This window comes from Kocuria varians (assembly GCF_006539885.1).
GTDB lineage: Bacteria > Actinomycetota > Actinomycetes > Actinomycetales > Micrococcaceae > Kocuria > Kocuria varians.
Genome location: NZ_BJNW01000021.1, coordinates 1 through 51,272 on the forward strand (window position 1 = coordinate 1; position 51,272 = coordinate 51,272).

Below are 51,272 nucleotides of genomic sequence, written 5' to 3' on the forward strand. Positions count from 1 at the left end.
GGGAAACTACTGGTGTGTTCATCGAGATGATGCCGCGCGCTAGACTGCGAACGATTATGTGGGGAGAGACGGACGGACCGGGCCCGAGGTGCGTGGACGCTGGGCAGCGTGCACGCGCGGGTCACCGAGTCGCCGTCGACAGGGGTATGGAGGACACATGACGCTGCGCGACTACGCCGACGTTCTGAAGAAGTGGTGGAAGATCATCGCGGCGCTCGCGGTGGTGGGCCTGGTGGCCGGCGGGATCTTCTCGCTGGTGACCACGTCCAAGTACGAGGCGACGGCGCAGCTGTACGTCTCGATCCCCACGAGCGACTCGGCCACCGAGCTGAACCAGGCGGCGACCTACCTGTCCCGCGAGCTGAAGTCCTACGCGACCGTGGCGTCCTCGCCCTACGTGCTGGGGCCCATGATCGAGGACACCGGCCTGAACCGCTCCGTCTCGGACGTGTCGGACATGGTGGAGGTCACCAACCCGACCGCCACCTCCATCATCCAGATCAACGCCACGGCGGAGTCGCCGGCGGAGGCGCAGGAGATCGCCAACGGGGTGGCGGACCAGCTGATCAAGGGCGTGGCGTCGCTCTCGCCCGAGGTCGCCAACCGCACCGACGCCGTGCGCGCCGAGGTGCTGAGCCGGGCCCAGCAGCCCACCAAGCCCAGCGGCATCCCGTCCCTGGTGTACCCGGCGGCCGGGCTCGTGCTCGGGGCGCTGCTCGGCGTGGTCCTCGCGTTCGTGCTGGACAGCCTGATCCGCCGCCCGCGCACGCTGCACGAGCTGCGCAGCGTCCAGGGCGCCTCCCTGACGGCCACGGTGCCGCGCCTGAAGCAGCTCAGCGACGCGCTGAGCTTCGACCCGGCCGCCATCGAGCAGTCCGGTGCGGCGCAGCCGAACCCGTACGTCACCACGCTGCGCTCGCGGCTGCAGCAGCGCCACGCACAGGTGCTGCCGCAGGTGGACGGCTGCGCCACGTTCGTCGTGACCGGCAGCCACACGGGTGACGGGGCGAGCACGGTGGCCCTGGAGCTCGCCCGCAGCTTCGCCGCCCTGGGCAGCCGCGTGGCCCTGCTGGACGCGCACCTCTCGGACCGCGGCCTCACGAACCTGCTGGCGCAGCAGGACCGCCCCGGCGTCTCCGACCTGCTGGAGCGGCGCGCAGGGGTGGACCGCAGCGCGGTGCAGCTCGAACCGGGCCTCACGTTCCTGCCCGCCGGTTCGCCCACCGGGCGTGCCAGCGACCTGGTGTGCTCGGAGGACATGGTCTCGCTGCTGCGCGAGCTGCGCGCGGAGTTCGACGTCGTGATCGTGGACTGCTCCCCGCTGGACGAGTCCGCGGACGCCCCCGTGCTCGGTGAGCTCGCGGACGAGGTGCTGCTCGTGACGGTGCCCGGCCGGGTGGGCTGGGACCAGCTGGAGACCGGCGTGGCCGGGTTCCGCGAGGTGCCCGTGTCCCTGGTGGCCAACAAGGTGCGCTCGGCCCGCGGACACGCCGGACTGGTCTGAGCGCGGTGACCGCGATGAATCCCGTCGCCGGTGCCGTGCTGCTGCTCTCCGCCTCCGCCGTGGTGGGGATCCTGGCGCTGATCCACATCCGCACCCGGCAGCGCGTGGACGGGCTGAACCTGCGCCTGTTCATGGTGCTGAACTTCCTGCTGGCCAACGTGGTCTCCGGCTTCGCGCACGTCCTGGGCTGGTCCAAGGACCGCGGCTTCTACGAGGTGCTCTCGGGCGAGCCCGTGGGCTCCACCTCCGGGCTGACCACCGCGGCGTGGGCCACGCTGCTCGCGAGCTGCGCCCTGTGGGCGGGGCTCGTGGTGCCGCGGCCGCGCCTGTTCCCGGCGCGTGCCGGGTCCCGCGAGCTTCCCCGGCGTCCGCTCGTGCCGGAGAACCTGTACTCGTTCGCCTCCGCCCACCGGGTGGGCGTGGGCGGTGTGGCGCTGGTCTTCGCGGCCGCGGGCGCCATGGGCCTGCTCAAGGTCATGGGCGCCACCACGGACCAGACCGGCGGCCGGATCATCTCCGTGGACGGCGGCAACGCCCGCTACGCGTTCCTCGCCGGCTGGCTGCCGTGGGCCGTGACGATCCTGGTGCTCGCGCTGGCCGCACGACGCCGGGCGACCGGCCAGGCCGTGTGGAACACCCTGCTGCTCGTGGGCGGGCTCGGCGCGCTCGCCGTGAGCGCCACCTGGAACGGCGGCCGCGCGGAGATCGCCTACGTGGCCTTCCCCCTGCTGGCGCTGATGCTGCCCCGGATCAACATCCTGCGGTGGCCGCTGATCGTCACGGGGGCGGTGGCCATGGTCGTGTTCGTCGTGGCCACGACCTCCCAGCGCGTGGGCGCGACCACCGACCCGTGGTCCTTCATCGACTGGCAGTGGGGCCGGTTCTCGATGTCCGCGTGGGCCGCGAACCACACGGCGCTGCACGGGTCACTGCACGGTGAGACCGTGTGGAGCGCCCTGATCAACGTGCCCCTGGCGCTGCTGCACTTCGCGGGCGTCCAGGCGGAGAACCCGTTCCGCTCCATGGTGCAGGTCTCCGGCTACGACCTGCTCGGGGGAGAGGACCAGATCTACGTGGTCCCCGGCTTCAGCTCCGAGATGCTGCTGAACTTCGGCATGGTGGGCGTGGTCGCGGGATACTTCCTGCTGGGGCTGTTCTCCGCGGTCATCTCTGACGCCTACACGCGCAGCCGCAGCGAGACCAACCGCGTGCTGCTCGCCACGGTCGGCTCCACGCTGGTCTTCCAGGGGATCGTGGGCCAGCTGGAGTCGTTCGAGGTGTTCGTGACGCTGTCGATCCTGCCGCTGTGGGGGCTGTGGATCGCGGAACGGCTCTTCGCGCGCCCCTACGACCTGGGGCAGCCGCTCGAGGACCTCCCAGCGGTGGCCGGCGAGGAGAAGGCCAGGGCACCCGCCCGCTGCTGAGCGGTTCAGGACACGTCGGGGGAGGGCGCTCGCAACGGGCGCGTCCAATCATTCTTGGGGGAAAGACACATGCCAGTGCTCACGGTCATCATGCCCGCCTACAGGGCGGCCGGCACGATCGGCGGCAGCATCCGTTCCACGCTGCGGGCCATGCCGCGCGACGCCCGGCTCGTCGTCGGCGTCGACGGGCCCGACGCCGCCACGGAAGCCGCCGCGCGCGCCGTGGCGGATCCGCGCGTCGTCGTGCGGGTCCACGAACGCAACCAGGGCTCGGTCGCGTGCACGCGGCGGCTGCTGCTCGAGACCGACGGGGAGTTCGTGGCCAAGATGGACGCGGACGACTACTGCCTGCCGTGGCGCTTCCGGCTGGAGCTCGCGGCGGTGCGCCACGCGGACATCGTGTGCGGCACGGGAATCCGCTTCGGTGCGGGGATCCCGCGGCCGTCCTACTTCGGATCGCTGACCTCCCGGGAGATCGGCGCGCTGCTGCCGTTCACGAACCCCCTGTTCCACCCGAGCATGCTCGCGCGCCGCCAGAGCCTGCTGGACGCGAACGCCTACGCCGTGGACTCGCCGGCCGAGGACTACGTGCTGTGGCACGACGCCCTGCTCAACGGGGCCCGGCTCGCGAAGCTCGCCACGCCCGTGATCGCCTACCGGCTCAGCGAGGGCCAGATCTCGGGCGCCTCGGACTACCACCAGCGGGTCGAGGCGGACCCCGAGGTGCGCCGCGTCTACGAGGCCTGGGCCCGCGCGAACAACCGGATGTGGCTGCTCGAGGACGGTGGGACACCCTCCCACCCCCGGGTCACCGCCGAGCACGCCGAGGAGATCCTGAGCCAGGTGCGACCGGTCACGCGACCCTACGCCCGGCGCCAGATCGCCCTGCACGCGAGCCCTGCGGGGTCCGCATGCTGAACCAGGTCAAGTCCCTGATCGAGCGGATCATCCCGCGGCTGTCCTCCGCGCTGGTCATCCTCACGCTGGCCGCGCTGACCAACCCGCACTACGTGGGCATCTACAACGTGGTCACGCTGCTCTACACGGCCATCCAGGCCACCATCGACTCCGGTGCCCGCTTCGCCGTGATGCGCGTGCTCACCGAGCCCGGCGGCATGAAGATCATGAACCGCTACCGGATGTTCATGCCCGTCGTGGCGTTCGAGCTGCTGGTCGCGCTCATGCTGTTTCTGCTGTGGAACGGGACGCTCGAGAACTGGGGCGAGTTCTTCCAGGTGCTCCCCGTGGCGTTCGCGCCCGGTTTCGGTGCCCTCGGTCTGCTCTACGTGGGCACGCTGCAGGCCACGAGCCAGTGGGGTCTGCTCGCCCGGCTGCAGTTCCGGGCCGCCCTCGTGGGCCTGCTGGTGGGTGGCACCACCCTGATCCTCACCCACTCGCTGCTGGGCCCGGCCCTGCAGCTCGCCGTCACGGAGGGCGTGTTCGCGCTGCTGTGCTGGCGGAGGGCACGCAAGAACACGCTGCCCATCCCGCACTCCGCCCCGGGCGAGAAGTCGATCCTCTCGGACATGGGAGCCATGTCCGGCTACGCGCTGATGGCGTGGCTGCAGGGCCAGGCGGAGCGGCTGTTCATGACGTTCTTCGCGGGCACCGCCGTGCTCGGCATCTACACCGCGGGCAGCGCGGTGGGCCGCGCCCCGGGAGACGCCCTGGCGGCGTCGACCGCGAACATGGTCCGCGTGGCCGTCGCGGACAAGGAGACCCCGGACGAGATCCGGGACACGAGCAACCGCTTCCTCAGCGGGGCGCTGATGCTCGCCGTGGTCGGGGTGGTCGTGGCGCAGGTGGCCGCGATCGTGCTCGGGCCGCTGCTGGGGGCCAAGTGGAACGCCGCCATGGCCATGGTCCCGTTCATCGCCATGGTCTCGTTCCCCGGCGTGCTCTCGTGGGCGGCCTCCGTGCTGCTCGTGCGCACCGGTGCCGCGTGGAAGACGTTCGTGGGCCCGGTGATCGGCATCGTCTTCGGCGCGGTGATCGCGTGGGTCGCCTCGTTCGACCTCAACCTGGCCGCCACGTTCCTCGTGGTGCGCGAGTTCGCGGTGGTCCTGGTGGCCTACCTATTCATCGGCCGGGCCGCGCCCTGGCGCTCCTTCTGGCTCGGCCTGGCCCTCACGGTCGTGGGCATGACCACCTGCTGGCTCGTGGTGCTCTGACGACGACGGCGGGCAACCCTTTCGGGTTGCCCGCCGTCGTCGTGCGGTCGGGGTGCCGCGGCTACGCGCCCCGCGCGGAGTCCCGGTGCGAGCGGTACCAGGCCACGGCGTCGTCGAGACCCGTGGGGAGGTCGATGGTCGCGGTCCAGCCGAGGGAGCTCAGCAGGGACACGTCCATGAGCTTGCGCGGGGTGCCGTCCGGCTTGGAGTCGTCCCAGTGGGTGACCCCGGTGTAGCCGGTGGCGTCCGCCATCAGGCCGGCGAGCTCCTTGATGGAGACGTCCTCGCCCGTGCCCACGTTGACCTGCTGGGGGCCGTCGTAGTGCTCCATGAGGTGCAGGCAGGCCGCGGCGAGGTCGTCCACGTGCAGGAACTCGCGCCGCGGAGAGCCGGAGCCCCAGTTGGTGATCTCGGTGTCGCCGTTGCGCACCGCCTGGTCGTAGCGGCGGATCATGGCCGGCAGCACGTGCGAGCCGGTGGGGGAGAAGTTGTCCCCGGGCCCGTAGAGGTTCGTGGGCATGGCCGAGATCCACGGCAGGCCGTACTGGCGGCGCACCGACTGGACGTGCAGGATGCCCGCGATCTTGGCGATCGCGTAGGCGTCGTTGGTGGGTTCGAGGTAGCCGGTCAGCAGCGCCCCCTCGCGCAGCGGCTGCTCCGCGAGCTTCGGGTAGATGCAGGAGGAGCCCAGGAACAGGACGCGCTCCACCTCCACCGCGCGGGCGGCGTCGAGCAGGTTCAGCTGGATCCGCAGGTTGTCCGAGAGGAAGTCCACGGGACGCGTGTTGTTCGCCCCGATCCCCCCGACCTTCGCGGCCGCGAGCACCATGTAGCGCGGGCGGTGCTCGGCCATGAACGCCTCCACGGCCTCGCGGTCGCGCAGGTCCAGCTCCCGGGAGGTGGCCCCGATCAGGTTCTCGAAGCCCTGCTTCTCGAGCTGGCGCCAGATGGCCGAGCCCACGAGCCCCCGGTGTCCCGCCACGTAGAACGGGGCGGTGCGGTCCAGCTCGTGCGGCACGTAGACGACGTCGTCGCTCGTGCGGGCGTCCGCGGGGTCGCTGACGGTGTGGGGCCAGTCGAGCCCCGTGTCGATGGTTCCGATGTCTTCTGCGTTGTCCACGTTCGTCCTCATGCTGCGTGCTCGGGTGTCCAGATGTGCTGCGCCACGGTGTCGATCCAGGGGGTGCCCGCGCACTCGAGCGCGGCGATGTCGGCATCCACCATGATGCGCGCCAGTTCCGGGGCGTGCACCGTGGCCTTCCACCCCAGCTTCTCCTCCGCCTTGGAGGGGTCCCCGATCAGGGCGTCCACCTCGGTGGGGCGCAGGTAGCGCTCGTCGAAGCGCACGTGCTTCTCCCAGTCCAGGCCGGCGTGCTCGAAGGAGGTCTCCAGGAACTCGCGCACGGTGCTCGGGCGGCCCGTGGCCAGCACGAAGTCCTCCGGCTCGTCCACCTGCAGCATCCGCCACATGCCCTCGACGTACTCCGCGGCGTAGCCCCAGTCGCGCACGGCGTCCAGGTTGCCCATGTAGAGGTGCTCCTGCTTGCCGGCCTTGATGGCCGCCACGGCGCGCGTGATCTTGCGGGTCACGAAAGTCTCGCCGCGGCGCGGGGACTCGTGGTTGAAGAGGATCCCGTTCACGGCGAACATGTCGTACGCCTCGCGGTAATTCTTGGTGATCCAGTACGAGTAGATCTTGGCGGCGCCGTAGGGCGAGCGCGGGTAGAACGGGGTGTTCTCGTCCTGCGGCGGGGGAGTGGCCCCGAACAGCTCGGACGTGGAGGCCTGGTAGAAGCGGCACTTCACACCCGCGCGGCGCACGGCCTCGAGCAGGCGGATGGTGCCGAGCCCCGTGGTGTCACCCGTGTGCTCCGGCTCGTCGAAGGACACGCGCACGTGGGACTGCGCGCCCAGGTTGTAGACCTCGTCCGGGTCGATCTCGCCCATCAGCGTGACCAGGCGCGCGGCGTCCGAGAGGTCCCCGTAGTGCAGGAACAGCCGGGCGTCCGGGTTGTGGGGGTCCTGGTACAGGTGGTCGATGCGCGACGTGTTGAACGTGGAGGCGCGGCGGATCAGCCCGTGCACCTCGTAGCCCTTGGACAGCAGCAGCTCCGCCAGGTAGGAGCCGTCCTGCCCGGTGATGCCCGTGATCAGTGCCTTCTTGCTCATGGTGTTCTCTCCCCTTGTGAATCGGTTCTGCGGGACCGGGGCCCCGGTGGATCAGGAATTGACGGTTGCCGGTGCCCGGTCCTCGGCCACGAGGCCGGGGCGCAGCTTGCCGAGGGCCGAGACGAAGGACCGCACGGCGGCACCCCGGCTCAGCACCTCGCGGACGTAGCGGCGGCCCCCGCGGTGGACGGTGTCGCCGGTGGCGACCCACTCCTCGTGCAGGCGCAGCGCGCCGTCCACGAGGGCTTCGGGGTCACCGGGTGCCACGCGGATGCCGGCGTCCGCGGCCGCGAGCTCCGAGGCGGAGGGCCCCTCGGCCTCGACGGCGGCGAGCACCGGGCGCTCCGCGGTGAAGTAGCTCGTGAGCTTGCTCGGGACGCACATCTCCTTGAGGCCCGCGCGCTCGTTGACGAGCAGGATGTCCGCGGCGCGCAGCAGGCCCGCGTAGGTGTCGTTGTCCACGCTGGGCAGCACCTCGAAGCGCGGCGTGGTGGCCGCGAGCTCCTCGAGCTGGGGACGCTGGTGCCCACCGCCCACGAGCACGAAGCGCAGCGGTGCACCACGGCGCTCGGCAATCTGGGCGGCCGCGGCGACGTTCGGAAGGTCCTGCTTGGCGCCCATGTTGCCGGTGTGCAGCACGACGACGTCCTCCGGGCCCCACCCGAAGCGCTGGCGCAGCGCGGCGGTGTCCACGGTGGGCGCCTCCGCGATGTGGGTCCAGTTGCGGACAGTGGTGATGCGCTCCCCGGCCACGCCCATGTGACGGCGCAGGTAGTCGGAGAAGCGGTCGTGGATCACGACCACCCCGTTGCAGGAGCGCAGGAACGCGCCCTCGACCGCGCGCATCACGCGGGTGACGAGGCCCCCGGCCGCGCCGGTCTCGGAGAGGCCGGCGGTGTAGATGTCTTGCACCCACACGAGCACCGGGGTGCGGGCCAGGGCGGCGCGGACGCGCACGATCGCGGAGGCGAACAGCGCCGGCGTGATGACGACGACGACGTCAGGCTTCCCCCACGGGGCCCGCGCGGCGCGCAGGCCGAAGACGATCTCCATGCCCAGGCGGCGCAGCTGGCCGGCGTCGTGCGGCACGGGGTGCGGGATGCGGCGCACGGGGACGCCGTCGATGACCTCGAGCGGGCCGTCCTCGCGCGGGTAGCCCTCGTGGACCTGCCACTGCGGGTAGTGCGGCAGGCCGGTGACGACCTCCACGTCCCACCCGTCCTCGCGCAGCGCGCGCGCCATCCCGGCGGTGTAGGGCGCGATGCCGGTGTGCTCCGGCGCATAGTTGAGACCGACGATCAGGATGCGTGAGCTCACGCCTACTCCTCCCCCATGGAGACGCGGGCATCACCCGCGTTTCCCCCAGATACGGTGGATCTCCCCAGATCCCCCGAGGGCCGCGGTGTTCCACCGTGGCCCGTGAACGGTGCCGACGTTTCTGAACTCTCCAGTTCATCGACGATCGCCATCATAACTCTGCACCGCAAGACACTTCACCAGAATGACGACAATTCTGTGTGGGCCCATATAGGTACAACCGGGCAAAAGCGCAGGTGGGACCCCGAAAAACAGTCTTCTAAATGTAAAACCACACATTAGGGGACGGATTCATGGGGGCTCTCGAGGTACCTCCTGGCTATGATTAATGAGTGCAAAGCCGCACCCGTCACGGGGGAACGTGAGGGTCGAGCGGCGCGCGGGGGCAGGGATCCGATCGACGCGGTGGGGTGCCGGTTCGCAGGGGAGAGCCCGCCGGCCACGGTGGGGACAGGGCGACGGAGCACGGCTGAGGTGAATTCGTCGCAGGACTGGGGAGTATTCATGCGTATTGCCGGGCAGGCAAGTTTTCTGACCGAGGACGGGCACACCATCCATGCGTGGGTGCACGGCCCCGAGAACGACCGCGTGCGCGGTGCGGTGGTTATCGCGCCGGCCCTCGCACGTGAAGAGGTGGTGAGCCACCGCAGCATGCGGCTCGTGGCCGCGCGCGCCGCCCAGGAGGGCTGGCTCGTGATCCGTCCCTCGTGGAGCGGCACCTCGGAGTCCGGCGAGCGTCCCGCGTGCAGCGATCCCGTGGAGGTCTGGCACCGGAACCTCGAGCTGGCCTACCGCACCGCCCGCGACCTCGTCGGGACCGAGCTCCCGGTCCACGGCATCGGGCTGCGGATCGGCGCGAGCGTGCTGGCCACCTCGCCCCTGCCCTTCGACAAGCGCGTGCTGTGGGAGCCGGTCTCCGGTGCCGTGTACATGCGCCAGTACACCGGCCTGCGCCGCGCGAGCGGACTGAGCCTGCCCCCCGAGGTGGGGGACGGCGTCGAGATCGACGGTGCCCACTTCACGGACCGCGAGGCCGCCGCCATCCGCGCGCTGCCGGACCCCCGCAAGGTCACCGCGCCCGGGCTGCTGCCGGTGCGCGAGACGGACCGCACGGTGGCCAAGAAGCTCTACGGCGTGGCCGCCATCTACGCCAAGGCGAGCCCGCCCGCCATTGCCGCCCTCGTGGCGCGCCTGGACGAGCCCGTGGCGCCGGGCGCCCCGAAGCCGGCGGACGTGAGCGGCTGGCGCCCCACCACCACGGCCCGCTTCCACGTGGCCGAGTTCGGTGTGGACGTGGACGAGGAGCTCCTCGAACTGGGCCCGGACAACCTGGCCGCGACCTACACCCACCCCGTGGGCCGCCACGGCACGGGCGCCGGAGCAGCCGTGCTCGCGCCGCCGTCGGCCGATCCCAAGGACGGCCCCACCGGGCTGTGGACCGTGCAGGCCCGTCGGCTCGCCGCGCGCGGCGTCCCCGCCCTGCGGGTGGACCGCCACCACTGCGGGGACGGCGCCGGCCTGGACGAGGTCAAGGACATCAACCCGTACACCCGCGAGGGCGTGGCGGACATCGACATGGGCGCCTCGTGGCTGCACGAGCGCACGGACGAGCCCGTCACCGGCGCGGGCCTGTGCGTGGGCGGCTGGCTCGTGGCCATGGCCCCTCCCACGAGCGCGATGACCACCCGCGTGGTGCTCAACAACGTGGCGTGGCGCGCCGGGGAGCGGTACTACGAGAAGCTCTACCGCGACTGGGACGTGGACGCCGTGCTGGAGCAGCTGCGGACCATGAGCGACGTGGAGCTGAACACCACGTGGCGCACGCGCGCCAAGGAGCTGGTGCGCCGTCGGATGCCCTACCGGGCATGGCTCTCCCTGGGCCGCTGCGGCATCCCCAACGTGCCCGAGGTCGTCATGGAGCACGCCTCGCGCAACGCGGAGGTCTCCTTCTACTTCGGCGCGGAGGACGGCGTGTTCTTCGAGCAGGAGCGCGGCGAGGAGGGCCTGGCACGGCTCACGCGCCGCGGCCGCCGCATCAAGGTGGCCCACGTGCCCGCGCTGGACCACTCGCTGCAGGCCTACGCCGCGCGCCTCACGGCGCTGCAGATCATCGACGCGGCCCTCGGGCTGAGTTACTACCCCGCGGAGGAGATGGCCACATGCGCCGCCTGAAGAACGACGCCGCCCGGCCGGGCGGCACGCGATCGAGCGTCCTGCGGGTGCTCACCGGGTGCACCCTGGGTGCCCTGCTGCTCACGGGCTGCGGCTCCGGCGAGCCCGAGGCCACCACGGGCACGGGTTCCAGCATCGGCTTCGACGCCCAGGCCGCCAAGCAGGCGGGGTTCTCCGACCCGGAGAAGCTCAAGCAGGAGTCGGACGGAATCACCATCACCGGCGCCCGCGGCCTGTCCCAGCGGGCGGTGGACCTCACGGTCAGCACGGACGCCGTGTCACCGCAGGCCCCGGGTGGGCGCAACTCCCTGGTGGTGATCACCCCGGAGGGCTACGACCCGGCGAAGAAGTACCCCGTGGTCTACATGCTGCCCGGCAGCAGCTCCACGGACGCCCCGGCCATGCAGTGGTACGAGGCCGGCCAGGCCGAGCAGCTCACCCGGGGGATGCCGGTCATCACTGTGATCATGAGCGGCGGCAAGGAGGGCTGGTACACGGACTGGGCGAAGCAGGACAAGCTGACCCAGAACTGGAAGACCTTCCACCTGGACCAGGTGGTGCCGTGGATCGACGCGCACCTGTCCACCGACACGGACCGTGGCCACCGCGTGGTCATGGGCTCCTCGATGGGCGGCTACGGTGCGGTGCGCTACGCGGAGGAGCGCCCTGACCTCTTCGGGGAGGCCATCAGCTTCTCCGGCCTGCTGGACGTGTCCCCGGACGCGGTTAAGCAGAACTTCGAGCAGGCGTCCAAGGAGTCCACCGGGGAGACGGACGCGCTGTTCGGCAACGGCACCACGACCACCGAGGAGCAGTGGGCGGCCCACGACCCCCTGACGCAGAGCGGCTCCCTCCAGGACGTGCGGGTGCAGCTCTTCGCGGGCAGCGGCAACGGCCAGAACGGTGACATCGAGCCTGCGCTGCGGGACACGACCGCCTCCTTCGCCCAGAAGCTCGGCGGCCAGGGCGTGGACCACCAGTACACCGAGTACGGGCACGTGGGCACGTGCGACGGCGGCCACACGTTCGATTGCTGGCGGCCCGCCGCGGTGGTGGCCCTCGGCCGCTGGGCGCAGCACACGGGGCTGAAGCTCACCGAGCCGCAGCCGGCCGTGGACCAGGCGTTCAAGAACGTGACCTCCCAGGGCGCGTCGTGAGCGCCGCCCAGGGGGCCGCGGGCGCTCCGCGCGTGGGCTGCGACCTGCAGGGCGTGGCCCCGGTCGCGGAGTCCCTCGCGCGGCGCGGCGAGCGCTACCTGCGGGCGGTGCTCGCCCCGGAGGAGATCGCCGAGCTGACTCGCCCGGGTGCGGCGGCGCCGTCGGCGGAGTCCGTCGCGGGTCGCTTCGCCGCGAAGGAGGCCGTGCTGAAGGTGCTGCGCCCGGCGCCCGAGGACGCCGTGCCGTGGCCGCACGTCCTGGTGCGCACGGACGCGCACGGCGCGCCGCACGTGCAGCTGCGCGGGGAGGCCGCGCGCCTCGCCCGGGAGGCGGGCCTGCGGAACTGGAGCGTCAGCACGTCCCACGACGGCGGGTTCGCCCTGGCCGTGGCCCTCGCCACGGCGTCGTAACACCGCGGGACCCGCTCGCCGCGTGCGGCGGAGCCCGCCACCACGGACCAGACACCACAGACCACCGAGACGGCCGTGGGCCGGCCGGCCGTTCCTCGGAACCGAGAATCACCCGATCAACCCAGAAAGGTTTCACCCCATGGATTCCACCATTGAAACGACCGTCCGTTCCGTACTGAGCGAGCAGGGCAAGCTCTCCGAGGACGCGCAGAGCATCGCCGTGGACGCGGACCTCTACCGCGCCGGCATGACCTCGCACGCCTCCGTGAACGTGATGCTGGGCCTCGAGGACGAGTTCGACATCGAGTTCCCCGAGGAGCGCCTGACCAAGGCGACGTTCACGTCCATCCAGTCCATCGCGGAGGCCGTGGAGGCGATCCAGAATGACTGAGAACAGTGTGCTGACCAAGGCCCCGCGCACCGGCGCGGAGTATCCCGAGCGCCTGGCGGAGACCACCGCCCGCGCCGAGGCCGTGGCGAAGGTGGCCCGTGAGTTCGCGGACGCCGTGGACGGCGAGTCCCGCTTTCCGCAGGAGACCATCGAGGAGGCCCGCGCACAGGGTCTGCTGGGCGCCCCCATGACGGCGGCGGACGGCGGGCTCGACTACGGCATCACGGAGCTGTGCCGGCTGCTCGAGCGGGTGGGGCGCGAGTGCACCTCCTCCGCGATGATCCTCGCCATGCACTACTCGCAGGCGCTGTGCCTGACCCGCCACGCGGACACCGACTACCTGCGCGAGTTCACCCGCCGGGTCGCCCAGGACGGGCTGCTGCTCGCCTCCGCGACCACCGAGGTGAACATCGGCGGCAACACCCGCTCCTCCACGTGCGCGGTGCGTCCGGTCGGGAACGGCCGGGTGGGCCTGCACAAGACGTGCCCCGTGATCTCCTACGGGGCGTACGCGGACGCCATCCTGGTGACCGCGCGCCGCGACGAGGACGCGGCGTCGAGCGACCAGGTGCTGCTCGTGGTCGAGGCCGAGGACCTGCAGCTGGAGCGCCAGCGTGGCTGGGACGCCCTGGGCATGCGCGGCACCTGCTCGGAGTCCTTCGAGCTGGAGGCCACCGCGGGCGAGGACGCCGTGTTCGGCGTGCTGTTCGAGACCATCTCCGCCCAGACGATGCTGCCGGGCGCGCACTGCCTGTGGGCCTCCGCGTGGCTCGGGATGGCCACCCAGGCGGGGCTGACCGCCCGGTCCGTGGTGCAGAAGGCCGCGCGCAAGACGCCGGGGACGCCCCCGCCGTCCGCGCTGCGCCTGGCCGAGCTCGAGGTGCAGCTGCAGGCGATGACGGACGTGGTCCGCTCCTCGGTGGCCCGCTACGAGGCGGCCTACGAGGACCCGGAGACGTGCGAGTCCATGCAGTTCGCGATCGCCATGAACACCCTGAAGGTCTCCGGTGCGGAGGCCGTGCGCAAGATCGTGGGGGACGCCCTGGTGATCGTGGGGATCTCCGGGTTCGCCAACCACTCGCCCGTGAGCCTGGCACGCCTGTACCGGGACAGCATCGGGCCCTCGGTCATGGTCAACAACGACCGCATCCTGCTCCACACCGCCACCATGCAACTCGTCTCGAGGGGACAACGATGACCATCATGGACACCCACCAGGACCTGGACACCCAGCAGGACGCGTTCCGCAGGGGGCTCGAGGCGAACGACTGGCTGCTGCCCACGCTGGGCGACGGCGTCAACGGGCTCGGCCCGCAGGCGGAGGACGTGGTCCAGGGCATCGCCGCCGCGGCCCGGAAGATCGCCCGCGAGCTCTCGCCGCAGGCCGGCACGCGCCGGCTGCGCTTCCCGCCGGTCAACGGCACGCGGCTGCTGGAGCGCACCGACTACGTGGCGTCCTTCCCGCAGCTGCTGGGCACGATCGCAGCGTTCGAGGGCGACAACAAGGCCCACCGCCAGCTGCTCGCCACGTACGAGGAGCAGGGCGACTGGTCCGCGCAGCTCACCTCGGCCGGCCACGCGCTGGTCCCGGCGGTGTGCCACCCGCTCTACGCCTACCTGGAGAACTCGCAGGTGGACGGCACGGTCTTCGAGCTGATGGGGGAGTGCTACCGCCACGAGCCGAGCCCGGACCCCATGCGCTTCGTGACGTTCCGCATGTTCGAGGCCGTGCGCATCGGCACCCCCGCGGAGGCCGCCGAGCACCGCGAGAAGTGGCTCGCCGCGGGCACCGACCTGCTCACGAACCTCGGGCTGGAGGTCCAGGCGGACACCGCGAACGACCCGTTCTTCGGCCGGGCGGGCAAGCTGCTCAGCGCGGGCCAGCGCGAGGCGCAGCTGAAGTTCGAGATCCTCACGGAGGTCTACCCGGGCCACCCCACGGCCATCGCCTCCGCGAACCTGCACGAGGACCACTTCGGCGAGGGCTTCAACCTGCGCACCGCGGACGGCACCGTGGCGCACTCCGCGTGCTTCGGCTTCGGTCTGGAGCGCGTGGCCCTGGCGCTCGCCGCGAAGCACGGGTTCGACGTCGCCGCGTGGCCCGCGTCCGTGCGCCAGGAGCTGGGCCTGTCATGACCGCCGTGACCGAGAGCAACGGTGCCGCCGTGCGGACCGAGGCCCCTTTCGGGACCGAGGTCCTCGCGGTGCGGGGGTGCGAGCCGCTCACCGCGGCGGACGTGCCGCGCTCCGTCCTGCACGACCCGGCGGAACCGTGGTCGCCCACGAACTGCTACACGGACGTGTGGATCGGGCTCACCGCAGCCCTCGGTCTGGACCCCGTCCCCATGCTGGGGGCGGCGTTCAGCGCGGACTTCCTGGGGGACCAGTGGGAGTTCCTCAAGCCGCGCCAGGAGGACCTGGAGGCGCTCTACGGCCTCACGGTGGGGGAGTACGACACGTGGCGCCCGCTCGGGGAGCACCTGCAGCTGGCGATGTCCCGCGGGGACGCCCTGATCGTGGAGGTGGACGCGTTCCACCTCCCGGACACCGAGGGCGTCTCCTACCGGATCGAGCACACGAAGACGTCGATCGTGCCGCTGCGCCTGGACCCCCTGGCGGGGGAGCTGGTGTACCTGCACAACGACGGCGTGCACGTGCTGCGCGGCGAGGACCTGGAGAACACCCTGGGCCCCGGTGCGCGCGACGGCCGTGTGCCGTACCCCTACGTGGAGCTCGTGCGGCTGTCCGGGCTGAAGCGGCTGCCGCCGCGTGAGCTGTGGCAGCACACCATCGAGCTGGTGCGCGGGCACCTGCGGCGCGCACCGGACTCCGGTGGGGCCGCCGACGGTCCCGCTCAGCGTCTGGTGACCTCCATCCGGGAGCACCTGCCGGAGCTCGCGGAGCGGGGCATGGACTACTTCCACCTGTACTCGTTCGCGACCACGCGTCAGGCGGGGCTCACCTCCGGGCTCGCGGCGCACGCGTGCCGGTACCTCGCCGCGGGTGCGGCGCAGTGGCCCAGCGACCTGGACGCCGAGCAGCTGCTCGAGGCCGCGGAGGCGTTCGACGCCGCCGCGGGCGCGGCCAAGACCCTGCAGTTCCAGCTGGCCCGGGCCGCCCGCGGCAGGACCCCGCGCGTGGACACGTCCGCCGAGGCGTTCGTGGCCGGGCACACCGCCGGGATGCACGCCGTCCGGGAAGCCCTGGGTCTCGGGGAATGAGGGACGTGCGCGCCGCGGACGTGCTGGAGAACGCCACGTGGTTCCTGCGCCGGGTCGACCCCGCGCAGGAACCGGGCGACGCGCTCGCCGCAGGGATCCCCGCGCGCATTCCCGGGACCGTGTCCGGTGCGCTGCGCGACGCCCTCGGTGAGGACGCCGTGGCCGGCGTGCTCGCCGGGGACGGTCCCGAAACCGTCTGGGAGTTCCGCACCACCGTCACCACCGCGGGCGGTCCCCACCGTTTCACCTCCGAGGGCGTGGCCACCGTCTCGGAGCTGCTCGTGGCGGGGCGGGTCGCGCACACGAGTGGCAGCGCCTTCGCCCCGTGGGAGGTCACGGCGGAACTCCCCGCGGGCCCGTGCGAGGTCGTGCTGCGCGTGCTGCCCACCACCGGTATGGCCGTGCCGCGCAAGCCCCGCGCCCGTTGGCTCTCACCGCTCGTCCCGGACCGTTCCTACCGCTGGCGGCGCACGCCCCTGGTCGGGGCCATCGACTGGCCGGGCGCTCTGCCCGTCCTGGGCCCGTGGGGCGGACTCCGCGCGAGCGCCGTCCCCGCGCCCCCTTCTTCTTCGCCTTCCGAGGCCGGGAGCGCGCGGCCCGGTTCCGGAACCGCCTCTCGTCCACCCGGGGCACCCGCGGCGCGCACCCGGGTGCTCGAGGATGGCCGCGGCCTCGTGACCGTGGGATTCGCTGGGACCGGGTCCGGCGGCGTCGCCGACTCGGTCCGCATCACCGTGGAGACCGCTCCGCGTTCCGGGGCGGGCGAGGTCGTGGCCGAACGGACCGTGACCGCCGCCGAAGCCGCGGGCTGCGCGACCGTGGCCCTCACCGTTCCGGAGCCCCGCCTGTGGTGGCCCCACGGCGCGGGCGAGCAGCCCCTGTACCGGGTGCGCGTGCGCACGGCGGGATCCGAGCACGTGACCCGTGTGGGCTTCCGCACCGTGACCGCCGAGGCCAGGGACGGCGACCACCGGGGCCTCGCCCTGCGCGTCAACGGTGTGCCCGTGTTCGTGCGCGGTGCCGTGTGGACGGGCGCCGACCCTTTCGAGGTGGCTGCGGACCCGCAGCGCACCCGGGCAATGCTGCTGCGTCTGCGCGCGGGCGGCGCCACCATGCTCCGCATCCCCGGCACCAGCTGCTACGAGACCGAGGACTTCCACCGCCTGTGCGACGAGCTCGGGGTCATGGTGTGGCAGGACGTCGCCCTCGGCCCCCTGGACGCCCCCGACGACCCCGACTGGCGCGCCGGGCTGCGCGACGAGGTGCACGCCCTGGCCTCGCGGTTGGCCCCGCACCCGTCCACGGCGGTGGTCTCCGGTGGCACCGAGGTGGTCCAGGCGCCCGTCCTCGCGGGTCGGCCCGCCGAGCAGTGGGTCGCGGACGTGCTCGTGAACGACATCCCCGGCGCGGTGGGCGAGGCGGGAGCGGATGTCGTGGTCGTCCCGTCCTCGCCGTGCTCGGACGAGGGCCTCGACGCCGCTCGCGACGCCTGGGCGGCGACGTTCGCGCGCTGGCAGGGAGCCGAGGCCCCGGCGGCGGGGGAGCGGGCGGCGTCGTCGTCCGGTGTGCCCCGCAGCTCGCCCGTGGATGCCGCGGACGGCGTCTCCCACTACTTCGGGGTGGGCGCTTACGGACGGCCGATCGAGGACGCCGTGACCCGCGGGGTGCGCTTCGCCGCGGAGTCGCTGACGTTCGGCGTGCCTCCGGAGCCCGCCGTGGTGCGCGCGCAGTTCGGCACGGATGCGCCCCTGGACCACGAGCCGTCTGCGGAGCGCTGGCGTGAGGGCATCGCCCACGATCCCGGTGCCGCCTGGACCTTCTCGGACACGACCATGCTCTACGTGCGACGCGTGTTCCTGGACCGTGACAGCGACCCGGACGCCGGTCTCGCGGTGCCCGCGCGGCCCGCGCCGGAGCGCGCGCTCACTGACCATGCACGCCGGCTCGAGTACGAGCGCGCGGCGCTCGCCCACGTCTTCCAGCGGACCCTCGCGCAGTGGCGCTCCCGGGACTCGACGTGCCGCGGTGCACTCGTGCTCTCGGCGGCGTCGACCGCGCCGGGCGCCGGCTGGGGCGTGCTGGACGTGACCGGCCGACCGACCGCCGCGTGGTACGGCATGCGCCGGGCGTGCGCCCCGGTGGCGGTCTCGTTCGTGCCCGCAGGGGGCGACGGGCTGCCCGTGCACGTGTGGAACGACGCCCCCGAGCCCCTGAGCGCCACGCTGCGGCTCACCGTGGCCACGGTCCGCGGCGGCTGCCAGGCACCGCTGGACCTCCCGGTGACAGTTCCCGCGCACGGCGAGCTCGTGCTGCGCGCGGACCTCGCGGACGGCACCTTCCGGGACCTCGACAACGCCTACGGCTTCGGGGAGCGCGAGTACGACGCGGTGTCCGCCGTCCTGCTCTCGGGCACCGGCGAGGTGCTGGCCCGGGACGCGCACCTCAGCGGCGGGCCCCGCCGCTACGACCCGGTGGACCCGGGGCTCGACGCCCACTGGGTGCACACCGCTGACGGTGCCTGGCACGTGGCCGTGACCGCCACAAGCCTCGCGCGCTTCGTGGCGCTGGACCTCCCCGTGGACGCCCCGTCCGAGACCCCGGACACCCCGGTGGCGGAGGACGGCTACGTGCACGTGCTCCCCGGCGAGACCGTCGTGATTCCCGTGAGCGGCGCCGTCACGGCCACCGTGCGTGCCGCGACCACCGTGCGCGCGCTCGAGACGCAGCCGGCACCAGTCCGCGCTGGGTGACATGCAGGCCCGGACACGGAACGTACGTGCCCGGGCCTGGCCTGACCGTCGGGGGGCGGCTCTACCGGCCCCTCTGAGAAGCGCCGGTACCGCTCCGCCCCCAGAACCTCGCACCGCGGGAGCGAGCGGGGTGGACCTGCCGCCCGCCCCAACCGGGGTCAGGCGGCGTCGATGCTCTGCCCGGTGGCGTCCTGCACCGTGAAGTCCGCCATGGCGCGGCGGGCTGCGGTGGAGAACACCGAGTGGTCCAGCGGCTCGATCACGATCATGGTGGTGTGGGAGTCCAGGGCACCGGGGGTCACGTGGCAGAACTCCGCGTCCGCCGTGCTGAAGACCGCCTTCACGGTGAGCCCGGGCACCCTGCCCAGCCGCCGCAGCTCGGGCTGGGGGATGTCGATGATCCCGAGGGACGCCGCCAGGGAGTTCACCCGGGGGGACGCCTCGTGGGCCTTGGTCCGCGTGCCACGGACCACCGTGCGGGCAACGGTGCCGGCGCGGTGGACGAGCACGCGCCGCAGTGCGTGGACCGGTGACTCGGCCGTCGGCTCCTCCGACGCCGCGGCGTCGTCCTGCGCGGGAGCGGGCGCGGTGGGCTCCTCGCCCGGCACGCGCGGGGCCAGCGGCCCGGACGTGATGCCCTGGCGCCAGTAGCGCCACGGGGCCTTCTGCCACGCCACGTTGTTGACCACGTGCAGGGTCAGGCGGCGGGTGACGTCCGCGGGGAGCTCGTGCGCGGCGGCCATCAGGCCCCACGCGCCCAGGCAGATGCCGCTCGCGGTGAGGGGACCGTCCGTGAGGGAGGCGACGTGCTCCACGAGCTCGCGGCACTCCACCACCGTGCGGCGGTCGTAGGGATTGGGGTTGCGCACGAGGTCCGAGCGGACCAGCTCACCGGTGTCCGTGCGCTCGGCGAGCACGCAGACGGCACCCTGCGCGGAGGCGAACAGGGCGGTGGTCAGCCACAGCCCGCCGGCGGCCTCCATGGTGTCCGAGCCGGGGGAGACGAGGCCCAGCCCGGGGGCGTCCGGTGCGCGGTCCACCGGTTCGGTGACGATCGCGGGACGCCGCTCGGCACCGACCGTGGCACGGCGCAGCCGCACCGGGGTGCCGGCCACGTCCAGGGTGACCTCCTGGGCGGGCTGCTGGTCGGCCGGCTCCAGGCCCTCCTGCCGCGCGGGCGCGCCATCCGCGAGGGCGGCGACGACGGCGCTCGCCAGCTCCGGCGGCACCGTGGCCACCCGGGGGTGGACGTCGAGCGGCAGCGCACCGGTCTCGGTCTCCGCCAGGATCTCGATCCCGCGCGCGGGATCGGCCTCCGGGACGGGAACTGCCTTGACGGCGGCGGCCCCCTCCGCGCTGAGGTGCAGGTCCAGCAGCTCGGTGCCCTCCTTCACGCGCGGCGGCAGACCCGCGCCGGACATGCGGCGCAGCGCGGACTGGTGGCGCAGCCACTGCTTCCCCGTGACCGGGGCGAGGACCACGCGCCGGGCCCACCCGGCGTCGTCGTCAGCGGCGAGGTAGGCACCGGCCAGGCTGAACGCGAGGCCGTGCACCGGGGTCCCCTGGCCCGCCCACTCGCGGACCGCGCGCAGGTCCTCGGGCCAGCGCTGCGCAGCAGTGATGTCCTCGGCGGAGGGGGACTGCCCGGTCCCGGACCAGTCGAAGCGCACCACGCGCCAGCCGTCCGCGGCGAGCGCGCGCGCCGTGTGGAGCATGGTGCGCGTGGTGGTGACCCGCTCACGTCCCGGCGGGGCGGCGAACACGACGGTCGCGCCGCGGGCCGGTGCGGCGGGTTCGTGGACGTCCACCGCGAGCAGACGGTCCCCCGCGGGGATCCAGCCGTGCGTGACCGGTGTGTCGACGAGTGCGGTCCCGTCCGTCTCGGATCCGTGAGCGGACCGCAAGGAACGGCCCGGGCCTGAGAGCGTGAACAATGGTTTTCTCCCCCGTGGTTGTGGTGCGCCGCGCCCCACCGCCGGTGACCCCTCACCGGCTTCCCCCGGGGCCGCGAATCGTGCCGAACGGCACCTTTCCGTCCTCATTTTATCGGTGGCCCCCTGGGCGGGCCGCCGCGGGAGCGCCCCCACTTTGGTGTGCACCAGCTCGGTGCGGTGCTGCGGGCGGCGCCTTCGGGTGCTCGGGAGACCCCTTGTCCGTCCTCGCCTATCATCTCCGTAGGACCGATCGGCCCGCGTCCCCGGGGCGGCATGGGGTGGCGGGACCGCCTGTCGGCCGGTGGACGAGAACCGATGATCGACCGAGCAGACGGGGTCTCCCGGGAACGGCAGCGGCATGAAGAGATATGAAGGATCACGCGGGCCCGCGCAGTACCGCCGCCCGCCCGAGAAGGTCCAGGGGCGCCGCTCCGGCGTAGGCATGGACGTGGTGGAGAACATCTTCTTCGGCGTGGTGATGCTGCTGATCTTGGCCTTCGCCATCGTGATCCTGCGCAGCGTGGGCAGCGGCTGGTCCCTGATCGGCTACAGCATCGTGTTCTGGGCCCTGATGGCCTACCTCGCGCTGCCCCGGCTGCACCGCACACTGACCTCCGTCTACGTGCCCTCCTACTTCATCGGCCGCACCGTGACCCCGGACGGACTGCTCGGTGACCTGGTGAACCTGGCCGTCAACGGCTCCGCGGAGCAGATCCACACGGCCATGCAGAAGGCCGGCTGGACGCTCGCGGATCCCGTGACCCTGGGCTCGAGCCTGGGAATCGTGAAGTCCTCCGTGACCCGCAAGAGGTACCCGGAGGCGCCGGTGAGCCCCCTGCTGCTCTTCGGCAAGATCCAGGACTTCGCGTACCAGCAGGAGGTGGACGGCAACGCCGCCCAGCGCCACCACATCCGCTTCTGGAAGTGCCCCGAGGGCTGGCCCCTGCCCGGTGGCGGCCACCGCGTGCAGTGGCTTGCGGCCGGGACCTACGACCGCGCCGTCGGCCTCTCCCTCTTCACCCTGCAGGTGACCCACAAGATCGACGTGGAGCGCGACTACGTGGTGGACAGCGTGCTGCACGCGGTCCTGGAGGCCGAGGTCGCCGTGATCGAGGACTTCTCCACCGACTACCACAGCCGCAACGGCGGCGGCGACGCCGTCCACACGGACGGCGACCTCCCCGTGCTCGAACTCGGGCACGTGCCCGCCGCGGTGTCCTCGGGAAGCACCTCGAGCCAGGCCGGCAAGGTCACGGAGCACGCGTCCTCCGCCGACGATGTCCTCCACGACGTCGCGGCCGCCCGTTCTCGGTCGTCGCCGCGTGGGTCCTGACGCTGGTCTCGGCGCTGACCATCGTGGGGGACGTCCTGCTCAGCCGGGACAGCGTGTTCTCCGACCCGGATCTCGCCACGGGCTCCGCAACGGAGAACGCCGTCATGGTCAGCGTGCTCCTGGGCATGGTGGCGCTCATTCTGGGCTTCATCCTGTTTCTCGGGTGGCGCACCTTCCAGGGCAGCCAGCGGGCCCGCCTGACCATGATCGTTCTGGTGACGGCCTCGCAGGTGACCCAGATGGTCGCGTTCTTCCAGGCCGGCCGACCCAGCGGCGGTGCCCTGCTCTCCGCGTCCATCGACCTCCTCACCGTGTACGCCCTCACGAGCCTCTCGGCCCGGGCCTGGACCCGCGGCGGGGCCGAGCGCGCCCGCACGGAGGCCGCCGCATGATCCTGGCGTTCGCGGTGCTGCTCGGGGTGGTGATCGTCTGGTCCGTGGTGGCCGCGCGCGTGGAGTCGCTGCACGTGATCCTGCCGCTCACGCTGATCCTCGTGGGATTCGTGGTCGGGGCGGAGTCCTCGACCGCGATCTTCGAGCACCTCACCGACCCCCGCCTGGAGCGCACTGTGGAGGTGGTCCTGGCGCTGCTGCTCTTCCTGGACGCCACGGAGGTGCGCACCATCCACCGCTGGGACGCCAGGGTGCTGCTGCGCCTCGTGCTGGTGGGCGTGCCGCTGTCACTGTTCACCGCCACGGTCCTCACCGGGTGGCTCTACCCGGAGCTGCGGGTGGCGCTGCTGTTCATGATCGCGTGCGTGGTCGTGCCCACGGACATGGCACCCGCCGCGTCCGTGGTGAAGGACCGGCGCCTGCCCAAGCGGATCCGGGACCTGCTGAACACCGAGAGCGGGTACAACGACGGCGTCGTGGCCCCGTTCTTCCTGGTGAGCGTCGCGTTCCTCACCGGCGGTGTGGAGGGCCCCGAGAAGGGCGCGGAGGCGCTCGCCGACATGCTGCCTGCCTTCGCATGGGCCGTGGGCTTCGGTCTCCTGGTGGGCGCGGGCTCCGCGTACCTCGCGCGCATCGCCAACCGCAGGGGGTGGACGACGACGCGCTGGCAGGCCATGGGGACGCTCGCCACCCCGCTGCTCGCCTACACGCTCACCATTGCGGTGGACGGCAACGGCTTCGTGCTCATGATCCAGCTCGTGAGCATGACGGTGCTGCTCTCCGCGGTGGTGCACGGGATCTCCGCGCCGCTGATCGCCCGGCGGCTGGCCCGTGGGCGGGGCGGGGAACGGGCCCTCCCGGCACCCGGGGCGGGTCACGCCTCCACCGTGTGAAGAGGCACCAGAATAAATCCCCACTTTGTTTATGAATATTTGTTATCAAACAGTTTTAAAACGTGCGTGGTGCATTACATTTATCACCCCGGCACCTGAACTGGCCGGTAATAAATGAATGCCAAGCTATTCTTCGGCCGCCCCACCGATACAGAAAGGAATACCGCCGCATGCGATTGACCCAGAAGCTGCCGGCCGTGGTGCTGGCCGTGCTCGCGGGTGCCACGTGGGCCGTGCCCGCAGCCGTCTCCCGGGCCGTCGAAAACCCCACCACCACCGTCAACACCCGTGAGACCGAGGCTCTCGAGGCCACCGCCGGGGCGAACCTGGAGTACCAGGCCCCCGCAGGGTGGTCCACGAGCCCGTCCACGAGCCGCGCCTCCGTGGTCTACACCAAGCCGGAGGACGACCAGACGCTGAAGATGTCCGTGGTGGACGGCAGCCAGGACTTCGACGTCACAGCCGACCGAGTGCTGCGTCAGCAGGCGCTGGACGGCACGTCCGCCGCATTCGACGGCGGAGAGATCAAGACCTCGAACGGTTTTACCGGCAAGAGCTGCGTGGCGATCAAGACCGAGGAGAAAGCCACCGGTCCGTGCGCCGTGGTGCACAAGGAGGACCTCGTGGTGCTCGTCACTGCCACGAGCACGGGCAAGGGGGAGGCTCCTGACCTCCAGAACCTCCTGAACAGCTTCACGATGGTCAAGGGGGCCGCGGAATGAGCTCGACACCGGCCTCCCCCGCCCGCCGCGACCTCGCGGTGCAGGACCCAACCAGCCTCGACGGCCCCGGGTACAAGCACGAGTTCTTCCGTCCCCGCTCCGCGGTGTGGTGGCTCTTCTGCATCCTCGTGGGCCTCGGTGGCCCCGGTGTGATCCTCGCCGTGGCGAAGTCCTTCACCGCGGCCAAGGAGCCGCTTCTCGCGATCGCCCCGATCTTCGCCGTGACCCTGGCGCTGTTCGCGGTGGTGGTCCTGTGGGCGGACCCGTACCGGGCGCGCCGCCCGTGGATCCTCACCCTGGCGGTCGTGTATGGCGCCACGGTGCCCACGTGGCTTGCGCTGCACGCCAACGAGCACCTGTTCGCGCTCACGGCCAAGCTGCTGCCGGCCGGTGTCGGCGCGGACTGGGGTGCCGCGGTGGCGGGCCCCACGAGCGAGGAGTGGGGCAAGACCCTCGGCGTGGTCATCATCATGCTCGTCGCGTCCCGCACCCTGCGCCGGCCCATGCACGGGCTGCTGGTGGGCGCGTTCGTGGGGCTGGGCTTCCAGATCCTCGAGAACGTCTCCTACGCGGCGAACAACGCGCCGTCGAACGCGAACGACGACTTCACCGGGGCGTTCAGTGTGACCCTGCTGCGCAGCGCGATCGGCATCTCCTCGCACTGGCTCTACACCGCGATCATCGGTGTGGGCGTGGCGTTCCTGCTGGGGCGCACCGTGAAGCGGCACTCGGTGATCGTGCGGACCGCCACCTTCGTGGGATTCTTCCTGCTGGGCTGGGGCATGCACTTCCTGTGGAACGCCCCGTCCCCCGAGGAGGCCGCCGCGGTCCTCATGCTCGTGAAGATCGTCATCACGATCACCATCTTCATCCTGGTGGCGCGCCTGGCCTGGAGTGAGGAACGCCGCTACCTGGCACAGGCCGCGACGGGTCTGCGCGAGGGCGGCTGGGGACCCACGCTGGACCTCGACCTCGCGGACGGCACCGTCACGAGCGCTGCGGGCACCCGCAAGGAGCGCCGCAAGGGCCTCAAGGAGGCGCGCAAGAGCGGCGGGCGCGGTCGTAAGAAGACCGTGAAGACGCTGCGCGAGCGCTACCTCGACGCCCTGCAGGCCTGGGGTCGTCGCGGCACCGGCGTGGACGAGCTGCCCACCGTGTCCTGACACCCGCGGCACGGCACGCGTGAACGGGAAGAGCCCGGACGGAACCCTGCATTCCGTCCGGGCTCTTCCCATCGGATCACCGGATCAACAGCTCAACGGGTCACCGGTTCAGCGGACGTCGATCCCGAAGACCCGCTTCACCGCCGTGACCACGTGGCGTCCGTAGCGCTGCGAGGACGGTGTGGACGAGAAGGGCAGGAACCGCCCGGGGACCTCCGGGTGGGTGATCTTGCCGTGCGTGGACCCGGACGTGGTGACCTCAAAGCCCGCCCCGCGCAGGCGTTCCAGCAGCTCCCTGCGATTGGTGGGGTAGCGCGTTCCCCCGCCGCCGGGCTTGGCACCCGTGCGCTCCAGGGAGTCGGCGGTGTCCGCCCAGGACTCGTCCGGACGCCGGGCGACCGCCCAACCACTGCGGTAGATCCCGACCACCCGGTGGTCCGCGCGCGTCACCTGCACGCACAGCTGACCGCGCACGTAGTAGTCCGACCGGCCCAGGTCCGCGGACCAGGTGTCCTCCGGGTCCGCCACGACGGCCCGCAGGGAGTCCTCGCTGACGTCCCACACACCGCGCACGTCCACCCCCGCCGCGGGGACCTCGAGGGCGGGCGGGGCCTCGTGGCCGGAGTCCACCGTGTAGTACGCGTCCTGGGGGGTCGCGGTCACGGGGGTGACGTTCTCGCGCAGCGCCCGCACGAACGCGAGCAGCTGCGGGTCCACCGTCAACTCCGGCGCTGCAGGGCGCGCGGGGGAGGGCACCGCCGCACTGGGCGTCGCCGCCGCGGGCGCCGGGCCGGGCTTGGGCACGCCGCCGCTGCTCACGTGGGCGGCCGCGCGCGACGACGCCGCCGCGGCGCGGGACGGTGCCCTGCGCCCCGTCGGTGCCGCACCGCCCGGCGCCTGCGGTGTGGCGGTTTCCCCGGTCGTCGCCGGTGACGCCGCGGACCCCTCCCTCGTGGCAGAGGCGCCGTTGTCCGCAGAGCACTCGGAGCTCACCCGCGCGGGCCGCCAGGACGTGTAGTCCACCGGTCGCACGTCCAGCGCGGGGTTCTTGCGGCCGCGCATCGTGGCGGGGGTGGGGCGCGGGGTGCTCATGTCTCGGTCCTGTGCTCTCGGATGCTCGGGCGGATGCCCCTGACACGGTGCCACGATCCCGGGTGCGCCGCCAGGACGGGCCGGGGCAGGAGGAGGCGGCGCGGCGTCGTCGTGCGGGCCGCCGTACACTCGGGCGGGTGGAATGCGGATACTACGAGCGGGACCTGTGCCACTCGTGCACGGTCATCGAGGTGCCCTACGACCAGCAGCTCGCACGCAAGCAGCAGCTCGTGCGGGACCTCGTGGACCCCCTGGGTGCACCGCGCTGGCTGACCCCGGTGGCGTCCGCGGAGTCCGGGTTCCGCAACAAGGCGAAGATGGTCGTCGCCGGTACGGTCGGCGCCCCGACCCTGGGCATCCTGGACCGCGGTGCCGGGGTGGACCTGCGGGACTGCCCGCTCTACCCCGAACCGGTGACGCTCGCGATCCACGGGCTCGCCGAGTTCGTGACCCGGGTGCGGCTGCTGCCGTACGACGTCGCCAAGCGCCGCGGCGAGCTCAAGCACGTGATCGTGACCGGTGATCCGCGCGGGCGGCTCATGGTCCGCTTCGTGCTGCGCAGCGAGCGGCAGCTCCCCAAGATCCGCGAGAACACGGACCTGCTGCGGGAGCTCGTGCCCGCCGCGGACGTGGTCTCCGTGAACCTCCAGCCCGAGCACAAGGCCGTGCTCGAGGGCCCGCGGGAGATCCTGCTCACCGAGCAGGAGGAGCTGGTGGTCGAGGTCAACGGGATCGGGCTGCGCGTCCGGCCGCGGTCCTTCTTCCAGACCAACACCGCGGTCACGGAGCGGCTCTACGCGCAGGTCCGCGACTGGGTGGACGCCGCGGACCCGGCCACGGTCTGGGACCTCTACTGCGGCGTGGGCGGCTTCGCGCTGCACGCCGCCGGGCCCACCCGCACGGTGGTCGGCACCGAGATCTCCCCGGAGGCCGTGGCGTCGGCGCAGGACACCGCCCGCGCGATGGGTCTGCCGGAGCGGGGTCCGGGCTCCGTGCGCTTCGTGGCCGACGACGCCGCGGCCGTCCCCGCCGAGCTCAGCGGCACCCCGGACCTCGTGGTCGTGAACCCGCCGCGCCGCGGTCTGGACGCCCCACTGTGCGCGTGGCTGGAGGAGTCCTCCGTGCGCCACGTGGTCTACTCCTCGTGCAACGCCAAGACCCTGGCCCGCGACCTCGCCCTGATGCCGTCGCTCGCGCCCGTGGAGGCGCGGCTCTTCGACATGTTCCCCCACACCGGGCACTACGAGGCCGCGGTGCTGCTGCGCCGGGCCTGAATCCGGCGTGTGCTCAGCGCCGAGCCGCCGCGAGCTCGGCCAGGTGCGTGACGGCCTCGCGCACCATGTCCGCCACGGGCTGGTCGATGTCCAGCACGTAGCCGCGCTCGTCCGCCGTGAGCGGTTCGAGCGTGTCGATCTGCGACTGCAGCAGGGTGGCCGGCATGAAGTGCCCGCTGCGGCCCTCGATGCGCCGCGTCAGCACCTCCAGGGACCCGTTCAGGTGCAGGAACAGCGCACCGGGTGCCTGCGAACGGATCTGGTCCCGGTACATGCGCTTCAGGGCGGAGCACGCGACCACGATGCCGTCCCCGCGCTCGCCGTGCTCGTGCAGCGTGCGCCCCACGATCTCGAGCCAGGGCGCACGGTCCTCGTCGTCCAGCGGGGTGCCCGCCGCCATCTTCTCCACGTTCTCGAGGGGGTGCAGGCTGTCCCCGTCCACGAACTCCACGCCCAGCTCGTGCGCCACCAGCGTGCCGATGGTCGTCTTCCCGGAGCCGGACACGCCCATCACCACGACGAGCGGGGTGGGTCCTGCCGTCCCGCCGCTCACGCGAGCCGCTCCGTGGTGGAGGCGAGCGGCGTCGTCGTGACGGCGCCCTGGCCCGCCGTCCGCGACGGCGCCGCGCTGGTTGTGGCGGCCGGGGTGTGTGTGGTCTTCATGCGGTTCCTTCCGAAGGTGGCTGAACGGTTCCGGGGCAACGATGCCACGTTCGTCCGACGCATGCTCCGGGAGGCGGGGGCCCGGGACTGGCGCATACTTTCAGGATGATCACTCTCGCGCTCGTCGTCCTCGCCGTGGTGGGCCTCTACGCGGTGGAGCACGGCTGGCCGGGATTCCGCAGGATCGGGCGGTGGTGGCTGCGCCACGGTGAGCCCATCCGCGACCGGGTGCGGCACGCCCCGCTGACCTACGTGTACCTGGTGATGCTCACATTCACCACGTGGCTGCTGAGCAACTCCAGCCCGCACCTGCGGGCGGCGTTCCTGGCGGAGCAGTCCACCACCCTGCCACAGCTGAGCACGCACCCGCTGACGTGCTGCTGCGCAGCTCCATGTACGTCACGCCGCTGGAGCTGCCCGTGTGGTGGATCGCGTTCAGCCTGGTCGTGGCCCCGCTGGAGCGGCGGTTCCGGTGGCGGCGCGTGCTCGGAGGTGTCGCGGTGGGGCACGTGGGCGCCACGGTCGCGGTGGCGCTGCTGCAGCTGTGGGTGGGCCCGGAACCGTCCCTGCCGGGGCTGGCCCCCACCCGGATCGACGTGGGTGCGAGCTACGGCTTCTTCGCGCTCGCGGCCCTGGCGACCTACGGGTCCGAGGGACGACGCCGCGTGCTGTGGATCGCGGCGATCTTCGGGTGGATCGCGGTGTCCCTGGCGCTGGAGGTCTCCTGGGCGCCGATCGGGCACACCATCGCGGCCCTCCTGGGCTTCGCGAGCTTCCGCCTGGTGAGTCCCGCGGCGGCGGTGCGCCACGAGGCCCGGGTGCGGGCGCGGCACCTGTACGAGATGCAGCACTGATCCGGACCGCCACTTTGCGGTCGCGCACGGCGACTCCTAGTATGCATCTAGTATCTATGTGCGTCCGGCCGGGACGCCGGCGCCCGACGACCTCGGGCCGCGCACCCGGCGCAGGGCCCCGGCGTCGTCATCCCGACACCGGAGCCGGGCCCGTTCTCCGCACGACCGCCCCGTGACTCCCTGGAGGGACATGGCCCCCAACGCCGCCGACGACGCCTACCAGCAGGTCAAGGCCCGCATCCTCACCGGTGCCCTGGACGGCCAGCTGCTCTCCGAGGGAGCCGTGGCCGCCGAGCTCGGCGTCTCCCGCACCCCGGTGCGCGAGGCCTTCCTGCGGCTGCAGGTGGAGGGGCTCATGCGCCTCTACCCGAAGCGCGGGGCGCTCGTGGTGCCCGTGGGGCCGCACGAGTCGCGGGAGGTGCTCGAGGCCCGCCGTGTGGTGGAGTGCGCGAGCGCGGCCTCGGCCCTGCGCGACCCGGCCCTGCCGGGGGTCCTGGAGGACCTCCTGGACCAGCAGCGCGCCGCCGCGGGGACCCCGCGGTTCGAGGAGCTGGACACCGCGTTCCACACCGCGATCGTGGACGCCGCCGGCAACAGCCTGCTCAGCGGCTTCTACCGCGGCCTGCGCGACCGCCAGATCCGGCTGATCGCCACGGCCGTGCGCAGCGCGGGGGACCGCCCCGAGGGAATCCTCGAGCAGCACGAGGAGATCCTGCGCGCCGTCCGGGAACGGGATGCGCTACGGCTCGAAGAACTGCTTCAACAACATCTGCACCGTGTGTACGAGGGGATCGTGTCATGAGAGTCAAACCCTGGATGAGAGCCAGTTCCGCGCTGTTCGCGGTGGCCTGGGGAGGCAACGAGTTCACCCCGCTGCTGGTGATGTACCGCTCGGTGGAGGGCTACGACCAGGTGGCCGTGGACATGCTTCTTGCGTCATACGTCCTGGGCATCGTGCCCGCCCTGCTGATCGGTGGACCGCTGTCCGACCGCCGCGGCCGCCGGGCCCTGATGATCCCCGCGCCCGTCCTGGCGATGGTGGGCAGCATCATGCTGGCCGTGGGCGCGGAGAGCCTGCTCATGCTCTTCGTGGGCCGTGTCTTCTCCGGGCTGGCCCTGGGCCTCGGCATGGCCGTGGGCACCTCGTGGATCAAGGAGCTCTCGGAGCGGCCCCACGAGGAGCACCCCGAGCGGGTCTCCGCTGCGCGCCGGGCCTCCCTGTCCCTGACCGCGGGCTTCGCGCTCGGTGCGGCGGTCGCGGCGGCGCTCGCGCAGTTCGCCCCGCTGCAGACCGTGCTGCCCTACGTCATCAACCTCGTGATCTGCGTGCCCGCCGTGCTCCTGGTGATGGGTGCCCCGGAGACCCGGCCCGCGGCGCAGAACCCCGGGCCGCTGCTGACGGACCTGAAGATCCCGGCCGCGCGGCAGCACCGGTTCTGGTTCGTCGTCGCCCCCTCCGCCCCCTGGGTCTTCGGCTGCGCGGCCTCCGCGTACGCCATCCTGCCCGCGCTCACCGCGGACGTGGTGGGTCCGAGCTACGGCATCGCGTTCTCGGGACTGATGTGCCTGGTGGGCCTGGGCTGCGGGTTCGTGATCCAGCCCCTGGGCAAGCGCCTGGACCGGGACGGCTCCATCCGGTCCCTGGCCGTGGGCATGGTCGCGGTGATCCTGGGGATGCTCGCGGCGGTGCTGGCGTCGGCCACGCTGAACATCGCGGTCGTGCTGCTCACCTCCGCGATCCTGGGCTGCGGCTACGGGCTGTGCCTGGTGTCCGGGCTGCAGGAGGTGCAGCGGATCGCCCGCCCGGACGACCTCGCCGGGCTGACCGCGGTCTACTACTCGGTGACCTACCTGGGGTTCTTCGTCCCCATGGTCCTCGCGCTGGTCTCCAGCCTCACGAGCTACCCCTGGCTGTTCTGCTCGGGTGCCGTGATCGCGGCCCTGTGCCTGGGCGTGATGGTCTACGGACGGCGCCACGAGGTCCGGGACCTGGACGCGGTGGCCGCGGGCGGCGTCGTCGGCCGCTGATCCCGGGACGACGACGCCGCGCGGCCGGGAATCGAGGGCGGCCACGCCGGGCCCCTGGCGGCCGACCCGCAGGAGCCCGGACCGCACGCGCCTCTCTCCGCGCGGAGGCGGACAAACGGCGATGGCCGGGGCAATCCGCCCCGGCCATCGCCGTTCATCGGGTGGGTGCGTCACGCACCCGCCGTGCCTACTCCGCGGAGCTGACGTCCCGGTGGTGGGCCATCAGGCGCTTCTCGCGCGGCAGCACGAAGAGCAGCAGCACGATGGTGAGCACCACGGACAGCGTGAGCAGGCCGTAGGTCATGCCCCAGCCGTACTGGTGCACCACCCACCCCACGCCCGTGGAGGCGAGGGTCGCGCCGAAGACGTAGCCGAACAGGCCCGTGAACCCGGCGGCGGTGCCGGCCACGTTGCGGGCGGACATGTCCAGCGCCTGCAGGCCGATCAGCATCACGGGGCCGTAGATGAACGCGCCGATGAAGAACAGGAACACCATGAGCAGCCAGTACGGGGTGCCCACGGGGGCCAGCCAGTAGGCGACCAGGAACACGCCCACACCCACCATGAACGTGATGCCGGTCCAGCTGCGGTTGCCGTGGAAGACCTTGTCGGAGACCCAGCCGCACGCGAGCGTGCCGAAGATGCCGGCGAGCTCGAAGAGGGAGAAGCCCGCGATGCCCTGGGCAAGGGACATGCCGTGGTGCTCCGCCAGGTACGTGGGCGCCCAGCTCAGCACGCCGTAGCGCAGCGAGTAGATGAACACGTTCGCCAGGGCCAGGTAGACCATGGTGGGGTTGAGCAGCACGTGCTTGACGATGATGCTCCAGTAGGAGGCGCCCTCGAGCTCGCTGGTGTCCGCCTCGACCTTCGCGGGGTCGTTGCGGTACTCCTCGATCGGGGGCAGGCCCACGGCCTCCGGGCGGTCCCGAACCAGCACGAACGCGATCACGGCCACCACCAGGGCGCCGATCGCGGGAACCCAGAACGCGGACTGCCACGAGTCACCGGTGATGGCCAGGCCGAGCGCGGCCAGCGCCCCCACGCCCATGCCGCCCACGTTGTGCGCGGTGTTCCAGATGGCGGTCTTCCAGCCGCGCTCGTTCGTGGAGAACCAGTGCACGAGCACGCGGCCGCACGGCGGCCAGCCCATGCCCTGCACCCAGCCGTTGAGGAACATCACCGTGGCGAACAGGGCCACCGAGGCGGAGACGGCGGGGACGAACGCCACCACCAGGTTGGCCACCGCGGACAGCGCCAGGCCAATCGGCAGGAAGTACCGGGCATTGGAACGGTCCGAGATGGTTGCGGAGAAGAACTTGGAGAACCCATAGGCCAGCAGCACGGCGTTGCCGATGATGCCGATGCCCACGGTGTTGATCCTGCCCTGGTCCAGCAGCAGCGGAGCGATCAGCGAGATGTTGTTGCGGATCAGGTAGAAGCCCGCGTAGCCCAGGAAGATCCCGATGAACACTTGCAGTCGCAGCCGGGGATAGCGCCGCTGGACCTCGTCCTCGGGAAGGCGCGGGGCGGGCGACGGAGCGGCCATCCACCGCGTGAGCGGCGACATGGTCCTGGCAGTGGCGGTGTCCGCGACAGTGGTCTGCGGGCTGGGGGCGTCAGGGGGCATCCGGTCCAACTCTCGGGTGGTCGTGGGCCGTTCCGGGGCCCGGTGGGAAGAACGGCCATCGTACCCAGGTTGTTCACAGAAACGCCTTGCCTGTGGGCAGGATCGCGCGTGGGAGACGTGCGCGTCACGACGCGCATCCGCGGCGCGACGGGCGCTTCAGCCGAGGAGCAGGGTGGCCGCCCCACGGACCAGGACGACGACGCCGCCGGCGGCGGCGAGCGCCATCGCCAGTTTCTGAGCCGTCGCCTTCGAAAGGTGCTGGGCGAGCCAGGTCCCGGCGACGATGCCCGCGAGGACGGTGGCCACCAGCGCCGCGAGGGCGGCGAGGGCTGGGACAGGAAGCGTGAAGTGCACCCCGGCGGCGAGCTTGGACACGGTGGAGAGGATGCCCATGCTCATGAACACGGGCTGCATGGTGGCCGCAAAGCGCACCTGGTCCCAGCGCGTCACGCGCGAGTAGACGACCATGGCGGGCGCGGCGACACCCGCGGTGGAGTTGAAGAACCCGCCGATCAGACCGGCCGGGACCACCGCGGCCCGGCGGGAGGCACGCGGGGTGGCGGGGGAGAAGCGGGTGATGGTCAGCGCCGCGAGCACCACGGCGCCCACCGCGACCTGCAGCCAGGCGCTCGGCACCCAGCGCACCACGAGTGCGCCCGCCACGATGCCTGGCAGTGCGGAGGTCACCAGCACCGCCGCATGGCGCCACTCCACGAGCCGGCGCACCGAGAGCGTGATGAGGAACCCGGAGCATGTGGTCGCGGCGTTGGTGGCGAGCACGCCGGCGCCCGGACCCATGAGCAGGGACAGCACCGGGGCCACCACTAGCCCCACCCCGGTGCCGGAGACGCGCTGCAGCACCGTGCCCACGAGGACCGCGGCCAGCGCGGCGAGCAGGACGGTCATGGGGGCTCCTTCGTGAAGCGGGTTCCATGCCGCTGATGCAGCGAGCCACGGTTGTGCGAGATGGAGCGAATCCACTCATGATCTCAGGCAAGCTGCCCCGGCGCTCTGAGGGTGATGCCCACCTGGCCCCGCGGCTTCGGGATTAGATGTTCCACTCCCATGCCCCATCTAGCAAGGAAGGCCCGTAGATCAGGGTTCCCTTGGTGCTCGGAAGGTCCAGAACAATTTTCCCGTTGGCGCGTTCTGCTGGGCCCATCTCTCTGATCAGCTCCTTCGAGTCCAGGCAATTGAAGACCGGATTGGTCATGACAGAATTTGCCGTTTTCCCCTTGTCATCCACGAACTTCCAATCTGCGGGATTGAACATGAAGTCCTGGCCGTAGAGCGCCTCCTTGAAAGATTCGGCGGGTCCTGTCTCCGCCTCGACGTTCACGGTCACAAGATGCCCGTTCTCGGCAGGCATGGCCACGGGGCTGGTGCACTGGGTGTCCATGTCGACTGACTTCACGGTGAACTCAATGACGGGTTCGGATTCACCGTTCTGCCCTTCGACTGTGATGCCTGCGGACTCCCCAAACTTCTTCTGGAGGTTCCCGCGCTCGGACGTCGGCGAGGTCGCGTCGGCCTCGGCGGTGGAGGCGCCGGGCGAAACCTCAGCGGTGGTGGGTGAGGCATTGGAGCTGTTTGCTGCATTGCATCCAGCGAGGCAGAGCATCATCACGGGGACAATGACGAGGTAGGACAGACGCTTCACGGGGGGCCTTTCGGGGTGACGAGGGGTGGCACAGACCGTGCACAGATCCAACAATAAATATGCATATGTAATTTCTTTGGGATCTACGCGTCGTGGCCTGCGACTGCCCTCATGTGGGTTCCCGGCCTACCCTGGCCCCATGGTGGAACAGAGCAAGTGGATGGCACAGGTGGAGCGCAACCCCGGGCACTCGCAGTGGTACGTGGAGCGGTTCCGGACGATGGCGGCTGAGGGGCAGGACATCGTGGGGGAGGCTCGGCTGGTGGACGCGATGCTGCCGCGCGGCGCCCGCGTCCTGGACGCCGGCTGCGGCCCGGGCAGGCTCGCCGGGTACCTGCATGGGGTGGGGCACCACGTCACCGGCGTGGACGTAGACCCCGCCCTGATCGCCGCAGCGAAGCAGGACCACCCCGGTCCGCGCTACGAGGTGGCCGACCTGGCAACCCTCCCGGACCTCGACCTCGGTGCGCCCTTCGACGCGATCGTGTGCGCGGGCAACGTGGTCACGTTCCTCGCCGAGAGCACCCGCCGGGACGTGCTGCGCGGTTTCCGCGCGCACCTGGCTCCGGAGGGTCGAGCGGTCGTGGGCTTCGGGACGGGCCGCGGCTACCCGGTGTCCGTGTTCTTCGACGACGCCGCCGCGGCTGGTCTCACCCCTGAGGTCACCCTGGGCAGCTGGGACCTGCGCCCGTGGCGCGAGGGCGGGGACTTCCTGGTGGCGGTGCTGGGAGTGTCCAGAACAGCATGAAAGAGAGCGTTCCCTCCCCGCGCTCTGCGGAGAGGGAACGCTTTCCGGCCGAGAGTCAGGACAGGAGGCGATCCACAGTGGCGCGGAGTGTGTCGCTGAGGCCGTAGATCTGCTCAGGAGCATCCACCGCGTGGCGGGTCTCGGCTTTGTTCTCGTCGAGGATGCCCACGTATTTCTGGCTGCGGTTGAAGTGCAGCCGAGCGATCGTCTTGCGGTTGTTGTCGTCCAGGAGGATGGCGCAGTAGCTCTTGGCATCCCGGTACGAGACGCGAGAGATGTCCACCTGGTTGCACACGATCGCTCGCACAATGTTGAAGGCCGTGAGTTCTTCGGCGGTGGTGATGATCCCGTCTTCGCTTTCCTGCAGGTCCTTCTCCGCCTCGGGCTGACTGGCGAGTTCCACCGCGGCATCGTCGTCCTGGGGGAAGACCGGCGCAACGGAGCTGGCCCCGAGCGCGGTCGTCAGGCGGTTGTTGACCTGCTCGTTGAGGAACTGCTGCGAGGCCTTGACGACCAACGGGGTGAACTGGTCGCGGGTCTTCTGGGTGAACGAGCCTTCGTAGACCCGGTTCGTGAAGAACCTGATCCAGTCGACGGAGGGGTCCCGGAACTCCGCGGCGATTGCCCGCTTGATCTCCCCCACGTACTTCAATTCGCCAGCCGCATTGATGATGGAGTCGAGGTCGAACTCGGTCTTGCTGAGTTTCTGCAGCTCCGGGATCACTGTGGTGTCGATGTCGAGCAGGTCCAGGACCAGGAAGGGCTTCGCGTCCATGCGGTTGGGAGCGTCGAGATCCGTATAGAAGTGGTACTTCGCTCCGTTGGTGAGGATCGCGATGCGGGCGTTTGTCACCGCGAAGTACCGGTACAGCTGGGAGGCGTGCTCCAGGGAGAGGGGGGCACCTACGTGCTTGCACTCGATGAGCATCTGGATCTGCCCGTCCTGGACGATCGCATAGTCAATCTTCTCGCCCTTCTTCACCCCCACGTCAGCGGTGAACTCAGGAACCACCTCGGACGGATCGAAGACGTCGTAGCCGAGGATCGTGGAGATGAAGGGCATGACGAAGGCGTTCTTGGTCGCTTCCTCCGTTTCCAGGGACGCCTTTTGCTGCGCGACCTTGTTGGCCAGAGCCGACAGACGTTCGGTGAAATCCATGGGGGCCTCCGTGGGGCTGTTGGGTGAGTTTGTTTCACCGGGACCGCGGGCTTGGAGCACCGGGGCGGGGTCTCTGCAAAATTAAACCCACCATACTGATCGCCAAAGCAAATTCGCGCGGACGCGCCCGTGGCGCGAGGGCGGGGACTTCCTGGTGGCGGTGCTGGAGGTGGCCAGGGGGTGAGCGGGGAACCGGACGAACGGGGCAGTTCTCGGCTGCGCGCCCTGGGAACCACCACCGCGAGCCACTGGTCGTCCTCTGCACCCTCTAGTCTTGTTCCGAACACATCCTTGGTGGACGACCTGGAAGAGGGAAGCGGATGGCCGCTGGACTGGCCGCACTGCTGGACGACATCGCGGCACTGGCGAAGCTGACGGCGGCGAGCCTGGACGACGTCGCCGGTGCCACCGGGCGGGCGAGCGCGAAGGCCGCGGGCGTCGTCGTCGACGACACCGCCGTGGCACCCCGGTTCGTGGAGGGCGTGAGCCCCAAACGCGAGCTGCCGATCATCAAGAAGATCACGATCGGCTCGCTGCGCAACAAGCTGCTCGTCATCCTGCCCGTGGCCCTGCTGCTGAGCCAGTTCGCGCCGTGGCTGCTCACGCCGCTGCTCATGCTCGGCGGGACATATCTCTGCTTTGAGGGCGCAGAGAAGGTCATCGAGCGCTTCTCCCCCAACAAGCACGCAGAGGAAGAGCCGGCGGCGAACCGCGGCCCGGACGCCGAGAAGAAGATCGTCTCCGGCGCCGTCCGCACGGACCTCATCCTCAGCTCGGAGATCATGGTCATCTCCCTGAACGAGGTCTCCCACGAGCCGCTGCTCTCCCGCACCCTGATCCTCGTTGCGGTGGCCATCTTCATCACGATCCTCGTCTACGGGGTGGTGGCGGTGATCGTGAAGATGGACGACATCGGGCTGGCGCTCGCGAAGAAGGACTCCGAGGGGGCTCAGAAGTTCGGCCGCGGACTGGTCAAGGCCATGCCTGCGGTGCTGCAGGTCATCTCCGTGGTGGGCGTCTTCGCCATGCTGTGGGTAGGCGGGCACATCATCCTCACGGGCATGAACGATCTCGGCTTCACGCCCGTCTACGACTGGGTGCACCACCTCGGAGAGTCCGTCCACCACGTGGCGGGCGTGGGTCCGGCGTTCGCGTGGATCGTGGAGACGTTCTTCGCGCTGGTGCTCGGGGTCATCTGGGGCTGCGTGATCGTGGGTATCGTCCATGTGCTGCCGTTCGGGAAGAAGCACGGGGAAGGCACGGACGACGACGCCGCGGCTCAGGACGGTGACGCAGCCGCAGCTGAGCGCGCGGCGTCGCCGGCAGGCACGGTTGCCGACACCTCGGATCGCAGCACCCCGGACGACGGTGCCCCGGGCGGTGACGTTTCGGACCGCAGCACCCCGGAGTCACGGGCCCCGGGGGCCGGGAGCGCCGAGGGCGGCTCGACCGCGGCGGACCGTACCGACTGAGCACCGTCCGCCTTTGACGCGTCGCCACGCCCGTCGACACGGAGGGACCGCATGACCCACGCGACCGCCCAGGAGTGGCAGATCGACACCGTGGACGTGCCGGCCTACCTGGCCGCGCTCGGGGTGGAACCCGCGGCGCCGCCGAACCTTGACCTGCTCGAACATCTGCACCGCGCCCACGTGTCCACCTTTCCGTTCAGCAACGTGGAGGTGCTGCTGGGTGAGCACCCGGGCGTGGAGCCGGCCACCGTGTTCGACCAGGTCGTGGTGCGCCGCCGTGGCGGGTACTGCTTCGAGCACTCGCAGCTCTTCTCCGCAGCACTGCAGACGCTCGGCTTCACGGTGCGCCGCGCGCTGGGCCGGGTCCGTTCGCTGCAGAGTGCGCGCACCCACATGACGGTCCTCGTGGACCTCGACGGCGCCCGGTACCTGTGCGATCCCGGGTTCGGCTTCAGCATCACCGGCCCCATTGCCCTCGACGACGGCGCTCGCCGCGTGGAGGGGGACCGTACCTTCTCCGTGGGCCGGGTTCCGGACGAGGGCTGGCCGCTGTGTTCCCTCAACCGTGACGGGGAGATGGAGCATGTGCTGGACGAGTCCACGGTGCACCCGGCAGACGTCCGGATGGGCCACCTGATGACCTCCACCGGCGAGGACTCCGTCTTCCGCCAGCGCCTCATGGTCATGCGCCACACCCCGCAGGGGCACGTGACCGTCACCGAGGGCGGGGTGACCGTGCGGTGGCCGGGGGAGCGGAGGTCGCACGAGGAACTCGGGGTGGACCGAGTGGTCGGCCTCGTACGGGAGCTGGACGTGAGGGTCTCGGACGCGGAGACGGAGGAGCTCGCCCGGATCGTGGCGGGCCTGCGAAGCCGACCGGGCGCGGTGACACTGCATCGTCGGCACCCCGGCCCGCGCCGTCGTGCCCATTCAGCTGCACAGTCCGAGGAGTAGGCAAGCCCTCCGGGAGGCCGCTCTGGAGGGCAGTTCCACTCCTCAGATTCAGGGTGCTGCCCGGAGGGTCTCCGTGCGCGCGGTGCCCTCGACTGGAATGATCGGGCTCTGGCCAGGCATTCCTCCCCCGCATGCGCGGCCACTGCCGTGCCCGGAACCGAGCTGACCGGGCGCGGGACAACTGCACATCCCCCCTCAGAAAGCACCCCCCCATGCATTTCTCACGTCATCTCGCCGTGCCCGCGGCGGCCCTCGTCCTGAGTGCCGCGACGGCTCTCGTCCCCGTTCTGATCGGCCCCGCACTGATGAGCCCTGCAACGGCGGGCACCGCCCCGAGCACCACGGCCCACCTGGGCACCCTCCAGAAGGGCGCCTCCCAGGCCAGCACCGCCCAGGCGAGGGCCGTGCAGACGGGTGCCTCGGCGTCGTCGGCCCGCATGCCTCAGGTAACGGCCCCCAGAGCAGCGGCGCTGCCCACCACCGGCTACCACCGCTCCTTCACCGGCGCGGGGAAGACCTCCACGTATCACGTCTATGCGGACGGCCTCGACCGTTCCAAGGCCGTGGGAGTGCTGTACTACCTGGGTGGCGACTACACCAGCGTCAAGGAGACCTGGGTCCACAACCCCGGGGGCACGCACCTCACGGCCATGGCGGCGGAGGCCCGAAAGAAGAACATGGTCCTGGTGGTTCCGATCTCCCCGGACACGGACACGTCCGGCAACGGCGTGACCTGGTGGGAGGAGGCCGACGGCAACGGCGACTGGTTCCGCGCCCTCCAGGCCGGTCTCACATCGAACTACGGTCTGGACGCCTCCCGCACCTGGTTGGCCGGCTACTCGGGCGGGGCGGAGTTCCTCACCTACGAGCTGCTCGCGGACCGTCAGGGCTGGCTCCAGGGCGGCGGTGCCACGATCATCGGCGGGGGCGGGTCCGACGGCATGCAGACCGCGCCGAGCGCCGCCGTCCGTTCGCTGTCGCTGACTTGGCTCGTCGGGTCGAAGGACGTGGCGGGCAGCACCACCCCGGCCACGTGGTCCGCGTCCGCCACCGCGGCCCAGGGCAGGCAGCGCTACGTCCGGGATGGTTTCACCCGTACCCGCCTGACCACGCTGCCGGGGCTCAGCCACGACGACTACGACATCGTGGGCCTGATCTCGAAGGGTCTGGCGACGCTGCCGCCCGCCCCGGCGACGTCGTCCCCCTCCTCCCTGCTGCGCGGCGCCATCCGGGCGGACTACCTTGCCACCGGCGGGGCCGCGACGTACGGCCAGCCCACCTCGGCGGAGAAGCCCACGGGGGTGCACGGCGGCGTGTACCAGGGTTTCACGAAGAACTGCACCTACTACTGGAGCCCGCAGACGGGAGCGCATCCGGTGCGGTGGGGCACGGGCATCGGCAACGCCTACCGCGCCGCAGACCTGGAGCGCGGGTGGGGGTACCCGGTGATCGCCGAACGGGCCCTCGCCAACGGCGCGTACCAGGACTTCCACCGGGGCACCGCGCGTTTCCGGGCAATCTACTCCCCGCGCACGGGCACCCACGCGGTGAAACTCAGTGGCGGCATCGGGACCGCGTGGCAGAAGGCCGGTCACGAGCACGGCTGGGGCTTCCCCACTACGGAGGAGTACACCGTGAACGGGGGCGTGGCGCAGAAGTTCTCGAACGGGTGGGTGGCCACCTGGCACCGAGCCACCGGGAAGGTAACGGTGGCGAAGGGCTGAGCGAGCTCCGTCGTCGCCCGCCGGGACCGCTCCGCGACCCGCGGCAGAATCTCAGGCGCGACATGCCCACCGGGACCGTCTCCCAACGGGCATGTCGCGCCTCAGATGTGCGAGGGGGGACGACGCCACCCTCAGTCCCGCTCCGGCTCCGCCGCCTTCGCCCGGCTCGCCGGCATGATGAAGCGCCACGGACTCTGCTCGAGCGAGAGCGGCATGGGGACCGTGATGACCGTGGGGCGCTTCGCGGCGACCGCCTCGGCCATCGCGGAGCGCAGTTCCTCCGGGGTGGTGGCACGCAGTCCGAGGGCCCCGAAGGACTCCGCCATGCTCACGAAGTCCGGGTTGCGCAGCTCGGTCGCGGAGCCGTGGCCGTAGATGCGCACCTGGTCCGCCTGCACGTTGCCGAACGCGCCGTTGTCGAAGACCACCGTGATGACGTTGAGTCCGTGCTGCACGGCCGTCGCGAGCTCCTGCACGCCGTACATGAACCCGCCGTCGCCGGTCACGGAGACCACCACGCTGTCGCGGTGGGCGGCCTGCACACCCAGGGCCGTGGGGAAGCCGTAGCCCAGGTTGCCCTGGTACCCGCACGTGATGAAGTGGCGGGGCTCGAAGACGTCGAACGCGAAGTAGGACGCGAAGCCGATCTGCGAGACCTCCTCCACGAAGTACCCGTCCCGGGGGAGCACGTCCTGGATGGCGCCCAGGTAGTCGGCGTGGGGCTTCAGCTCGGCGATCTCGCGCCGCGCCTTCTCCTTCGCCGCGGCGAGCTCCTCGTGGCGTGAGGCCCGGGGCGCCGTGTCCTGCAGCGCGGTGAGCAGCTGCTCGACCACCAGGCGCGAGTCCCCGGTCAGCCCCACGGTCGGTTCGAGCCGCTGCTGCTGGGCCGGGTCCACGTCCACGTTCACGGTGACCAGGTCCTCGGGGGTGTCCGGCCAGCGGAACCACACGAGCTCCTGCCGGGTGCCCACCGCGAGCAGCACGTCCGTGTCCGCCCACCGCTCGAAGCCCGCCGCGCTGGAGAAGCCCAGCGGGTGGTCGTCACGGACGATTCCGCGCCCGCCGCGCAGGGAGACCACCGGCGCGTGCAGCATCTGCGCGAGCTCCAGGATCCCCTCGCGGGCGTTCCGGGCGCCGCTGCCCACCATGATCATGGGGTGGCGCGCCCCGGCGAGGGCGCGGACGGCGCGCGCCACGGCGTCGTCGTCCGCGCCGCGCGCCTCGGCGGGGGTGATCTCCACCGGGGGCATGGGGGCCGTGCGGGTGAGCACGTCCCACGGGATGGCGACGACGGCGGGGCCGGGCCGCCCGCCCGTGGCCTCCGAGAACGCCTCGGCGACGGCGCCCGGGACCTCTGCGGGGTCGGTCACCGTCCGCGCCCACTTGGTGAACGAGGACACCGTGGCCTGCTGGTCCGGCATCTCGTGCAGGTGGCCCATGCCGCGGCCCATGAACTCCGTGGGGATCTCGCTCGTGAGGCACACCGTGGGCGTGCTCGTGGCGAGCGAGGTGAGCATCCCGGCGCTCGCGTTGAGGACGCCCGGGCCCGGCACGACGCTGAACACCCCGGGGCGCCCGGTGGACTGCGCGTAGCCGAGGGCCATGTACGCGCACGCCTGCTCGTGGCGGGCGCCGATCACCTCGATGCCCGGCTCGTTGCGCAGGGACTCGAACAGCTCGTACGTCTGCACGCCGGGGATGCCGAAGACGGTGTCCACACCCTCCCGCACCAGCCCGGCTACCGCGGCCTGGCCGGCCGTGAGCTCGCGGGGCGCGGCGTCGTCGTCGGCGGTGTCCCGGGCGGAGGTGGAGACAGTGTCGTGGCTGCTCATCGGTCCCTCTCCTGCTCCTGCTCGGAAGCGGCGGGCGCGTCAGCGGCGGCGTCGTCGAGCTCGGCGTGGACGGTCGCGGGCTGCCTGGTGCGGCGCGTCACGAAGATCCCCGTCACGGCGATCAGCGCGGTCGCGCCGACCGTGAGCAGCAGCTGCGTGCGGGCGGCGGGGTCGAGCATGGCGATCACCACGATCACCACCAGCAGCGCCACCGTGAGGTAGGACAGGAACGGGAAGAGCGGCATCTTGTACGTGGTGGAGCGCTCGCCCGGGTTCTCCCGCTCGCGGCGGTGGCGCAGGGTGATCTGGGAGGCCGCCACGGAGATCCAGATGATGATGATCGTGGAGCCCACGATGGACAGCAGCGTGTCCAGGACCTTGCCGGGGAACAGCGCCTCCAGGATGCTCGCGACGAATCCGAACGAGACCGTGAACAGCACAGCGCGGCGCGGCACGCTGTTGTGCGCGGTGCGCTTGATGCCGGCGGGGGCGTAATTGCGCTGGGCGAGCGAGTGCATCATGCGCGAAGCGGCATAGACGTTGGCGTTCAGCGCACTGAGCAGCGCGAAGACCGCGACCAGCGCCATGATGTTGCCCGCCGCGGGCATCCCGGCCACGTTGAGCACGGCCGCGAACGGGCCCTCGGGCGGATCGGCCTGCGAGGGCTTGAGGACCGCCACGATGATGAACACGGAGCCGATGTAGAACAGGCAGATCCGCCACGCCACGGTGCGGATCGCGGTGGCCACGCTGCGCTGCGGGTCCGCGGTCTCACCGGCGGCGATCGCCACGATCTCGGTGCCGCCGAACGCGAAGATCACGATCAGCAGACCGGCACCCACGCCCGCGAGGCCGGTGGGGGCGAAATCCGCGAAGTTGGACAGCCCGCCCTCGTGGCCGGGGATCACGCCGATCAGCATGAGCACGCCCACCACGAGGAACGCGAGGATCACGCCCACCTTGATGAAGGCGAACCAGAACTCGAACTCGCCGTACTTGCTCACCGCGAACATGTTGATGGTGGTGAACAGGGCCATGAAGATCAGGCTCAGCACCCACGTGGGAGGCACGGCGACGTCACCCATGGTGTTGTGCAGGATGCCGGTGAGGATCGTGGCCGCGCCGTTGGCCTCCGCGGCGGTGACCACGGCCAGCTGCACCCAGTACAGCCAGCCCACGGTGTAGCCGGCCACGGGGCCGAACGCGTTCTGCGCGTGCGTGGAGAACGCGCCGCTCGTGGGGTTCGCGGCGGAGAGCTCGCCGATCATCCACATGACCAGGATGACCAGCGCGCCGGCCACCACGTAGGAGAGCAGGATCGCGGGGCCGGCCACGGCCACGCCCTTGCCGCTGCCCAGGAACAGGCCCGCGCCGATCGCGCCGCCCAGTCCCATCATGGTGAGCTGGCGGGGCTTGAGTCCGCGCACGGTGCTGGTGGAGACCTCCGGGGTCTGACGGGTGGTGCTCATGGTTCAGCCCCCGATCCGGGACGACGACGCCGCCCGCAGGGTCTCGAGGGCGTCCTGCGCCGCCACCAGGAAGGCCTGGTTGGCCGCGGGGGACCCGATGCTGACGCGGATGCCCTCGTCCGGGAACGCACGGGCGATCACGCCGTGGCGCGAGAGGGTCTCCTCCGCCTGCACGGTCTGGGCGCCGGTGCGCAGCCACACGAAGTTCGCCTGGGACTCGGGCAGCTCCCAGCCCTGCGCGAGCAGCTGCTGGTGCACGTGGTCGCGCTGCTCGATCAGCGCGGTGATGCGCTCCTCGATCTCCGTCTCCGCGGCGAGGCTCGCGAGGGCGGCCTGCTGGGCCAGGTTGGTCACGCCGAACGGGATGGCGACGGCGCGCAGGGCGGCACTGATGTACTCCGGCGCGATCGCGTAGCCGATCCGCAGCCCGGCCAGGCCGTACGCCTTGGAGAACGTGTGGAGCACCACCACGTTGGGGTACTCGTGGAAGAAGTCGATGCCGCGGGCGGCGTCCGGGGCCACGTTGAAGTGCACGTAGGCCTCGTCCACCACCACGAGCACGTTGCTCGGCACCTGCGCCATGAACGCGTGCAGCTCGTCAGCGGTCACGGAGGTTCCGGTGGGGTTGTTGGGCGTGCACACGAGCACCACCTTGGTGCGCTCGGTGATCGCGGCGGCCATCGCGGGCAGGTCGTGGCGCTCGTCCTCGGTCAGCGGCACCTTCACCGCGGTGGCACCGGCCAGGCCGGCCAGGATCGGGTACGCCTCGAAGGAGCGCCACGCGAAGACGACCTCGTCCCCCTCGTCGCACACGGAGCGGATGATCTGCGAGGCGACCTCCACGGACCCGCTGCCGAAGCTCACGGACGACGGCGCCACGTCCCAGCGGGCGGCGACGGCCTCGGTGACCGCGCGGCACGTCATGTCCGGGTAGAGGTTCATCTCCGGGGACATCTGGTTCACGGCGTCCAGTACGGACGGCAGCGGCGGATAGGGGTTCTCGTTGGACGAGAGCTTGTACTGCAGGACGTCCGAGCCCGCGGCGGACTTCCCCGGCTTGTAGGGCGGCAGGGAACGCAGTGCGGGCCGCAGGGACACGGCGGGCTGCTGCGAGCCCTCGGGGTGCTGAGTTGTCACGGTTGACTCCTTCACGGCATTGTGGTCGGAGTCACAGTGGCACAGGTCTCCGGGGGTGACAACCATTCAAGGCCGTACGGCACAGAATGCACGTTCCGGACAGGCCTACCGACGGGTCGCTGTACAAAGTGTCACTCATGAACGGCGTGAGCGCGAGGGGCTGGAATGAAGATCGACGAGTTGGACGTGCGGATCGTCGAGCTCTTCAGCCGGGAGGACGGCATCGGGGTGCTGGCGGCCTCCCGTGAGCTGGGCGTCGCGCGGCCCACCGTGCAGTCACGGCTGGACAAGCTCAAGGCCGCCGGGGTGATCGAGTCCACGGGCCCCATGCTGGATCCGGCGCGGTTCGGCTACCCGGTGATGGCGATCGTCTCCATCGAGATTGCGCAGGGCGTGGGGCACATCGCCGTGGGGACCGCGCTGAAGGAGATCCCGGAGATCGTGGAGATGTACACCGTCTCCGGGGACCACGACGTCATGGTGCGGGTGGTCGCCCGCTCCAACGACGACCTCCAGCGCGTGCTCGACGCGGTGGCCGGCACCGGCGCCGTGAACCGGACCCGCAGCGTCGTCGTGCTGCAGACCCACTTCCAGAACCGCCTGCTGCCGCTCTTCGCGCGGGTGGGCGGGGTGGAGCCCGGCGGGGAGTGAGGTCGGCCCGGGTTCGAGGGGCGACGTCGCCGGGTCGGGGCCGTGGCTCCTCGCCCGGTGCGGAGGCACCGGGGAGACGGCTGCAGGACAGAGGGACCTCCGGTGGGTGCGCCCCGGACATGCGAAAATCCCGCCCGACCAACCGGTCGAACGGGATTTCCTGACGGTGCGCGAGGGGGGAGTTGAACCCCCACGCCCTCTCGGGCACACGGACCTGAACCGTGCGCGTCTGCCTATTCCGCCACTCGCGCTCGTTGTCCCGCTCGGCGTGCGCCTGCGAGCAACGTCGAAAACAATACCCGACGCCCGCCCGCTTTGGCGAATCGCGCTCCCCTCACACGCTCACGGTGAGTCCGGCCCAGGAGATGGCGGCGCAGAAGAGGCCGGCGAGGGCGTAGAGGGTCACGGGCACGACGAACGCGATCTCCCGCGCCGAGCCTGCGTTGCCGAGCACGGGAAAGCGCACGAACGCGCTGCGCCGGTAGAACGTGGTGGGCAGCGGCAGAGGGATCCGCAGGGGCCACAGCAGGTGGATGCCCTGGGTGGTGAGGAGGTCCCCGAGCATGTGCACCGCGCAGCCGAGCCCCACCGCGACCACGAACCAGCGCGGGTCCTCCGGGGGATGGGTGGCCACGAACGCCCCGAGTAGGATGCCCACGACCCAGTTCGCGTGGGCCAGCCGGTCCGGGACGAACGCGAGCACCTTCACGGCGCACGCGATGAGCAGCACGGAGAGCACCGCGGCGAGCGGCCACACCTGCCCCGGCAGCGACGCCGCGGCGTCCGGGACCGGGGCGGCGGCGTCGTCGGCCCCGGAGAGCGCGTGCCAGCGCAGAGCGTCCCCCACGGGCAGGGAGGCGCGCTGGGAGAGCACGGCGAGCAGCACGATCAGCGCGAGTCCCAGCAGGGAGTGCGTGGCCCTGCGGTGCCCGCCCGAGACGGCGCTCGTGGCCTTCGCGATCCACCCGGACAGCGGCGGCAGCGAGCGGGCCACGGTGCCGCCGGGGTGGTCGAGGTCCGGCAGTAGTGCCGCGCCGGCGCAGATCAGGGCGCCGGTGATGACCCCGGCGTTGCCCACGGGCATCAGGCCGAGGCCCATTGGAAGGCTGACGTCTGCCAGCTGGACGGTGTACGTGCCGGTGAGTGCCACCCACGCGGCGGCTCCGCAGGCGGCGTGGCTGGGGCCCATCATCGGGGCGACCTGGGCATGGAACGGTCCTCTCGAGACCTCGGGGAAGAAGTGTTTCCCCAGGCTAGGGAGGGGGTCCGACCCGCATAAGCGACCGCGGGGACGGCCCGTTCGAGCTCAGGAGGCTCGCGCTCAGGAGGTGGACTTGGGGTTCCCCGGCAGCTGCTGGTCGCAGCCGGGGGTGAGCCACGCCTTCACGAAGCCGGCGCTCTGGTGCACGTACTGCATCAGCAGGGCCTTTCCGCTGAGCTGGAAGTCCACGGAGGACATGCGCAGCTCGCCCGCGTAGCAGCGGGAGAGGATCATGCGGGAGCGCGTGATGTGCTGCGTGAACGTCACCGCGGTGACCGTGTTCCAGCCGCGTTCCTCGGCGAGCTTGCGCAGCTCGATCGCCTCACCCTGGGTGGTGGAGGGGTTCGGCTTGAAGCAGATGACCTCCACGCCCTCGTGCGGCTCGCAGAACTTGCGCGCGTCGTAGTAGGCCACGGTCTCGGGGGAGTCGTAGGGCTCGGAGTCCGGAACGGAGATCACCAGGGTCTTGGCGATGTGCTGGTGGTACACCAGGTCCTCCGCCTCCGCCACGCGCGTGGAGTCAGGGGGGCCCAGCACGAACACGGCGTCCGAGGCGCGGGGTGCGTCCAGGCGGGGTTCGTCGAGCGCCACGTGGCACACCGCGAGCCAGGAGACGAGCAGGACGACGACGGCGAGAGCCACCACCAGGGGCCACCGGCGCCTCGCAGCGGGGGCCTGACCGGGTGCCGTTTCTGTCAAGGGGTTCCTTCCGCGGGGGGACGATCGGCGGGTGCGCCGCGGATATCATCTCACCCAGTGGCAGCGCGGACGCCGGTTCCGCGTGGTGACCGGGTGAACCCCCAGCAAGGAGACAGTGCATGCGTTCGAACGAGTATCTCGACCGCGCGGTGGTGTGCCAGGTGCCGCTGCGGTGGGGGGACATGGACCCGTACGGCCACGTGAACAACGTGGAGGTCATCCGGGTGCTGGAGGAGGCGCGGATCGCGGCGTTCGGCGTCCCTGTGGGCACGGGCGAGCAGGTGGCCCCGGCGCAGATCCCACTGTTCTCCGTGCTTCCGGAGGGCACCCAGGCGCTGATCGCGGAGCACCGCGTGAAGTACCTGCGCCCGCTCGAGTACCGCAACGTCCCCGTGGACGTGCGCGTGTGGGTGGTCTCGGCGAAGGCCGCCACCCTGGTGCTGGGCTTCGAGATCCTCGACTCCGACGACGGCGCCCCGGTGGTCCGCGCCCAGACGCAGCTCGCGCTGTTCGTCCCGGCCACCCGCACGGTGCTGCGCATCACGCGCGAGCAGCGGGAACTCCTGGAGCCCTACACCGCGCCTTCGCCGTTCTGACCGGCGGTGCGCCAACCGCCCCGAACGGGGTGGGGGGACGGCGACGTCGCAGCCCTGGGTTGCCTGGCCTGCCGCGGGAATCCCTGGCTTGGGCGGAGGGCGACGCCGCGGCGCGGCCCTGGCCGCCCGCTCTCAGGCGGCGGCGCGGGCGGTCGCGGCGAGACGCAGCTCCGCGCGCGTGCGCACGACGAACCCGGTCTCCGGCAGCACCCGCCACGTCCGCCACATGAGCACGCCGGAGTCCGTGTCCACGTGGCACGCGGCGGCGGTCACTGCGGCGGGCTCGTCCGGGTCCTGCACGGCCAGTGCGAGGGGTGTGTTCTCCAGGGTCTCCCACAGCCGCCGCAGCTCCTTGCGCAGTCCGCGCGGGGAGTGCTCGGTGACGGTGCACCCAGTCTCCACGTGGGACGCGAACGGCGTGGGGTGGGCCAGGCTGCGCAGCACCGGCAGCGCCGAGGCCCCCTCGTCGAAGACGCCCACCGTCTCGATCCACTGCTCACCGTCGTGGCTGATCACGCACTGGTGCCGACCCGGTGCCACGCGCAGCTCCACGTCCGTGGCGTCGTCGATGCGTAGCGTCCGGGAGGCGGGGGCGTCGAGCACCCCGAGGTCGGTGCGGAACCCGAAGTCCTCCGGGTGGTGCGCGGCGTGCCCGGGCACGGGAGTGAGCCAGAGGTGCTCCATGGTGTCTGTCTTCCTGTTGGCGTCGCGGCAGCCCACCGCGGGTACTTCACGCATGAAAATATCCCCGGGGGTGGGGACAATCAAGCACCGTTCGGTCACCATTGGGTGACAGTGCGCCGTGAATTCCCGGCGCTGGAGACCGGCCGCGGCGTCGTTGCGGAGCTCAGGGCAGCGGGTGCCCGCGCGCCGCGGTCCACAGCGCGTACCAGTCCTCGTGGCTCATCAGCGCGGCCGCGCGCGGGGCCTCCGCGCACGCGGCGATCCGCCGCGGGTCACGCGTGCCGACCACCGGCCGGATGCCGTACGGGTGGCGCAGCAGCCACCCCACGACCACGGCCTCCGGCGGCACCTCCATGCGCCGCGCCAGCTCCCGGACCAGGGCACTCGTGCGCTCGCGGGGAGAGGCCGACGCCGCGTCGTCGCCCGCGGAGGGCCCCGCGGCGTCGTCGTCGGGCGAACCTGCCGCGGTGGCCGCGGGCTTCTCCCCGGCGTCACCGGCGTCGCTCACGGATGCGCCCTCGGAGACGGGGGCCCGGAAGCCATTGCCCGGCGCAACCGCGCCAACGGGCTCATGGGAGTACGCCCCGCCGGCCAGCGCACCCCACGCCTGGATCTCGATGCCGTCCGCCACGCAGTGCGCGAGCAGTCCCTGGGGGAAGGTGGTGCCGGCACCCTCGGGGTGGTTGGCGAGCACCTGGCCCTCCACGAAGTCCCGGTGCGCGAGGCTCATCTGCATCTGCACGGCGGTCAGGGGAACGGTCGCGAGCTGCTGCATCACGGCCACGTGCTGGGAGGTCATGTTGGACAGCCCCAGCGAGCCGATCACACCCTCGCGGTAGAGCTCGTCCACGGCGTGCGCCGTCTCGCTCAGCGGTGTGAGGGGGTCCGGGCGGTGCAGGAGGAGCCGCTCCACGCGGTCCACACCCAGCCGGCGCAGGGACGCGTCCAGGGAGGAACGGATCGAGTCCCGGTCCAGGCGGTAGTGCGCGGGGGTGCCCGGCGCGGCGTTGTTGCCCGGCAGCCGGATCCCGCACTTGGTCTGGATCTGCACCGAGTGGCTGAGCAGCTCGTCCTCCGCGAGGATCTGCCCGAACACGGTCTCGGAGTCCCCGGAGACGTAGATGTCCGCGTGGTCGAAGAGCCGGATCCCCGCGCGGTGGGCGGCGTGGACGGCCTCGCGGGCGGCGTCGACGGTCTCGGTGGTAATCCTGTCCTGGCCCCACGCCCCGCCCAGGTTCATGCAGCCGTAGATCAGAGGAGTGCTCACGCGGCACCGCCCTGCTGCTCGGCGGCGCGGCGCAGCCGGGCGGCCTCCGCGAACGCGGCCGCGGACTCGTCCATGCGCCCGCTGCTCTCGTAGAGGGAGCCGAGCTCGGTGAAGCAGTCCGAGCGGTCCCGGCAGGAGTCCGGGTCCTCCTGGTAGAAGTCCACCGCACGGTTGTAGGCGGTCACGGCCTGCGCGGTCCGGCGGGTCTGGCGGTAGACGCGGGCGAGGTTGACGTAGCAGTCCGCCTGGTCCCGCGGGTCGTGGGGCGCGTCCAGGTACTGGCCGAGGGCGTCCAGCAGGTGGTTCTCCGCCGCACGGAACTCGCCGGTGTCCGTGAGCAGTGAGCCCAGGATGAGGTGTGCGCGGGCCTTGTGCCTGCCGCTGTCCTCGAGGTCCGCGAAGTACTCCAGGGCCTTGCCGTACTCGGCCACCGCCCTGCTGGTCCTGTCCGTGACCACGTACACGTGCCCCAGGTTGTAGTGGCACGCGGCGAGCTCCCTCTCGGTGCCCTCGCCCTCGTGGAACAGTTCGATCGCCTGGCGGTAGGCCGTCTCCGCGCCCGCGTGGTCGCCGCGGTCCTCCGCGTCCAGGGCTCGGGTGAAGTACCCGTTGCCGTCGTCCGAGTAACTCATCAACGCATCCTCCCGTGGCCGGCCAGGCTCCCCAGAATGCTACATGCGGCGGCTGGGCGGGGACCCTGCTGATAATCTCGGTCGCACACTCTCACTGGCTCTCTGGAGGTCACGATGGCACGACAGAACGGCACGCCGGGGCACGACCCGCGTGAGCCCCACCGCGCGGACGCCGCGGAGCGCGAAAACGCCTCGGTGGTCCGCCACGAGGAACGCCTCGTCATCAATCGCGAGCGGGTGGACGCGGGCCGCGCACGGCTGCGCAAGTACGTGGTCGAGGAGCCCGTGCGCCAGGAGGTCACGGTGGCGGCCGAGGAGCCGGACATGGTGCGCACCCCCGTGACCGCGGAGGAGCGCCAGGCCTTCCTGGACGGCCGCGAGCTGGCGGTCGGCGAGGACGAGGTCATCCTCTACCGCACCGAACCCGTGGTGCAGACCGTCCGCGTTCCCTACCAGCGGGTGCGGCTCGTCGCGAAGCGCGTGGAGCACACCGAGGTCGTGGAGGACACCCTGCGCAAGGAGCGCGTGGACGTGGAGACCCTAGGGGATCCGCGCGCCTGAGCCGCTGCGTGTCCGGTGCGGCGCGGACGCGCCACCGGAATCGCACATCACGGCGGGTACGACGACGCCGCCCCACCGGCACCTGCGGGCCGGCACCCTGGTTGC

The 51,272-nt window shown here is 71.3% G+C and carries 45 protein-coding genes, 1 tRNA gene and 1 pseudogene; 28 read left to right on the plus strand and 19 right to left on the minus strand.

Translation table 11 applies throughout. The annotated features are described in order from the left end of the window. Positions 1-157 precede the first annotated feature (157 nt). From KVA01_RS10705 to KVA01_RS10720, 4 genes are all read left to right on the plus strand, one after another. Positions 158-1,504 (plus strand): tyrosine-protein kinase domain-containing protein, encoded by a 1,347-nt coding sequence (locus tag KVA01_RS10705; RefSeq protein ID WP_141270230.1) that lies wholly within the window; start codon positions 158-160, stop codon positions 1,502-1,504. A 14-nt stretch (positions 1,505-1,518) separates the two neighbouring features. Continuing rightward, positions 1,519-2,928: a hypothetical protein gene (locus KVA01_RS10710; RefSeq protein ID WP_068468195.1), complete on the plus strand. Its 1,410-nt coding sequence runs from the start codon at positions 1,519-1,521 to the stop codon at positions 2,926-2,928. A 69-nt stretch (positions 2,929-2,997) separates the two neighbouring features. Continuing rightward, on the plus strand, positions 2,998-3,846 hold the full coding sequence (locus KVA01_RS10715) for a glycosyltransferase family 2 protein (RefSeq protein WP_068468196.1): 849 nt from the start codon (positions 2,998-3,000) through the stop codon (positions 3,844-3,846). Continuing rightward, complete coding sequence (locus KVA01_RS10720) at positions 3,840-5,099, plus strand: MATE family efflux transporter (RefSeq protein WP_068468198.1); 1,260 nt, start codon at positions 3,840-3,842, stop codon at positions 5,097-5,099. Before KVA01_RS10715 ends, KVA01_RS10720 begins: the two co-directional genes overlap by 7 nt. A gap of 61 nt (positions 5,100-5,160) precedes the next feature. On the opposite strand, the gene KVA01_RS10725 is transcribed toward KVA01_RS10720, so the two are convergent. The 3 genes from KVA01_RS10725 to KVA01_RS10735 all read right to left on the minus strand — a co-directional run bounded on the left by KVA01_RS10725 (position 5,161) and on the right by KVA01_RS10735 (position 8,585). Then, a complete protein-coding gene (locus KVA01_RS10725) occupies positions 5,161-6,117 on the minus strand; it encodes a GDP-L-fucose synthase family protein (RefSeq protein WP_068468371.1) in 957 nt (318 codons plus the stop codon). Between the two features lie 110 nt (positions 6,118-6,227). Then, entirely contained in the window at positions 6,228-7,268 is a 1,041-nt protein-coding gene (gene gmd / locus KVA01_RS10730) for a GDP-mannose 4,6-dehydratase (protein WP_141270232.1), read from the minus strand. Between the two features lie 51 nt (positions 7,269-7,319). Further along, positions 7,320-8,585, minus strand: coding sequence for a glycosyltransferase family 4 protein (locus KVA01_RS10735; RefSeq protein ID WP_141270234.1), 1,266 nt, complete (start codon positions 8,583-8,585; stop codon positions 7,320-7,322). Between the two features lie 504 nt (positions 8,586-9,089). On the opposite strand from KVA01_RS10735, the gene KVA01_RS10740 reads away from it, so the two are divergent. From KVA01_RS10740 to KVA01_RS10775, 8 genes are all read left to right on the plus strand, one after another. Continuing rightward, a complete protein-coding gene (locus KVA01_RS10740; protein ID WP_233438856.1) occupies positions 9,090-10,757 on the plus strand; it encodes an alpha/beta hydrolase family protein in 1,668 nt (555 codons plus the stop codon). Next, a complete protein-coding gene (locus KVA01_RS10745; protein ID WP_141270238.1) occupies positions 10,745-11,914 on the plus strand; it encodes an alpha/beta hydrolase in 1,170 nt (389 codons plus the stop codon). The genes KVA01_RS10740 and KVA01_RS10745 overlap by 13 nt, the downstream gene beginning before the upstream one ends. Beyond that, positions 11,911-12,324 carry a holo-ACP synthase gene (locus tag KVA01_RS10750; protein WP_141270240.1) on the plus strand — a complete coding sequence of 138 codons (414 nt, stop codon included), beginning with the start codon at positions 11,911-11,913 and terminating at the stop codon, positions 12,322-12,324. The genes KVA01_RS10745 and KVA01_RS10750 overlap by 4 nt, the downstream gene beginning before the upstream one ends. 139 nt (positions 12,325-12,463) lie before the next feature. Beyond that, positions 12,464-12,715, plus strand: coding sequence for an acyl carrier protein (locus tag KVA01_RS10755; RefSeq protein WP_141270242.1), 252 nt, complete (start codon positions 12,464-12,466; stop codon positions 12,713-12,715). After that, on the plus strand, positions 12,708-13,913 hold the full coding sequence (locus KVA01_RS10760) for an acyl-CoA dehydrogenase family protein (protein ID WP_141270244.1): 1,206 nt from the start codon (positions 12,708-12,710) through the stop codon (positions 13,911-13,913). Before KVA01_RS10755 ends, KVA01_RS10760 begins: the two co-directional genes overlap by 8 nt. Further along, a complete protein-coding gene (locus KVA01_RS10765) occupies positions 13,910-14,851 on the plus strand; it encodes a class-II aminoacyl-tRNA synthetase family protein (protein WP_068468213.1) in 942 nt (313 codons plus the stop codon). Before KVA01_RS10760 ends, KVA01_RS10765 begins: the two co-directional genes overlap by 4 nt. After that, positions 14,848-15,936: a DUF1839 family protein gene (locus KVA01_RS10770; protein WP_068468215.1), complete on the plus strand. Its 1,089-nt coding sequence runs from the start codon at positions 14,848-14,850 to the stop codon at positions 15,934-15,936. Before KVA01_RS10765 ends, KVA01_RS10770 begins: the two co-directional genes overlap by 4 nt. Continuing rightward, positions 15,933-18,686, plus strand: a complete 2,754-nt coding sequence (locus tag KVA01_RS10775; RefSeq protein ID WP_141270246.1) for a glycoside hydrolase family 2 protein — start codon at positions 15,933-15,935, stop codon at positions 18,684-18,686. Before KVA01_RS10770 ends, KVA01_RS10775 begins: the two co-directional genes overlap by 4 nt. 158 nt (positions 18,687-18,844) lie before the next feature. On the opposite strand, the gene KVA01_RS10780 is transcribed toward KVA01_RS10775, so the two are convergent. Further along, positions 18,845-20,590: an alpha/beta hydrolase gene (locus KVA01_RS10780; protein ID WP_233438857.1), complete on the minus strand. Its 1,746-nt coding sequence runs from the start codon at positions 20,588-20,590 to the stop codon at positions 18,845-18,847. A gap of 388 nt (positions 20,591-20,978) precedes the next feature. Between KVA01_RS10780 and KVA01_RS10785 the strand changes: the two genes are divergently transcribed. From KVA01_RS10785 to KVA01_RS10800, 5 genes are all read left to right on the plus strand, one after another. Continuing rightward, complete coding sequence (locus KVA01_RS10785; protein ID WP_141270250.1) at positions 20,979-21,953, plus strand: LssY C-terminal domain-containing protein; 975 nt, start codon at positions 20,979-20,981, stop codon at positions 21,951-21,953. 23 nt (positions 21,954-21,976) lie between these two features. Then, on the plus strand, positions 21,977-22,345 hold the full coding sequence (locus tag KVA01_RS12650) for a hypothetical protein (RefSeq protein ID WP_170221156.1): 369 nt from the start codon (positions 21,977-21,979) through the stop codon (positions 22,343-22,345). Beyond that, entirely contained in the window at positions 22,342-23,238 is an 897-nt protein-coding gene (locus KVA01_RS10790; protein ID WP_170221157.1) for a cation:proton antiporter domain-containing protein, read from the plus strand. Before KVA01_RS12650 ends, KVA01_RS10790 begins: the two co-directional genes overlap by 4 nt. A 170-nt stretch (positions 23,239-23,408) precedes the next feature. Beyond that, positions 23,409-23,960 (plus strand): hypothetical protein, encoded by a 552-nt coding sequence (locus KVA01_RS10795; RefSeq protein ID WP_141270254.1) that lies wholly within the window; start codon positions 23,409-23,411, stop codon positions 23,958-23,960. Then, a complete protein-coding gene (locus KVA01_RS10800; RefSeq protein ID WP_141270256.1) occupies positions 23,957-25,123 on the plus strand; it encodes a PrsW family intramembrane metalloprotease in 1,167 nt (388 codons plus the stop codon). Before KVA01_RS10795 ends, KVA01_RS10800 begins: the two co-directional genes overlap by 4 nt. A 108-nt stretch (positions 25,124-25,231) precedes the next feature. Here KVA01_RS10800 and KVA01_RS13030 read toward each other — a convergent pair whose 3' ends face one another. Further along, positions 25,232-26,215: a hypothetical protein gene (locus tag KVA01_RS13030; protein WP_233438858.1), complete on the minus strand. Its 984-nt coding sequence runs from the start codon at positions 26,213-26,215 to the stop codon at positions 25,232-25,234. Between the two features lie 137 nt (positions 26,216-26,352). Here KVA01_RS13030 and rlmC point away from each other — a divergent pair, with 137 nt between their 5' ends. Then, a complete protein-coding gene (rlmC, locus tag KVA01_RS10810; RefSeq protein ID WP_068468232.1) occupies positions 26,353-27,489 on the plus strand; it encodes a 23S rRNA (uracil(747)-C(5))-methyltransferase RlmC in 1,137 nt (378 codons plus the stop codon). A 13-nt stretch (positions 27,490-27,502) separates the two neighbouring features. Here the strand turns inward: rlmC and KVA01_RS10815 are convergent, their stop codons facing one another. Beyond that, entirely contained in the window at positions 27,503-28,042 is a 540-nt protein-coding gene (locus KVA01_RS10815; RefSeq protein ID WP_233438859.1) for a gluconokinase, read from the minus strand. 374 nt (positions 28,043-28,416) lie between these two features. Between KVA01_RS10815 and KVA01_RS10820 the strand changes: the two are divergent. The 3 genes and pseudogenes from KVA01_RS10820 (at position 28,417) to KVA01_RS10830 (ending at position 31,034) form a co-directional block, all read left to right on the plus strand. Next, positions 28,417-29,006 (plus strand): annotated as a pseudogene (locus tag KVA01_RS10820) (rhomboid-like protein). 190 nt (positions 29,007-29,196) lie between these two features. Further along, complete coding sequence (locus KVA01_RS10825) at positions 29,197-29,808, plus strand: GntR family transcriptional regulator (protein ID WP_141270258.1); 612 nt, start codon at positions 29,197-29,199, stop codon at positions 29,806-29,808. 14 nt (positions 29,809-29,822) lie between these two features. Further along, positions 29,823-31,034: an MFS transporter gene (locus KVA01_RS10830; RefSeq protein ID WP_233438861.1), complete on the plus strand. Its 1,212-nt coding sequence runs from the start codon at positions 29,823-29,825 to the stop codon at positions 31,032-31,034. Positions 31,035-31,221: 187 nt separating this feature from the next. On the opposite strand, the gene KVA01_RS10835 is transcribed toward KVA01_RS10830, so the two are convergent. The 3 genes from KVA01_RS10835 to KVA01_RS10845 all read right to left on the minus strand — a co-directional run bounded on the left by KVA01_RS10835 (position 31,222) and on the right by KVA01_RS10845 (position 34,321). Then, positions 31,222-32,580 carry an MFS transporter gene (locus KVA01_RS10835; RefSeq protein ID WP_197461442.1) on the minus strand — a complete coding sequence of 453 codons (1,359 nt, stop codon included), beginning with the start codon at positions 32,578-32,580 and terminating at the stop codon, positions 31,222-31,224. Between the two features lie 237 nt (positions 32,581-32,817). Further along, the gene (locus KVA01_RS10840) at positions 32,818-33,567 is read right to left on the minus strand and encodes a sulfite exporter TauE/SafE family protein (RefSeq protein ID WP_068468240.1); all 750 of its coding nucleotides are present in this window, start codon (positions 33,565-33,567) and stop codon (positions 32,818-32,820) included. Between the two features lie 142 nt (positions 33,568-33,709). Then, positions 33,710-34,321, minus strand: a complete 612-nt coding sequence (locus tag KVA01_RS10845; protein ID WP_068468242.1) for a hypothetical protein — start codon at positions 34,319-34,321, stop codon at positions 33,710-33,712. A 139-nt stretch (positions 34,322-34,460) separates the two neighbouring features. Between KVA01_RS10845 and KVA01_RS10850 the strand changes: the two genes are divergently transcribed. Beyond that, positions 34,461-35,069 (plus strand): class I SAM-dependent methyltransferase, encoded by a 609-nt coding sequence (locus KVA01_RS10850; RefSeq protein ID WP_068468245.1) that lies wholly within the window; start codon positions 34,461-34,463, stop codon positions 35,067-35,069. 55 nt (positions 35,070-35,124) lie between these two features. Here KVA01_RS10850 and KVA01_RS10855 read toward each other — a convergent pair whose 3' ends face one another. Next, on the minus strand, positions 35,125-36,228 hold the full coding sequence (locus tag KVA01_RS10855; RefSeq protein WP_141270262.1) for a type I restriction endonuclease: 1,104 nt from the start codon (positions 36,226-36,228) through the stop codon (positions 35,125-35,127). 320 nt (positions 36,229-36,548) lie between these two features. On the opposite strand from KVA01_RS10855, the gene KVA01_RS10860 reads away from it, so the two are divergent. The 3 genes from KVA01_RS10860 (at position 36,549) to KVA01_RS10870 (ending at position 40,378) form a co-directional block, all read left to right on the plus strand. Further along, positions 36,549-37,700, plus strand: a complete 1,152-nt coding sequence (locus KVA01_RS10860; RefSeq protein WP_218023611.1) for a DUF808 domain-containing protein — start codon at positions 36,549-36,551, stop codon at positions 37,698-37,700. Between the two features lie 51 nt (positions 37,701-37,751). Next, positions 37,752-38,654 carry an arylamine N-acetyltransferase family protein gene (locus KVA01_RS10865; protein WP_068468250.1) on the plus strand — a complete coding sequence of 301 codons (903 nt, stop codon included), beginning with the start codon at positions 37,752-37,754 and terminating at the stop codon, positions 38,652-38,654. Positions 38,655-38,866: 212 nt separating this feature from the next. After that, on the plus strand, positions 38,867-40,378 hold the full coding sequence (locus KVA01_RS10870; RefSeq protein ID WP_233438862.1) for an LGFP repeat-containing protein: 1,512 nt from the start codon (positions 38,867-38,869) through the stop codon (positions 40,376-40,378). Positions 40,379-40,509: 131 nt separating this feature from the next. On the opposite strand, the gene KVA01_RS10875 is transcribed toward KVA01_RS10870, so the two are convergent. Genes KVA01_RS10875 through hisC form a run of 3 tightly spaced genes read right to left on the minus strand, consistent with a single transcriptional unit; the run spans position 40,510 to position 44,816 of the window. Beyond that, the gene (locus tag KVA01_RS10875; RefSeq protein ID WP_141270264.1) at positions 40,510-42,210 is read right to left on the minus strand and encodes a thiamine pyrophosphate-dependent enzyme; all 1,701 of its coding nucleotides are present in this window, start codon (positions 42,208-42,210) and stop codon (positions 40,510-40,512) included. Continuing rightward, positions 42,207-43,679, minus strand: a complete 1,473-nt coding sequence (locus tag KVA01_RS10880) for an amino acid permease (RefSeq protein ID WP_141270266.1) — start codon at positions 43,677-43,679, stop codon at positions 42,207-42,209. Before KVA01_RS10880 ends, KVA01_RS10875 begins: the two co-directional genes overlap by 4 nt. A 3-nt stretch (positions 43,680-43,682) precedes the next feature. Beyond that, positions 43,683-44,816, minus strand: coding sequence for a histidinol-phosphate transaminase (gene hisC, locus KVA01_RS10885; protein ID WP_233438863.1), 1,134 nt, complete (start codon positions 44,814-44,816; stop codon positions 43,683-43,685). A 165-nt stretch (positions 44,817-44,981) separates the two neighbouring features. Here hisC and KVA01_RS10890 point away from each other — a divergent pair, with 165 nt between their 5' ends. Next, positions 44,982-45,467 (plus strand): Lrp/AsnC family transcriptional regulator, encoded by a 486-nt coding sequence (locus KVA01_RS10890; RefSeq protein WP_068468253.1) that lies wholly within the window; start codon positions 44,982-44,984, stop codon positions 45,465-45,467. A 167-nt stretch (positions 45,468-45,634) separates the two neighbouring features. Here KVA01_RS10890 and KVA01_RS10895 read toward each other — a convergent pair. From KVA01_RS10895 to KVA01_RS10905, 3 genes are all read right to left on the minus strand, one after another. Then, positions 45,635-45,718: transfer RNA gene (locus KVA01_RS10895), tRNA-Leu, on the minus strand. Positions 45,719-45,801: 83 nt separating this feature from the next. Continuing rightward, positions 45,802-46,659 carry a metal-dependent hydrolase gene (locus KVA01_RS10900; RefSeq protein ID WP_141270270.1) on the minus strand — a complete coding sequence of 286 codons (858 nt, stop codon included), beginning with the start codon at positions 46,657-46,659 and terminating at the stop codon, positions 45,802-45,804. 129 nt (positions 46,660-46,788) lie between these two features. Next, on the minus strand, positions 46,789-47,427 hold the full coding sequence (locus KVA01_RS10905) for a YdcF family protein (protein ID WP_231860581.1): 639 nt from the start codon (positions 47,425-47,427) through the stop codon (positions 46,789-46,791). 119 nt (positions 47,428-47,546) lie between these two features. Here KVA01_RS10905 and KVA01_RS10910 point away from each other — a divergent pair, with 119 nt between their 5' ends. Then, positions 47,547-48,023 carry an acyl-CoA thioesterase gene (locus KVA01_RS10910; protein ID WP_068468259.1) on the plus strand — a complete coding sequence of 159 codons (477 nt, stop codon included), beginning with the start codon at positions 47,547-47,549 and terminating at the stop codon, positions 48,021-48,023. 132 nt (positions 48,024-48,155) lie between these two features. On the opposite strand, the gene KVA01_RS10915 is transcribed toward KVA01_RS10910, so the two are convergent. The 3 genes from KVA01_RS10915 to KVA01_RS10925 all read right to left on the minus strand — a co-directional run bounded on the left by KVA01_RS10915 (position 48,156) and on the right by KVA01_RS10925 (position 50,606). After that, the gene (locus tag KVA01_RS10915) at positions 48,156-48,761 is read right to left on the minus strand and encodes a DUF2617 family protein (RefSeq protein ID WP_233438865.1); all 606 of its coding nucleotides are present in this window, start codon (positions 48,759-48,761) and stop codon (positions 48,156-48,158) included. 109 nt (positions 48,762-48,870) lie between these two features. After that, positions 48,871-49,974 (minus strand): aldo/keto reductase, encoded by a 1,104-nt coding sequence (locus tag KVA01_RS10920; RefSeq protein ID WP_141270272.1) that lies wholly within the window; start codon positions 49,972-49,974, stop codon positions 48,871-48,873. Continuing rightward, positions 49,971-50,606 carry a tetratricopeptide repeat protein gene (locus KVA01_RS10925; protein WP_068468263.1) on the minus strand — a complete coding sequence of 212 codons (636 nt, stop codon included), beginning with the start codon at positions 50,604-50,606 and terminating at the stop codon, positions 49,971-49,973. Before KVA01_RS10925 ends, KVA01_RS10920 begins: the two co-directional genes overlap by 4 nt. A 114-nt stretch (positions 50,607-50,720) precedes the next feature. Here KVA01_RS10925 and KVA01_RS10930 point away from each other — a divergent pair, with 114 nt between their 5' ends. Next, a complete protein-coding gene (locus tag KVA01_RS10930) occupies positions 50,721-51,167 on the plus strand; it encodes a YsnF/AvaK domain-containing protein (RefSeq protein ID WP_141270274.1) in 447 nt (148 codons plus the stop codon). Positions 51,168-51,272: the final 105 nt, after the last annotated feature.

Excerpts from the sequence above, each read along its gene's own strand:
- KVA01_RS10705 (WP_141270230.1), top strand. The coding sequence starts at position 158 with ATGACGCTGCGCGACTACGCCGACGTTCTGAAGAAGTGGTGGAAGATC.
- KVA01_RS10710 (WP_068468195.1), top strand. The coding sequence starts at position 1,519 with ATGAATCCCGTCGCCGGTGCCGTGCTGCTGCTCTCCGCCTCCGCCGTG.
- KVA01_RS10715 (WP_068468196.1), top strand. The coding sequence starts at position 2,998 with ATGCCAGTGCTCACGGTCATCATGCCCGCCTACAGGGCGGCCGGCACG.
- KVA01_RS10720 (WP_068468198.1), top strand. The coding sequence starts at position 3,840 with ATGCTGAACCAGGTCAAGTCCCTGATCGAGCGGATCATCCCGCGGCTG.
- gmd (WP_141270232.1), bottom strand. The coding sequence starts at position 7,268 with ATGAGCAAGAAGGCACTGATCACGGGCATCACCGGGCAGGACGGCTCC.
- KVA01_RS10740 (WP_233438856.1), top strand. The coding sequence starts at position 9,090 with ATGCGTATTGCCGGGCAGGCAAGTTTTCTGACCGAGGACGGGCACACC.
- KVA01_RS10745 (WP_141270238.1), top strand. The coding sequence starts at position 10,745 with ATGCGCCGCCTGAAGAACGACGCCGCCCGGCCGGGCGGCACGCGATCG.
- KVA01_RS10755 (WP_141270242.1), top strand. The coding sequence starts at position 12,464 with ATGGATTCCACCATTGAAACGACCGTCCGTTCCGTACTGAGCGAGCAG.
- KVA01_RS10760 (WP_141270244.1), top strand. The coding sequence starts at position 12,708 with ATGACTGAGAACAGTGTGCTGACCAAGGCCCCGCGCACCGGCGCGGAG.
- KVA01_RS10765 (WP_068468213.1), top strand. The coding sequence starts at position 13,910 with ATGACCATCATGGACACCCACCAGGACCTGGACACCCAGCAGGACGCG.
- KVA01_RS10770 (WP_068468215.1), top strand. The coding sequence starts at position 14,848 with ATGACCGCCGTGACCGAGAGCAACGGTGCCGCCGTGCGGACCGAGGCC.
- KVA01_RS10775 (WP_141270246.1), top strand. The coding sequence starts at position 15,933 with ATGAGGGACGTGCGCGCCGCGGACGTGCTGGAGAACGCCACGTGGTTC.
- KVA01_RS10785 (WP_141270250.1), top strand. The coding sequence starts at position 20,979 with ATGAAGAGATATGAAGGATCACGCGGGCCCGCGCAGTACCGCCGCCCG.
- KVA01_RS10790 (WP_170221157.1), top strand. The coding sequence starts at position 22,342 with ATGATCCTGGCGTTCGCGGTGCTGCTCGGGGTGGTGATCGTCTGGTCC.
- KVA01_RS10795 (WP_141270254.1), top strand. The coding sequence starts at position 23,409 with ATGCGATTGACCCAGAAGCTGCCGGCCGTGGTGCTGGCCGTGCTCGCG.
- KVA01_RS10800 (WP_141270256.1), top strand. The coding sequence starts at position 23,957 with ATGAGCTCGACACCGGCCTCCCCCGCCCGCCGCGACCTCGCGGTGCAG.
- KVA01_RS13030 (WP_233438858.1), bottom strand. The coding sequence starts at position 26,215 with ATGAGCACCCCGCGCCCCACCCCCGCCACGATGCGCGGCCGCAAGAAC.
- KVA01_RS10825 (WP_141270258.1), top strand. The coding sequence starts at position 29,197 with ATGGCCCCCAACGCCGCCGACGACGCCTACCAGCAGGTCAAGGCCCGC.
- KVA01_RS10830 (WP_233438861.1), top strand. The coding sequence starts at position 29,823 with ATGAGAGCCAGTTCCGCGCTGTTCGCGGTGGCCTGGGGAGGCAACGAG.
- KVA01_RS10835 (WP_197461442.1), bottom strand. The coding sequence starts at position 32,580 with ATGGCCGCTCCGTCGCCCGCCCCGCGCCTTCCCGAGGACGAGGTCCAG.
- KVA01_RS10840 (WP_068468240.1), bottom strand. The coding sequence starts at position 33,567 with ATGACCGTCCTGCTCGCCGCGCTGGCCGCGGTCCTCGTGGGCACGGTG.
- KVA01_RS10850 (WP_068468245.1), top strand. The coding sequence starts at position 34,461 with ATGGTGGAACAGAGCAAGTGGATGGCACAGGTGGAGCGCAACCCCGGG.
- KVA01_RS10855 (WP_141270262.1), bottom strand. The coding sequence starts at position 36,228 with ATGGATTTCACCGAACGTCTGTCGGCTCTGGCCAACAAGGTCGCGCAG.
- KVA01_RS10860 (WP_218023611.1), top strand. The coding sequence starts at position 36,549 with ATGGCCGCTGGACTGGCCGCACTGCTGGACGACATCGCGGCACTGGCG.
- KVA01_RS10865 (WP_068468250.1), top strand. The coding sequence starts at position 37,752 with ATGACCCACGCGACCGCCCAGGAGTGGCAGATCGACACCGTGGACGTG.
- KVA01_RS10870 (WP_233438862.1), top strand. The coding sequence starts at position 38,867 with ATGCATTTCTCACGTCATCTCGCCGTGCCCGCGGCGGCCCTCGTCCTG.
- KVA01_RS10875 (WP_141270264.1), bottom strand. The coding sequence starts at position 42,210 with ATGAGCAGCCACGACACTGTCTCCACCTCCGCCCGGGACACCGCCGAC.
- KVA01_RS10880 (WP_141270266.1), bottom strand. The coding sequence starts at position 43,679 with ATGAGCACCACCCGTCAGACCCCGGAGGTCTCCACCAGCACCGTGCGC.
- KVA01_RS10890 (WP_068468253.1), top strand. The coding sequence starts at position 44,982 with ATGAAGATCGACGAGTTGGACGTGCGGATCGTCGAGCTCTTCAGCCGG.
- KVA01_RS10900 (WP_141270270.1), bottom strand. The coding sequence starts at position 46,659 with ATGATGGGCCCCAGCCACGCCGCCTGCGGAGCCGCCGCGTGGGTGGCA.
- KVA01_RS10910 (WP_068468259.1), top strand. The coding sequence starts at position 47,547 with ATGCGTTCGAACGAGTATCTCGACCGCGCGGTGGTGTGCCAGGTGCCG.
- KVA01_RS10915 (WP_233438865.1), bottom strand. The coding sequence starts at position 48,761 with ATGCGTGAAGTACCCGCGGTGGGCTGCCGCGACGCCAACAGGAAGACA.
- KVA01_RS10925 (WP_068468263.1), bottom strand. The coding sequence starts at position 50,606 with ATGAGTTACTCGGACGACGGCAACGGGTACTTCACCCGAGCCCTGGAC.
- KVA01_RS10930 (WP_141270274.1), top strand. The coding sequence starts at position 50,721 with ATGGCACGACAGAACGGCACGCCGGGGCACGACCCGCGTGAGCCCCAC.